The organism is Acinetobacter sp. S54, from assembly GCF_016624945.1.
Taxonomy (GTDB): domain Bacteria; phylum Pseudomonadota; class Gammaproteobacteria; order Pseudomonadales; family Moraxellaceae; genus Acinetobacter.
The window spans coordinates 115,344-173,014 of the sequence record NZ_JACVUI010000004.1; the positions used below are offsets into that span (position 1 = coordinate 115,344).

Consider the following 57,671-nt stretch of genomic DNA (forward strand, 5'->3'; position numbering starts at 1 on the left):
CAAAAAACTTTGTTCAAAAAAGTGCTTGAACATACTGCATAATAATTTAATGCATATAAAAAGCTTAATCCTGAGGGATTAAGCTTTTTTAAAACAAAGATCTACAATAATAATTAACTTAAACATCAATCCAGCGTTCACTAGTTTTGATGTGTTCCACATAAGCGCGAATTCGTGTCACATACTGTACTGCTTGACGATATCGACCATTACTGGCCTTGTTTCGATTTAAATAATCATAAAAATCGACCCAATTGTTGGGATTTTTACCTTGGTTTTGCAAACGCTTTTGAATCTGGCTAACTGCTCCAGGTCCCATATTATAAGCAACCAACGCATACCAGTTACGATCTGGATAGGGAATATGTTGATATTGACTCAACATAAGGTCGTAGTACTTCGCGCCGCCTTGAATGCTTTGCGCAGGATCAACGCGATTAGTCACACCCATGGCACGTGCCGTGTTATTGGTCAGCATCATCAGCCCACGAACGCCTGTTGGCGAAACTGAATTGGGTTTCAAATATGATTCTTGATAACCAATTGCAGCGAGCAATTGCCAATCCAGATCATATTGTTCAGCAGTTTTCTTAAAACTCGCCTTATAAATGGGTAAACGATTATCGAGATCACGCTTAATCATCGGCCATGATTCAGGTGTGACGACATTACGATTATAAAATGAAGCCAATTGCCCAGTAACACCATTTTGTTTACTTTGGCAAATAAATCCACTTGCGGTTTGTGAAAGTGGGTCATCGGCGTATTTAAATACCCAATTAAGCTGAGTATTCAGACCATTCTTTGACAAATTGGCGTCATCACCGCAACTGGCAGAAAATGAAATCAATTGTTTATTTTCGATCGTTTTAAAATTGGCCGTGGTCATTGCAAAGTTTGCTTTACCCTGCGCAACCATATTGAGAGCCGTTGCATTATCTTTAACGGTCTTAAAATTTAGCTTAACATTTAGGCTTTTTGCATATTGCCGCGTTAAGTCATAGCCGAAGCCATGTAAAAATTGACCTTCTTTAAATACAGTTGTGGGAGATTCAACGGTAACAACGGTCAGTGTATTACTATTTACAACATCGTTATATTGATGTGTCTTACCCGCATTAATGCTATGAAATGGCAATAGCAATGTACTCAATGCTAATGCTTTAAATGGGAGAGAAGGAAATAAGGAATCTAGGCCAAGCCTCGACCCAGTGGTTGAATTACTGTGCATGTTGTCTCCGCTACAGATAATTTACGCCCTAAAAATCCAGACAAAATGCTTCCAGATTTTCAACAAGTTGGTAAATCCAAGAGGGGTGGGCAGTCATGACGTCATCCAAAAATGACTCGGGAAAATAATGACTTTGTAGAAAAACTACATAGTTTAAAAAATGACCAAATGAAAGTTAGGGCGAATAATAATCACCTTAAAACTGAATGTCAAATTTTTTGCATAAAAAACATACCAATTAATTTTTAACTCAATGATTTGAAAAGAGAATAAAGTTATACAGTTTATACGTGTTGAAATCGCGAATGCTCTGATAATTATTGTAGCCAATCTGTTGTGTTTCAGTAGAATTTAATCATGTAATCTAACTTAAGGAGTATCTAAAAAGTTGATAAAAGGATTCAATCATTCTAAAGATTTGCGGATGAAATCAGACGGTTATTACTTTGGGTATGAGATATTGATGAGATACCAAACTTTCTTACCTGTCGGAGTATGTACCTGAATTTCGTCGTCTACCGATTTGCCTAAACATGCTTTTGCCATAGGGGATTGAAGGGAAATGTAATCCTTACGCCCGTAAATTTCTTCATCACCTACAATACGAAATTTAATAGTTTCACCCTCATCATTTTCTAATTCAACCCATGCACCAAAATAAGCCTTTCCATCCTGTTCAGGACTATATTCAACTTTATGTGCAATCTCAAAGAGCTTAGTTAAGTATCTAATTCTACGATCAATCTCCCTTAACTTTCTTTTGTTATAGTGATATTATAACCCCATCTTAAAACATACTATTTCTAACATTTTATATTGACAATTGATCAAATAATGATAATTTCTAATTATAAAAACCCCATACTTCATACTAAATAGTATATGGCTTACGTTAAGAAAATTTATGTAAATTACAAAGATTGTTCTACTCAAACCACCTTGGTCTTGCCTTGCCTCTTGACTGAGAAAGGAGTCATCATTTCTCATTTGCGCTATTTGGCTTGGTTTAATTCAAAAAGTGAATCATGGAAAGAAAGATCTTGTTATGCACTTAAACTTTTATTGAAGTATATAAATTCAGTTCCACAAATTGAGAATGCTACTAAATTACTCAAAGCTTTCACCGAGGCATTAATCACAGGAACAATTGACCCAACAACCCGTACAGATTCTCTTGATCTTTATTGGCGACCACGCACAGTCAGAGATACCAATAATCTATTATTTCATATTACCCATTACACTGATTTTCTGACTTCACAGGATGAACATTCAACAATTCGTGTAAATCCATTTCGCAAAGCCACAAGTTATGAAGAGCGTCTAAATTGGTGCGCTTATTATCATAAACAAGCAAATGTCTTTCTAAATCACTTAACTAAAAGAGATTTATCACAGCAGCAAGTTCGTTTGGTTGGATCGTTCAATGAAGACCTGATTGATTTTGAATATGCAGTTCGCTTTCCTGAAGATCAAATTGAAAGATTGATTTACTTAGGGTTCGAAAAAAATGGAAAATATGACTATAAATCGCAAGCGATTACGATGTTGATGAATTACGGTGGGCTTAGGAAAAGTGAAATTTTTCATATTTACACTTCAGATATCGCATTAAACCCAAACCGTCCTCAAGAAGCTCTTGTTCGTGTTTATCATCCTGAATTAGGTCTAGCTCCAGACCCTCATTTCAAAAATAGACGTGAATTTCTTTTATCCAAAACATCGTTGAAGCCTAGAAATAACTATCCATTTACCGAACGTTTATATGCAGGATGGAAGTCCCCATTACTTACATCTAAACAAGGTTACTTTGAGGTTGTATTTAACCCACCTGAAAAAGCTAAAGATTTCTTATTAATTTGGGCAAACTATCTCAAATATCAGCGTGTAGAGCCGCTGAAAAGTAATCCACATCCTTTTGCATTTACAAATAATTTAGGTGAGCCTGAAACTATAAAAAACTTTCAACGCCTGCATAAACGTGCAGTAGAGCGCATCGGACTAACTTGCAAAAAATCTCTTGGTACGACTGAGCATGGTCATCGTCATGCATATGGATTTCGTGCGCGTCAGGCTGGTTTAAATCAAGTCGAAATTCAAAAAGCTATGCATCATAAAAGTCCAACTTCATGCCTTGTTTATATCAAACCAACAATTGAAGAAGTCCAAGAAAAGTTGAGAGCGATTAAATGATTAAACCTCAAGCAACCAGACAAATTGAAAGTAAACGATTTAATAAAGAGTTTTCGACTTTTCCTGACTTAGATTCTTTAAAACAATTTTGTAAAAATGAAGGTATTACAAACTCAGTACTCTATAAACAGAAATATAGAGAATATGGGCTACCTGCTCATCCTGAAAGAATTTATGACGAATGGATTAGCTATAAAGCTTTTTTTGAAATAGCTGATTTTATTTCATATGTCGAACTAAAAAATTTGATTGAAAACAAAAATCTTAAAAATGCTAAAGAATACAAAGCTTTTATTTTAAAATTAAATGATCCAAGTCTTCCACTTGATCCACAAACTGCATATCCAAATGAATGGAAAAACTGGTATAAATTTTTAGGTAAAACAGAACCATTTAAGCCAGATTTTATTTCTCCTGACTATGTCACTTGGGCAATTAAGATAAAAGAATTTATGACTAAAGCCCGTGGCGGAGGCACTAAAGAAACTCAGCTTTGTCGTTTCGTTCGACTTTATATTGAACAATTTGATAAAAGCAAAACACCACACGCTTTTCTTATACAGGAAAAATTCGATGTAAAACCCTTTCGAGATATTCTTGAAAATATAGAATCTGAACCAATGAGGAGGAAACTCGTTGTTTATGTCAATGAATTCTTAGATTATATTATTGATAATGATTTAACGATTGAAGATGAAGAAACAGGCGAAATAGTACGAGTCGATAATGCTCGAAATCCGTTCTCCCTTTTACTCAATCAACAAAATATATCATCTAGCTCAATCCGCTCTGAAACAACAAAGCCATGCTTACAATACCATTTTGTTAAAAAAGCCCAAGAATGGATTATTCCAACCAATGCAAAAAGCTTTCAAGATTTGGAGCACCTTCATAAATTCGATGCCGATTGGGTAAAAGTAAGCTTTGATCAATTAGATTTACATGATTTAGATTGTGTTTACCGTGTAATTGATAATCAAGCATATTTATGGTGTCCAACAGACTGGATTCATACTTATGCACTCACCAAAGTTCCCTTAAGAGGACGACAAATCGCCTATAATGATTCTGGTGAAGCCGATGAGTATATTGCAGATTTAGATCAGCAAAACAAAGTAATTTGGCAAAAAAATAATTCCCCACTTTCTGGATTGACTAAAGAACAATCATTCATAAAAAGAATGCCTGATGGTCAAATAGGTATCTTTACCACTACAAATAAAACAAATAACAACGGGCAAGGTTACACAATTCCGTGGATACCCGAAGATCTAGCATATTGGCTAATTAGGCTTCGAAAATGGCAACAAAAATATAATCCTATCGCATATCCTAGTGCTTGGATTGATTGCCAAAGAACAAATTTAAATGAGGTGCAAAGAAAAGCCAAAGGATTAAATTGTTTTCTTTTTAGGCGCTTTAATGATTTTGAACCAGCAAATGTCGGAAATGCTTTAACCCCAAGATTAGCGACTGCTCTTTATAATATACAACCCTCAAATCTTTGCTTAGCTACGCTTGAAGGAAATAGAGCAATTTTAGGTGCGTATAAGTCTAAATATACCCCTCATAGCATGCGTGTTAGCCTCATTACAGCCTATGTTCTTGAAATGGGTATGCCTATTGAAATCGTGATGAAAATCGTAGGGCATAGCTCCGTGATCATGTCGATTTATTATTGCAAAATTTCCAATCATGACATTAGAACTCGTTTAGAAGAAGGTGAAAAAATAGCCTTAAAATCTGAAGTTGAATCTATTCAAAGAACAATTGAACAAAATAAAATTGAAAGTGTTAAAAATCAATTGGTTGGTAATAATTTGGAGTTGCTGCAAGCTTTATCTAATGAGGTTCCTGCGGGTAATTTTATTTTTAGAGATTATGGTATTTGCCCTTTTGCAGCTTCAAGATGTGAGGATGGCGGTGAGTTAATAAAAAGTAGTTCATTCTATACCCCTACACCTCAAGGTTATTTAGGAACTCAAAATTGTATCCGTTGTAGACATTTTATAACTGGACCTGCCTTTATCGGTGGTTTATTGGCAATTACAAATGAGATATTACTCCAATCCAATGATCAATCTGAAATATGTTCCAAACTACAATTTAAAATCAATCAGATTAATCAAGATATTGATAATATTGAAAAAGAAGAATATATAGCCAACTTAAAGAAAGAAAAATTTGAAGGTACTCCCAAAAGATCAAATCTCGAGACTGAACTTCGAAATTTCGAATCAGAATATGAAACTGCTGCTAAGAAATTGGATATGCTTTTGTGTGATATTCAAGCAGCGTATAGTCATATTACGAAATGCCACAAGCTCATAAACAACAATCCCCTTATAGAGAGCGATGAAAAACTTTCTTTAATTACAGCCCCTAATGCTGAATTGATATTAGAAATGGAAGAAGTGAGCCATTATCAACAATTACAAGAAGTCTGTGAAAATGCAGCCATCTATAAATCTTGTAATGCAGATCAAGCTATTTATCCAAGGACTCAGTTTATTGATAAAATGGCGATGTTTAATGAAATTATGCCGGCTTTATTCATGTTGTCTAAAGAACAGCAACTTTCAGCAGGCAATCAAATTTTTAAATTATTGATGAGTCGCCTCAAATCTTGGGATAAAGTACAAAGTGTTATAGACGGCAAGCTTAAATTGATCGAGCTTTCTGAAACAGAAAAAATTGAAAAATCAGAAATTGAGCTCATTCTACATAATTCACCAACTTTGATTGAGGCGAGTCATGAATCCTGAAGAGTTACTAAATAAATTAAAACATGGCTCATCTCTAAAAATTCAACAGTCGCTCGATGCAATTTATGAAGTATGTATTGAGCAACAGAAGCGTGGAATTCAGGATTTTTCTGTAAGTACAATTGCTAATTTAGGGTTTAACAGAGGTGTTCCTAAAGCACAAAGCATCAGGAATAAGACAGGTGAGAAATATAGAGCATTGATTCAATGTTTTGCAGATGTTTCATCACAGAAGCCCAACTTGGTTAAACCATCACATACAGAAAATACATGGATTGAGGAAATTCAAAATCCCAAACATCAATTGCTTGTACGCATTATGGCATCTGAGTTAAAAGAAGCTCAACAGATGATCCGTGAAATCATTCCACCCAAACAAAGGATTGATATTTATGATCATAAGAATATGATACCCAATGAATCTTTTAAGCTTTCTGATCAAGAAGTGCGGGCATTACAATATTTACTGTCTACTGATTTTCAAAGAAAATGGAATTTAAAGCCTACTCGTTTTGGTGAGTTAGTCGATGAATCTAATAAGCCTGTTTTTAAAATTTCAACATTAGATGCCTTACGCAAGGCTTTGGAGTATTTGTCTTGAATCGTAAATTATTAACGGCTGAAGGTTATCAACGTTTACAAGATGAGTTAAATGATTTAGTTCGTAAAGAACGCCCTGAAATTACAAAAATTGTGTCTTGGGCAGCTAGTCTCGGCGATCGATCTGAGAACGCTGATTACATCTATAATAAAAGAAAGCTGCGTGAAATTGATCGTAGGATTAGATATTTAACTAAACTTTTTGAAGTCGCTCACAAAGTCGAATATAGTCCAGAACAAGATGGAAAAGCTTATTTTGGTGCGTGGGTGGAATTGGAAAATGATGAGGGAGAGACTATTAAATTTCGCATCGTTGGAGATGAAGAAATTTATGGCCGTAAAGACTATATTTCGTTGCAATCACCTATCGCAAAGGCTTGTTTAGGTAAGTCTGTAGATGATGAAATTCAAGTAAATACACCTACTGGTAAGAAAAATTGGTATATTTGCCAAATTGAATATAACCAATAAATGGTTATATTCAGCATTAGCTTTCTACTCAAATATTTACTTCTAGCATCTTACAATCTCAAAGTGCTCACTAAACTTAGGCTCATTTACAGTATCTAATGATGGTACTGAAATAAAGAGCCTGTACTTAGCTCGACTGATAGCAACGTAATTTATACGATGTTCTTCGTTTATCATTAAATTTGGATTTGTTATGAACTCAAGATCATTTTCACTTTTTAAGAATAAGACCACATTATCAAACTCATCACCCTTTGACTTATGAATTGTTTTACTTAAAGTCGTATCATCAGGAATATTTACACATATACTAATTTGATTATATATATGATTATCATATAGTTCTTTAGCTCTCCCTTTTTGTAGTTTAGCGACAGTAAGTCCTGAAAGTTGTCTTATAATTTCAATAAAGTGACTTAAGCTTTTATCTTTAAAATCATCATATTCAGATAATAGATTCGACAAATAAGTTAATGAGAAAGCTAATGAAAAGGTTTCTACTGGAAAAATCTTTGACAATTCTTTGAAGGAATCTTTAAATTTTTTTTCTCTTGCTAATTCAATAGCTTTAACATGATAAGCCAAAATTTTCCTTCTTTCTTGATTACTATCTTCTACCAACCTATCAAATAAATTATTTACTAAAGTATTACTATCTAGTTCACTTTTCAGTACATTTGAGTCAATATTCAGACGAGATAAGCTACAAAAATCACTATCACCGCAACATTTTTTCACAGCTTGGATTGTTTGGTTTTGATTGCCAATCAGCAAAGATGGTAAGTTACCTTCTATTTGCCTTACTGAAATTTGGGTAATATCAGATCTGACTTTATTTAATACATTAATAATTTGAATGGTACTTCGATTATTAAAATTCATTTCATAAAATTTGATGTTGGGTAAGCTAAAAGAATTGAATTGGGTATACACTGCCCCTTGAAACTCATAAATAGATTGTGCAGGGTCACCTATAACTCCGATTATAGTCTCGGACTCTGCAATTTTTTTTATTATAGCAAGCTGAATAGGGTTACAGTCTTGAAACTCATCAATAAAAAAGTATGGAAACTTAGCTCTGATCACTTCCAAGATATAAGGAAATTTTGTAATCAGTTGATAACTAAAAAATAAAACATCGTCATGATGAATTTTTCCTGATAACCAATGCTGTCTTCTATAATCAATATAACTAGCTTTTTTAATATATAAGTTAGTAATTTTACCTACATAGGCTTTAGTAGCAGGAAGTTGCAAATATATTTCGCCATCATTCTGTAATTGCCATTGAACAGAATCTAAAGCATCTATTAATTTACTTTGCTCACTAATAAAATATTTTTGATTAGTTAATTCTAACCAATTATTTATTTTACTGTAAGAGTGATTTAATTCATCATGCCCATCAAGTTTAGAGGAGTCTAAATTATACTCATCAGCTATCAAAAAGGCATAAGGTTTAACTATATGACGATAAAGAAAGCTATGAATTGTTGAGACATCTACTTGAGTCGCAGAAGTACCCAATCTAGCCAAAATTGTTTCAACTGCTATATTCGTATAAGTAATACAGGAAATTTTTCGTATTTTACCAAGTCGATTTGAGTGGTGGAGCACATTTCTTATATGTTCAACTAACCAATGTGTCTTACCTGCTCCTGGTCCAGCACTAACTTTAAAATGATGCTCAATATGATCAAGCCTTTTATTAGAATCTATCTGTATTATTGACATAAAAATTCAATTGCCTCCTTAATATAAGTAGGGACAATAAAATCCTTAAAATCAGGTGTACCTTTTTTTTCCAGATTTTCTTCTAAAATTCTTGCTAGCTCTAAAGCATTCTCACCTTTACCAACTGAATTAAGATAACGTGAAGCTATAAGAGCTTTAATTTTATTATCAACAGTCCAATCAAGACTTGTATTAGCTTTAATGCTTTTAACAATGCGGGTATTTTCTTTACTTTTCTTTTTAAGAAGGGTAACAATATCTTCAAGGCTTTTTTCATCTTTATAAGCTTGCATTAATTTTTTAATTTCATCTTGATTTGACATATAGTCAGTAATTAAAAAATCTGCTGTAGGATTAACTCTTAATATTTCATACTCTAAGGTTTTCCCTAAAATTTTGTCTGGGCTAAAAAAACAAATATTCGGATGTTTATCATAAGCAGGATAAACATTTTGTTTATAGTCATATTCATCATAATTAACACCGAACTCAAATGGATAACATTTTTTATAATTTGATGTTTCATCTAATAAATCTATCATCGGATCAGTAGGATCAGTAGGATCAGTAGGATCAGTAGGTTTCATTTTTCTTTCTGGATCAATATCTGTGATACAAGCAATTTTCTTAGAAATTGTTTTAGGTTTGTTGCTATCAAATAAATGTAGGAAATGTGTGAAGTATCGCCCACCAACATTTACCACACCAACATGATGATCTTCTAAAGATTTACCAATATATCTAGCAAAAATAGACATTAATAGTTGCTCAGCAATTCCTTCTACAAACAAAATTTTCTGTGCAAATAAAATGTCTGATTTAGTAGCATCAAGAAACCTTTGTACATATCTCTTACTTTTTCCATCAAGAGGAAAAATCGTATCAGGATAACTAATCTTTGTTTCATCAGCTTCTTTATACAAACAAATAATTTCTGAAAGTGAAACCGCAGATGTAATATGGGTAGAATGTGAAGTTACGAAAATTTGTCGTACTTTTCCTTCTTTTTTATTCTTCTTTAAAAATTGTAAGAACTTATATTGCATTGCTGGATGGAGATGGGCTTCAGGCTCTTCAATAACTAATACTGAAAATACTTTTGCATTATCACCCATATACTTTCCGTCAGAATTTACTTGCATTTTAGCAAGTAATAAGGACATAAAAATCAGATTATTATAACCCAAACCATTATGAGTTGCTGGTATTTTAATCCCTGTTTCATATTCAATAATTAATCTTAGAAAAGAAAACATTTCTATATCTGAAATATTTCCTTCAAAATTAGGTTTAGCCTTATTAAATGAAGCACCTGTTCCATCAGCATAAGATAATATTTGTTCTTTTCCTAATTCCATACGCTTTTGAATAGAATTAATCACTGGCTCAATGTCTGATAAAAATTTATTTTTTCGTGTTTTAATTTCTGTAATTTTATTTTCTTCAGATTTTATGGAATCACTTTTAATGTCATAGTCCATGAAGAAATCAAATACATTTTTTAATAATGTATTTTTCCCTGTTAGCATATCCCTTTCTACATCTCGGATCGCATCTAAGAATTGAAAATCAAATTTGCTGAGTGATTCCCCATCTGCTATGGCACGATTAGCAATCTCGCCACCGTAAATTTTATAAGAATAAAGTCGTATAAATTCATTTTTTATTGTTTTCCATGCAGTATTTCGACAATTTTTCTGAGTTTCATCAATTTCTGACATGGCTAAGATATATTTAGGAACTTCTTTTTCTGGAAGAAAAAATTCATAAGTCAATTTAGCCTCAAAATCAGATTCTAGCTTAGTCAGCCAATTTGCAACCATAGCTAAATCATCTGGTAATGAATCACATCCTTTTTTTAAAGTGACTTGAATACTTATCTTAGGGGGGGATGTCTTTAGCTCTGAAAATGCAACATTTTTATTAAAGTCATCTACATCTAATCTTTTATTTTTATCAGGATTTACAACTAATGAAAGAGCTGTCAATAAATTAGTTTTTCCAGCATTGTTATGACCAATTATTACATTTACACCTTCATTAAGACTTATTTCTTGATGTTTAAAATTACGAAAATTCTTTATTTCGATCTTTGATATAAACATTTATCCCTCACTCAAAAAATTATTTTAAAGTTTACTCTCAAGTATTTTTAATTAAATAAAACAACACTTAGTTGTGTTGTTTTATTTAACAATTTTAATTTGTTAATAAAATCTGATTAATCTGCTCTTCTAAACTACGCCCAACTTCATCTTGCTTTTTAGCCATCAAGAATATTCGTTTACCATTACTATCTTTAGCCCATTGCTTACCAATAGCATTTTTCACTCGGGCATCATCAGCAGTATCTAAATGACCACCTTTGTACTCTAAAACAAAAATAGAACCATCGACCAACTCAGCAACAAAGTCAGGATAGAAATAGTCTTTTTCAGTAGGTAGCCAAAAAGAATATTGTGGTTGCTTAGGAATATTTCTTACCCAATATTTAACTTTAGGATGTAGGTCTAATAACTGAGCACATTGGAACTCTTCAGAAATATTGCCACCGTCTGTTTTTTCTCTTAAATCATCAATTTGGGCATAAAAATGCTTCTTAAATTTAAAACTTCCACGATACGGTTTCTTAACTGGGTACATACCACGTTTAAATTCAAAACTATTTTCAAGTTGTGGCTCATTCGCGACTTGTAACTGACTAAATAAATCACCCTGAAAAGCCTTTTTACGAGCTAATTCGAATAAGCGGTCTAATTCATTTGATACAGCAAGTGACAGTTGGAACTGAGCACGATGCAATTGAGTTAAAGTGAAATTTCGTACATTTAACAAATAACTAATCAGTTTTGTTAAATAAGCCCGTAATTGGATTTGTGTTAAACCTTGACGTCTAACTTTACGATCAAGCCAGTTTAGTAAATCATTTTCAGTGATAAGTGTTGGCATGTTAGAAAATTGAATTTGTTGACTACCTAATTGTCCATACTTTAATTCTTGATCTTCAATATTTAGATCAATTTCAAAACTATTTACAGTTTCTCTGATATTAAAACCTTCAAGCTGCACAGGAAAATCGAGTAAATTCCATTCCACGGAGTCTTCAATCGTCTCTTTATCAGCAACTTGCCATTCACCGTCAACAAATAAACCTAATTGCGGAATCAATGCAAATGTCGCATTCCAGTTCTCAGGTGCTTGATGAGCTTGTCTTTCGGCACGAGCATCATCAAAGGCTTCTTTCACTTGAGCTTTCTGTTTTGGAGTTGCTTGATCAATAACAGCCTGTTCAATTTGGTCAAATTCTTCGTCAGTTGTACCTTTATTGATAACTAAAGATGTACCTTGGCTGTTATCTAGTTTCTGAACTGAAGGTTGTAATCCTGTAGGAATAGTATCTGCCTTGACTTCAAATGGTACAGAAATAATGACTTCAGGAGTTTTAGGTTTGGTTCCACCAATACCTGTTTGACCTAGATCTAATTCAGGTTGAGGATTCACAACAATAGCTGTATCAGCTTCCCATTTATTAAAGCCCATATTTTGTACCATACGGTCTTTAAGTAGCATGGTCGCTTGAGCTATAGAACTAGAAATAACATGAGCATAGGCTTTGTTGAGTTCGTCATTTTGGCGTAATTTTGCGTATGGCATACGCAAGACACGACCTAATAGTTGCTCCACATCAGTAGCTGAATTGATGTTCTGCAAACTCGCAAGTACATAAGCGAAAGAACAATCCCAACCTTCTTTTAAAGCTTCTACCGTGATGACAATCTTCACTTTACTCGTAGGGCTAAACAGATTTTCATCTTCAAGCTCTTTGGTTTGCCCTGTAGAGATCGCAATCCATTCTTCAGTTATATTTTCATATTCGCTTAATAAATGCTGTTTTACGGCATCTACATTCGCTTCACCATTTTTATCCTGCGCTTGAATCAACAAAATTGGACGAATATATTCTTTTTCACTTTGAGCCAACACCTCTAATTTTTGACGTTGAATAAGTGCATCACGAATACAGTCTTGCCAACTATGTGGATGTTCAGTCAGAACGACTGGTAGCTTGATCATCTCAGCGACTTTGAGTTCAGCAGCTGATACTGAATAAAGCACATTATTATCTTTAGGTGTCGCAGTTAGCTCAACCAAGCAACTAGGATTTAAACGCTTCAGCGTAGGAAAGAAGGTCTTACCACCACGGTTTTTATGTGCTTCATCGACAATGATAATTGGTCGGTGCAGATTAAAGAAATTCACCAACGAATGCTTTACACGCCCTATATCTTTTTCAGTCAAGAATGGCTGATATTGCAATGTATCAGCCGTAACTCTATCCATATTTTGAGTCTGAAAATCTTTCAAGTCTGTAAAATGTTCACTTAATGACTCATCAAAAGCGTAAGCATTACGTTGAAATGTCTTTTCTTTGTCAATATTAAAAATTTGAATTGTGGTCACAATTAAAATACATGATTGATTAACATCATGTTTATTTAATGTTTGTAAGCTTTCAATATCGCAAATTTTTAATTTATCACCATAGTAACCTTGCAAAGCTTGTCTATAAGGATGTGTTACATCTGCCAAGGCTGCAAGTGTCTGCTGACGAATCATATCCGTTGGAACAAGCCACAAGACAATAGGCGTATCCGTATTTACATAATTTCGAGCTGCAATAGGAATACTATGTGATGCTAGTAAGGTTTTACCACCACCTGTGGGAACACGCAGACATACGCTTGGAATGCCTTCTAAACGGTCGTTATACTGAATATTTTCGCTCACACACTGCTTAAAAGCTCTTTCTGCCCCAAATGATGCAGCCAAAGTAAAAAATTGCTCTAAAGCTTGCAAAGACTGAACTTGATAATTTTTTAATTGAAGTGACATGATTAATCCTTACTTAGCCTTATTGCCATAAAGTGAATATGGAATTTGTTTAAACTCGATATCCAATGCTTCCAATCGAGCAGGACTTAAACGGGAGGCTTCGCCAATCACGATTCGTTTACCCTCATGAGAATGACATTCATTTAAATGATTCAATACAGAAGACGTCAGGACATTTCCACCATTTGGTTGTCGATCACCTAAAATACCGTTATAGAGCAAGTAGTAGGCTTTGCCTTCATGAATACCTAAGAATGGATTATCAAAGTTTTCAGCTTGGTTTAATGCAGATTTAGTTTCGAGCCACCATACATAACTGGCAAGGTCTTTAAATTTTACATCGGCATTTAAGAAACCATTATCATCAAAGACAAGAGTACCAAGAGTATAGAAGCTAAAACCGCCTCCACCTTGCCAGTTCACAGCAGAAGAAATACCACCTTGTTCACCTTCAATTACTTTTTCAAGCCGTGGAATTACATGGGTATTTGCATGTTCACCCATTTCAATACCGATATAACGTCTTCCCATTTTATGAGCAACAGCAGTCGTTGTACCTGAACCTAGAAATGAGTCTAAAATAATGTCATTTGAATTGGTCGCTAAATGTAGAATGCGCTCTAATAATCTTTCAGGCTTTGGTGTATCGAATGTATTATCAGCACCAAAAATTAAGTTAACTTCTTTTTTGGCTTCCTGATTATGCCCAACTTCAGAGTTTGCCCACCAAGTCCAAGCACTTATTCCGTCATGCTCACTCAAAAAGTTTTTGATACGTGGTCTTGCATCTCCTCTTTGACCAAACCAAATTCGTTCATCATTCTTAAGCTTAATAAATTCACTTTCTATATTAGACCAGCATCTTCCTTCTGGTGGATCATATTCTATGCCTTGAGGTGCAGTAATCTTATACATTTGATTAGGTCGCCACCCTTGGGCTGTAAAATCTGTAGATACCCAAACACCTCGATGATCATTATCAGGATTCTTGTAATTTTTTGCTTGATCGTGGGTGAGTGCTAATTTTTTTAAACTAAATTGGTTTTTATTTTTAGCAAATACGAGAATATTATCTTGAGCAGTACTCAAATGTAATCTAGCATCAGGTGATGTTCTTTTCTGCCAAACAATATTAGCAACAAAGTTCTTCCTATCAAAAACTTCATCACATAAAATTTTAAGATAATGTACTTCATTATCATCAAGTGTAATCCAAATTGAACCATCTTCAGCTAAAAGCTCTTTTAGTAGTTGCAAACGTGGATACATCATTGAAAGCCATTGGGCGTGTTCTAGCTTATCATCGTAATGCTCAAAAGCAGATTGCGTGTTGTATGGAGGGTCAATGAAGATACATTTTACTTGACCTCCATAAAGCGGGAGCAATGCTTTCAATGCCTGTAAATTGTCACCTTGAATAATTAGGTTTTCTTTTGCTTGTTGCTTATCACCATATGATTGTTCAAATTTTAAAAGATGATAAGGCACATTGGTTGCTGTTTCTTCAGCTTGGTTTCGATTGACCCAATCAAGTAAAGGCATAACATCACTGAATGTAAGATAAAATATGACTTTATTTTATCAAAAACTAGCCTTTAAATGTTGATTAGATTTTTTACTGCTAAAAATTAAAAATCAGGTTTTATCGTTACTTTATCACTATTTAACCACTTATGAATTAACTCATCACCACTAAAAGTAGTCCAAGAGAGTCCATCATTTATTATACTTTTACTAACAAAGTACTCTAAGCAAGTATAACTCCAATTAAATCCAATATTTCGTGTATGAGATGGAACTTTATTATTTAACTTACAATGTTCTAAGTAAGATGTGATCCTCGCGATAAACATCTTATTCACAGAATAATATCTATCTTTTCTTTCTCCATGCTCTAAGCTATACAAATTTGAAGCAACTTTATCCGCATGATAACTTAACATACTATTCACAACTAAGAGATTATACTTTTCAACTAACTCAATAATTACGTGATCCAATTCAATAGATTTTTCAATTGGGATGGGTTTATATTTTTGTATATTTAAAATTAGCTCATATGCATCAATTTTCTTTTGCTCGATAACAAACTCTCTAATTTCTTTAATATCCAAATAATCCAGTTCATAATAGTCTAATTCTATACTTAATTCTTCCAACATTTGGTTAAAACTTCCACTAATTAGATCTAAATTTAAAAAGGTGTTCCCATCAAAAAAAATATACTTGTATTTTTTATATCTACTAGATAGTTCAGCACGTATTAAATGTGAGTTTTTATAAAAAAATTTGTTTGCATCATTAAATACCCCTATAATTTCATCTGTTTTTTTACTATTAAAAATGACTCTTTTTTTATACAATGACTTAATTAAGAAGTTCTGATTAGCTCTTTCAGTAATAAACATATCTTTCCAAATTTCTTTATCCAATTTACCATACTGATTTACTTGGCATTTAAGAGCAATTAGATACAAATAAATTTTTTCTAAATAAGTTAAATTAAATGAATTTTTCATAAATAAAAATGAATAGTCATCTTTTATAACTGATTCAATTTTTTCTATAATTACTTCAGCTTGGTTATTTATATCTTTACTTAAACAATTTTGGCAACTTAATTCATTTTGAAAAAGCTTTTTTAACTCCATACGTGATCTAGCCTTAATTTTTTGATTACAACTAAGACAATTTGAATTTTCAATAGTAGATGTAACAAAACTAAATTTAGCAATGATAGCTTCTAAGTTAGAAATATTATTGAATCCATGTTTTTTTACAAGATTTTTTAATGAATATTCAAAATCATGTGTTTCCCAACTTAATGCCCAATAATCCTTAATAAGTAAATCATAAGTTTTTGATTCATCATCTATAACGTGTATTAAGATATTTTGTTTAGTCATTGTGGAAAATTTTATCAATAATTTCTTAAAGTATTCTATTTTTCAACTAGTTAAACTTTAGATCCATTATTGAATTGTAACTGAAGTATAATAGTACAACTAAATAGTATACATACTATTTATAAGATTTTGTTTTTTATTAATAATTAATATTTTAGTATGAAATATAGGGTTATTTACGTAAATCTGCATTTTCTGAACGGTCACCAAGACTTGCTGCCCAAGATACAATACTTGTAATCTCAGGGCGTTCTTTACGAACAAGATGATTTAACTCATCTTGTAAACGTTGATATCCTTCAGCGGTCAATAGTTTTCGATTCATGACAAAATATCCAATGTTTTAAACACTATAACCCATCTTCGGTGTGTAACAATGAGAGGGGCATTTTATTAGAATCTATAGCCATTTGTTTATATTTTTTCTGAAGTGATTTAAAAAAATGAATAAACTTTAACTAAAATTTCAGATATTTTACTCTTGTTTTATAAATAGAATAATTAATTGTTCATCTCGGTCTTACAATAAATTTTCATCTCATTCTATTTAGAAATAAAAAAATCTGTTTGTTTAATAAGAAGCTAAATTTGTTGAAGGAAAGATACGATTACGAATTTTATGGTATTAAAAAGAATAGATAAAAAAAGCCCTTGTATAAACAAGGGCTTTTTAGATATTTGGCGGAAGCGGTGAGATTCGAACTCACGGAGGACTCACACCCTCGTCGGTTTTCAAGACCGGTGCATTAAACCGCTCTGCCACGCTTCCAATGGCGGCTATCATATAAATAAAAGTGTGTTTTGGCAAATTATTTCAGAAGAAAAAGGTTTAAAAGATCAAAATTAAAGCAAAATACTGGTTTTATCGCATTGTTTCTAAGCTTATCGGGTATGAGTATTAGTTCGATGAGTGGACGAAAATTTGGATGGTTTATTTTTTCTTTGAATTTCAATCTATTGAATAAAGATAAATTCATCTATTGTTTTTCTATTTTTACCTAAATTTAGCATTAAAAAAGTAGTTATCTTCGATACTTACAGATTGTACTTTAACAAAATTATCGATATATTTCTGAAAACATATTGAAAAAAAGGCAATCAGCATGGCTATAAAACAATCAAAAAAAATACTCATTTCAACGCTATTAAGTTGTGGTGTGTGGTTGAGCTTTCAAGCCCATGCCGCTAATGATGTAACCGTATATGCAGCGGCTAGCTTGACCAATGCGATCGCTGATTTAGAAAAAGAGTTTGAAAAACAAACAAAAATAGAAGTAAAAACCTCTTATGCGGGTTCATCGACTTTAGCAAAACAAATTGAAGCTGGCGCACCCGCAGATGTGTTTATTTCAGCCGATGAACAATGGATGAATTATTTACAAAATAAAAAGTTAATCGTTGCTAATCAACGTATTAATTTACTGGGTAATAAACTGGTTCTGATTGCACCTAAAAATGCCAATATCCATACTATTAAAATGGAAAAGAGTACTGATCCAAATACAGTTTTCCAAGGAAAATGGTGTACAGGTGATACCAAGAGCGTTCCTGTAGGAAAATATGGGAAACAAGCACTTACTTCACTCGGATGGTGGCAAAAACTTCAACCAAAATTGGTTGAGACCGAAGATGTCAGAGCTGCTTTAAATTTTGTCGCACGGGGTGAATGTCAGTTAGGTATTGTGTATGCAACTGATGCGGCGATTAGTAAAGATGTCAAAATCGTAGGAGTATTTCCAGAAAATACTCATGCGCCGATTATTTACCCATTAGGATTACTTAAAAACACACCATCTGCGGTAAAATTTTATCAATATTTACAGACGAAACAGGCAAATAAGGTGTTTAGAAATTACGGTTTTACTGTTCTTTTGCCTGCTAAATAATGTTTTTCCTTCTTTCAGCAGAAGAACTTGAGGTTCTCAAGTTATCTTGTCAGGTTGCTGTGTTTAGTTTGCTGGTGAATTTAATTCCTGCATTACTAGTGGGCTGGCTATTAGCACGAAAAGAGTTCTGGGGGAAATCCCTATTTGAAACCTTGGTGTTTTTGCCTTTAGTTTTACCTCCTGTGATTCCTGGCTATTTGCTGTTACAGGTTTTTGGTAACAATGGTGTTTTGGGGCAGTATCTGAATGCTTGGGGCTTCAATTTAGCTTTTAATTGGAAAGGCGCTGTTCTAGCTGCCGCAGTGATGGGATTTCCTTTATTTGTTCAATCGATTCGACTTGCAATTGAATTGGTGGATCAGCGTTTGGAAATGGCAGCGAAAACATTAGGTGCATCAGGATTAGGGGCTTTTTTTAGTATTACATTGCCTCTGGCAAGTAGTGGCATATTGGTGGGTGCAATTTTATGCTTCTGTCGTAGTCTGGGAGAATTTGGAGCGACGATCACATTTGTGGGAAATATCGCAGGAGAAACGCGTACTCTTCCTTTGGCCATGTATAGTCTAATGCAACAACCTGATACCGAACATCAAGTATGGCGTTTAATTATATTATCTTTAAGTGTCGCATTTTTTGCACTCTGGTTTGCACAATGGTTTCATCGCTACCAGAAAAAGAAACGGGGATAGCGCGCGTATGTTGAACTGTCATTTCCAGCTGCAACTTGGTAAGTTCAAACTAACTCAGGCTTTTGAATCTGATGACCGCGTCGTGGGCTTATTTGGTGCATCGGGTTCAGGAAAAACGAGCATTTTACATGCGATTGCAGGACTAAATACACCTCAATCGGGCTGGATCAGGATTCAGAATCAGACTTGGTTTGATCATTCGCAAAAGATTAATTTAACAACGCAGCAACGTCGTATCGGACTAGTTTTTCAGGACGCGCAATTGTTTCCGCATATGAGTGTTAAAAAAAATTTGCACTTTGGATTTAATCGGATCACCCCTGAAAAAAGGCATTTTAAAGAAGATTACATCATTGAATTATTAAAATTAGGCCATTTATTAAATCGTGTGCCTGTAAAACTATCGGGAGGAGAAAAACAGCGTGTCGCATTAGGACGTGCGTTATTATATTCCCCGCAACTTTTATTATTAGATGAACCTTTATCCGCATTAGATGCAGCACATAAAGCTGAAATTATTCCTTTCTTTCAAAAAATTAAGCAGGAAATTCATATTCCTATGCTATATGTGAGTCATGATATTGAAGAAATTCAGCAGCTAACAGACAGTATTTGGTATTTGTAACAGCTTTTTCTCATAAATTTTATAGGTTGTAAAAGCAAAAAAGGCAAAAATAAGGTGCTTATTTTTGCCTGAAGGGAAGAAAGCAGTGTGGATGATTAATCCGCGATTTCAATTGCAATTGCGGTCGCTTCACCACCCCCAATACAGAGGGCAGCGATACCTTTGCGTTTGCCTAGTCGTTTTAGAGCATGGATGAGCGTCACGATAATACGTGAACCTGATGAACCAAGAGGATGACCCAAGGCGCAAGCACCGCCATTGATATTAACTTTTTCAGGGTCAAGTTTGAATGCATCAATAGCCGCCATGGTCACCATTGCAAACGCCTCATTAATTTCCCATAAATCGACTTCTTCAGCAGACCAACCGACTTTTTTAAGTAATTTTTCAATCGCACCGACAGGAGCAATGGTAAATTCTTCTGGTAATTGTGAGTTGGTAGTATAGCCTTTGATTTCGGCAAGAATATTTAGTCCGCGCTGTTGGGCTTCTTGTTCAGAAGTCATTACAAGTGCAGATGCGCCATCGCTGATAGAGCTTGAATTCGCCGCAGTAATGGTTCCATCTTTGGCAAAAGCAGGCCGTAATGATGGAATCTTATCAATTTTTGCATTTCCTGGATTTTCATCGGTATAAACTAAGACATCGCCTTTGCGAGTGCTGACTGTAACGGGTGAAATCTCCTGCTTGAAATAACCTTCTTGAATGGCTTTTTGTGCACGTGTCAGAGAGCGAATGGCAAATTCATCCATTTGTTCACGTGTATAGTTTTTCTTATCAGCCATTTCTTGTGCAAAGGAACCCATCGCACGGCCCGTATAGGCATCTTCTAAACCATCCATAAACATATGATCAATCACTTGACCATGTCCCATACGGTAGCCTGTGCGCGCTTTTGGCAATAAATAGGGAGCATTTGTCATGGATTCCATTCCACCGACAATGGCAATCTTAATACTGTCTGCCTTGATACCATCGGCAGCTTGCATAGCAGCTTTCATACCAGAACCGCATACTTTATTAATCGTGGTTGCACCCACATGATCAGGTAAACCCGCTTTACGCATCGCTTGACGAGCAGGGCCTTGCTTGACCCCAGCAGGAAGTACACAGCCCATGATCACTTCATCAATATCATTGACGGGAATATTGGCTTGTTCGACTGCTGTTTGGATAGCAACAGCACCAAGATCAGGTGCAGTTAAACCAGAAAGACTACCTTGAAAGCTGCCCATAGGGGTACGTGTTGCAGCGATAATCACGATTTTTGACATGAAATGATTCCTTCCAAGATGGGTTCAGCCTGATGACTGAGCCCCAAGATAATTGTTAAAATACAGGTGCGGTATAGGTTAAGGTCTGGCCTAATATCCAGAGTAAAAAAAGCACTAAAGGTAAATGAACAACCAATTGAGTTACAGTAAAACCAATCACATCTTTTGGTTTGAGTTTTAAAATACCCAGCATGGGTAACATAAAAAATGGATTGATCAAGTTGGGTAATGCTTCTGCTGCATTATAAATTTGTACAGACCAACCCAGATGATATTTCAAATCGTTTGCTGCCTGCATGACATAAGGTGCTTCAATAATCCATTTCCCGCCACCAGAAGGGACAAAAAAACCTAAAATTGCGGAATAAATGCCCATAACCACAGCAAAGGTATCATGCGAAGCAATAGAAATGAAGAAATGCGCAATATAATGCGAAAGCGATAAATCTTCAGCATTGACTGCCTGAGTCATCATGTAGGCTATACTGCCATAAAGTGGAAATTGAATGAGAACGCCTGAAACAGCAGGAACCGCTTTGCTCACTGCGTTTAGAAAATTACGCGGTGTGCCATGTAAGGCCAGACCTAGCATCAAGAAAATAAAGTTATAGGTATTGAGGCTGGAAATTGCAAGGATAGGGTTAGTTTTGGAAAATTCCAGAATCATCCAGATCAAGCCTAATCCTACGACTAAAATAGTTAATATGGGGGAATTTTCTAGCCAGTCTCCCGGGCGAGTGGATTTGCTTTGCTCCAGTTCCTGTTTTTCCTCTTCCTCAAAGTTTAGATTAAAATCCTGCATGGTTTTGACATTCTGACCTTTCGGAGCAGACAGGAAAGCAATCACGATGGAGACAATGATTAAAATCGCGGTCATCACGATTGATTGCCACAGGAATATGGTTTCAGTAAATGGAATGACCCCCGTTAGATTATAAATTGATTCAGGTAAACTGGACTTATTGGCCTGTAATTGGGCTGCAGATGAACTAATTCCAAGTGCCCATGTTGCACCCATACCAATAATGGCAGCCGCGGCGGCGGCACGATAGTCCATATTTAATTCTTTACGTTTGGCAAGTGCAATCACCAATAGTGCAGTTAAGATGGTGCTAATCGCCCAATTGATCAACGAAATGAGCAAACTGACCGTCGCTACCAAAACAATTGCACTACGTCCTGAGTGTGGGATTCTGGCCATCTTCTGGATCAGTTTTTTCATGGGACGAGATACAGAAACCACGTAGCCCACAATAATCAACATGGTCATTTGTAAGGTAAAAGGGATTAGGCTCCAGAAGCCATTTCCAAAAGAACTAGCGACCTCCTTGACGGGGGCTCCAATGAAAAGAGCGGCAATCGCTACAATAATGACACCTAAAAGGGCAAAAATATAAGAGTCAGGAAACCATTTTTCTGACCAGTTACTAATGCTAATCGCAAATCGTTCTAAAATTGCAGGTTGTTTATTCATTATCAAAATCCATCTGATGTTGAGGGTGATCATTTCATCCCGAAGTGATCACCACTTAATTTCCCGATTAATCGTTAATTAAATTCTCCAAGCAAAGCAGCAATAACTTGAGTTGCTAAACTTCTATTGCCGTAATTAAATTGACACCAGAGGCCGCTTGAATCTGTTCTAAAGTTACATCATCTGCCAATTCAATCAGTTTGATGCCTTCAGAAGTAATGTCCATGACTCCTAAATCAGTAATGACGCGATGTACCACGGCTTGACCTGTGAGTGGCAAACTGCATTTAGATACAATTTTGGGCGTACCATCTTTGGCGCAATGTTCCATTAGCACCACCACACGTTGCACCCCTACCACCAGATCCATAGCGCCACCCATGCCTTTAACTTTTTTGCCAGGGATCATCCAGTTAGCAAGATCTCCTTGTTCAGAGACTTCCATTGCCCCCAAAATGGCAATATTGACATGCCCACCCCGGATCATGGCAAAGGATTCGCTGCTAGAGAAGAATGCAGCACCCGCACGTGCAGTAACGGTTTGTTTGCCCGCATTGATTAAGTCTGCATCCACAGTTTGTTCTGTCGGAAACTCTCCAATGCCTAATAAGCCATTTTCGGATTGAAGCCAGACATCAACATTCTCTGGAATATAATTAGCGACTAATGTAGGTAAGCCAATGCCAAGATTGACATAAAAACCGTCTTGCAATTCTTTGGCGGCACGTTGTGCCATTTGTTCACGTGTCCATGCCATGATTATGCTTCCTGTGCTTTTAGTGTTTTTTGCTCAATACGTTTTTCTGGATGTGCATTGAGTACAATTCGTTGTACATAAATACCTGCAAGATGGATCTCATCGGGATTTAATTCTCCAATTTCGACCACTTGTTCAACCTCTGCAATGGTAATTTTTCCAGCCATTGCACATTCGGGGTTAAAGTTACGTGCTGTTTTGTGAAAAATTAGATTGCCTGCTTTATCGGCTTTATATGCTTTAACTAATGCAATATCAGCAGTCAAAGACCGTTCAAGAATATAAGGTTTACCCTCAAACTCACGTTGTTCCTTGCCTTCCGCGATCAGGGTTCCCACACCTGTTTGAGTATAAAAAGCAGGAATACCCGCGCCGCCCGCACGTAGTTTTTCAGCTAGAGTTCCTTGGGGTGTCAGTTCAACTTCAAGCTCGCCGTTTAGATATTGGCGTTCAAACTCTTTATTTTCACCGACATAAGATGAAATCATTTTCTTAATTTGTTTAGTTTTTAATAAAATGCCTAAACCAAAATCATCTACACCTGCGTTATTGGAAATACAGATTAAACCGTTGACTTGAGTTTCTTTTAAGGCATTGATCAATGCTTCTGGAATACCACATAAACCAAAACCACCCACCGCAAAAGTTTGATTATTTTTTACAATATCCTGTAGTGCAATTGCTGCACTTTCATACAATTTATTCATTGTGATTACTCAACGTCCCTATGTTTTCTTATTATTAACATCTGCAATTTATTTAAGGAAGTTGAAAATTTTAAAGGATTAATGAGGAAAATTAATTAATCAGTAAAAAAGACAAATATACGATGATTTTAAAGCCTGATCATTTCTCATGTAATTTTTGTTATAAATTTTCAAATTTAAGGATTTTTTCGTAAGGGTAGTTTGAAAGTGTCTGAATGAATTCGCTAGAAATATTGGAAAGCTCTGCATCTTTTTTATAAATAATACCAACCGCTTGTTGTACTTCACTATTTTCAATTTCGAGTAAAACATTATGTTCTTTGTCGATTGAATGTTGAAAATGACGCGGAATTGCACTTACCCCAATGCCTAAAGCCACGAAACTTGAAAATGTACTAATCTGATGACATTCAACTTTCAAATCAAGTACTAAACCCAAGCGTGAAGCATTTTGTTCCAGTAAATAACGCACGATTGAGGGATGTTGCAAAGTAATAAATGGATTGGCATATAACTCTTGCCAAGTGATGCTCTTTTTACTAGCCAATGGATGCGTTTTGGGAATGAGAGCTAAAAAATCTTCCTCAAATAAGGCTTTAAATTCCAATTGTTCATTTAAAATCGGTTGAAAACAAATCCCAAGTTCAAAGATGCCATCTAATACATTTTCAATAATTTTTTCATTGGGAATATCATGAATTGAAAAACTCAGATTAGGATGGGCATTTGAAAAAATCTGGATGACTTCGGGTAAAATTGCATGGGTGACAAAGGGCATGGAGGCAATATTTAAAGTCCCACGATTTAACTTAAAGCGTTGTTTTACATCATTTTCCATGTCTTCCCAATTCGCCAATAACTTTCTGGCATATGGAATCAGAGATTTTCCTTCCTGAGTTAGTTCTACGCGTCGAGTATTGCGTTTAAATAGCTTTCCACCCAATTCTTCTTCTAGTGATTTAATACTTAAACTCAAAGCAGATTGACTTAAATGGAGTTCAGCCGATGCGTTGGCATAATTCAATGTACGCGCCAGTGCCAAAAAAGCTTTGAGTTGTTTGAGAGTCATCTATGAATTCCGTGTCAATCAAAAGTTTTTGATTTTAAAGCATAATTATACTGAACTCCGCAACGCGAATGCTTGTTTTTTTGTAAAATTCAAATATGGCAAATCCATTATAAAAATTTATATTTTTAATAGGAATTAAATACATTAAAAATAAAATTGAATTTCGTCTTACGTTATAATTAATGAGTTTTATTTAATAATTAATTTGTTTTTTAAATAAATGAATAAATCATTTTATTTTATTAAAATTCATATATTTCAATAGTTAAATTTTTATTTTCTAAGGTTTTAAATAATCCTCTTGTGTTTCATAAAAATATTGATATTTTAAAATAAATATAAAATCTTATTTGTTGGGTCTATTTAATGACTCATTTTGGACAAGTTGTATTTATTTTTTATTGTTAGGGAAACTGTTATCAAATATTAGGCGAAATATTTGGGTTAAACCTGACCTATATTCTTCATAATGGAGTAAGAAAGAATATGTGGGATCTATTTGTTATTCTACTATCTTTGGGTTTACTGATGTACACCGCTTATCGCGGGTTCTCAGTTATCCTGATGGCACCTTTATGTGCATTATTGGCGGTTTTTTTAATCAATCCAAGTAATGTTTTGCCTTTTTACTCAGGCGTTTTCATGCCGAAAATGGTCAATTTTATCAAGGATTATTTTCTAGTATTTTTACTCGGTGCAATTTTTGGCAAAGTAGTTGAAATGTCAGGGATCGCCGAGTCTATTGCCAAAACTATTGTAAACCTCATCGGCGCGAAAAAAGCAATCTTGACAGTGGTAATACTAGGCGCAATTTTGACATACAGTGGCGTAAGTTTATTCGTGGCTGTATTTGCGATTTATCCGTTTGCCAATCAGCTGTTTCAGCAAGCCAACATTCCTAAACGTTTAATTCCGGGCACCATTGCACTTGGCGCGTTTACTTTTACCATGGATGCGTTACCAGGGACTCCACAAATTCAAAATGTGATACCAACGACTTTCTTTGGAACCAATATTTATGCCGCTCCTTTTTTAGGCATTATTGGTGCAATATTCGTATTGAGTACAGGTTTATTTTATCTTGAATGGCGTCGCCGTGCTGCTGCAAAAGCGGGTGAGGGCTATGCAGGTTTTGACTTAGATTATGCTAAAAACAGTAATGAATTGCCTATAAATGCTGTACAGGAAAATGTGCGTGATAATGGTTCGGTTATTCGCCAGATTCTAGCGTTCGTTCCATTAGTGTTGGTTGCAGTCATGAATAAATATTTATCGACGGCAATTAAAACATGGTATCCAAATGGGTTTGATTTTAATGCGATTGGTCTGGCAAATTATACAGTTGATGTAGCAAAAACTGGTGCAATCTGGGCAGTGGGTTTGGCACTTATTGTTGGGATTATTACGGCAGTCTTATTTGATTATGGGCGTGTGGTGGGACAGTTCAAAGAAGGTGTAAATGCCAGTATTGGTGGATCACTTTTGGCTGTCATGAACACCGCGTCTGAATATGGTTTCGGTGCCATTATCGCAGCATTACCAGGTTTTGCATTAGTCAGCCATGCATTGGGAACTGCATTTACTAACCCTTTGGTCAATGGTGCAGTGACTACAACAGTACTGGCTGGTATTACAGGTTCAGCATCGGGTGGGATGAGTATCGCATTAAGTGCGATGGCAGAACAGTACAATGCCGCTATTTTGGCAGCAGGTATTCCACCTGAAGTAATGCATCGTATTGTGGCGATGGCGTCGGGGGGGATGGACACACTTCCTCATAATGGCGCTGTCATCACTTTACTTGCTGTAACTGGTTTAACACACAAGCAATCTTATAAAGATATCTTTGCAGTAACTATTATTAAAACGATCGCTGTATTTGTAGCAATTGCTGCATTTACATGGTTTGGTATTGTGTAAGGTAGTAAATAATCAAAATCATGGAGTGGATTTCATTTTACAAAAATAAAATTCACTTCATGAGTCAGGAGAAAGAAAGTGACAAAACAACTCGATGGCAAAGTGGCTTTTATTACAGGTTCAGCTAGTGGTATTGGTTTAGAAATTGCGAAAAAATTTGCAGCAGAAGGTGCAAAAGTTGTTATTTCAGATATGAATGCACAAAAATGTGAAGAAGCTGCACAACAGTTAAAAAGTGAAGGTTTTACTGCAATCTCCGCTCCTTGTGATGTCACTAATGAACACGCTTATCAAGCTGCGATTGAACTGACTCAAAAGACGTTTGGAACATTGGATATTTTAATTAATAATGCAGGCTTTCAACATGTTGCAGCAATTGAGGAATTTCCTACAGAAGTTTATCAAAAACTGATTGCTGTGATGTTGACAGGTTCATTTATTGGAATCAAACATGCTTTTCCTATTATGAAAGCACAAAAATCTGGTCGTATTATTAATATGGCATCGATAAATGGCTTAATTGGTTTTGCAGGAAAAGCTGGCTACAACAGCGCTAAGCATGGTGTGATTGGCCTAACCAAAGTCGCTGCACTTGAATGCGCACGTGATGGCATTACAGTAAATGCTTTGTGTCCTGGCTATGTGGATACACCGTTGGTTCGTGGACAGATTACAGATTTGGCTAAAACGCGAAAGGTGAGTGAAACCAGTGCTTTGGAAGATGTTATTTTGGCGATGGTCCCGCAAAAGCGTTTATTAAGTGTTGAAGAAATTGCCGATTATGCCATTTTCCTATGTAGCGACAAAGCTGGCGGTGTCACCGGTCAAGCTGTAGTTATGGATGGTGGCTACACTGCTCAATAGTTTATTTTGGTAAAGAAAAAGACCACGATTTGTGGTCTTTTTTATGATTCGCGATTTCCATTTTATATGCTTTACGGTTCAGGTCGCCGCCAGACCCAGATAAAAACGAGTAACATGCATAGAATACATGCGAGATTAAACCAGAAATGAGGTACATGAAGTATCAATATGCTGCTAGCAAGCGTCATGCTAACAGCCATCATATATTTTGATTTTCTGGAAACCTGACGTTTATCTTGCCAGTTACGAATCATGGGACCAAATAATTTATGCTGGTAAAACCATCCATGTAATCTGGAAGACCCTTTCCCCGCAAAAAAAGCAGCCAGTAAGACAAATTCAACCGTAGGTAAACCTGGAACAAACAAACCAATCACTCCAATACTGAGACTCAAGCAAGACAAACCTACAAATACAACTCTTAAGATGCTAGATTTAGATAAGCGTTCAGAAGGTGGATTTTTAGATGCTGTTAGTTCTATCAGATCACCATGTAAGTGATCTGATCTTGAGGGTAACTTGGGCGGATGGGTTGGCACTGACATCTTACTGATCTATATTTGCTGTGGTTAATAACGATGCAAAGCGTGAAAAACCATTCATTGCGCCTTGCACGACCTGATCTTGTTCAGTTTGGCTTAAACCTGCATCATCGAGTGCTTGGACAAAGCGTTTCCATACTTTTGCTCTTCCTTCTGGATACGCTGCCAGATTTCGTGCTCCAAATTCTTCGGAAAGTTCGAGTTTAGTTTTTGCTTCTTTAAATAAAAATGCAGCTCCGAGCGTTGATCCTTCCGAAACGTAAATCCAGCCTAGTGCTTCAAGTGCATTGGCATTTTGACTTGCGATATTAAGATCCGTAGGTGAAATTCCTAAATCTTGTAAATCTTTAAATGCAGCGTCTGAGCGACCACGGATATCCAGATCAGGAATAAAATCAATGATTTCTGGATATTTAAATAAATATTCAACATCACGCTGAAAATAATATTGAGCTAGTGTAAATTTTGCATACTGCACCCGACTTGCAAAAACATTGGCTTGAGCCATTAGGTGATGCATACGTTCATGTTCTGTTGCTGTTTCAGTTTTTAAGCGGAGTGATAGTGTTGAACGTATGTTATGTTGAATGTCTGGTTTGCCAACGGATTGGTTCATATCGTTACCTAAATAAAGATGTATATTTGTGGAGTAAATAAAGGTCTATATACGCTATGACGAATGAGGATAGAAAAAGACGCAATACAGAATGCAGCTTTTTTATAGAAAATATCGTTCAGAAATAGTTTACAATAATCACATTAATAAATGATAATAATTCTTGTTTATACTATTCATTCAATATTTTGCTATGGATCAATCTTTCTCCCCAATTGCACAGAAACAACTCATTCATGAAATGTATTTGAACCATCATGATTGGCTACAACAATGGCTCAGCTATCGCATTCGTTATCCTTTTAATGCCGCCGATCTGGTGCAAGACACGTTTGTTAAGTTATTACAAACTCGACAAAAATTACTTGGGATTCAAGAACCAAGAGCTTATTTGGTAAATGTCGCCAAAAATGTACTTATTGATAAACATCGACGTTATGTATTAGAACAAAGCTATTTGGAAAGTTTGGCAGTTGAATTACAACTTCAGGAGATTGAATTACCCCATAATCAACTTGAAGAAGTAGTGCAAATTTTAGATTTTTTAACGATCGCTTTAAATGAAAGTCCAGTATTGGCAAGAAAAGCGTTTTTGATGTATTACTTTGAAGGTTTTAATCAAAGTGAAATTGCTGAACTAATTGGTAAATCTTTAAGGACGACGCAAACTTATCTGGCGGATTGTTTAAGTCTATGTCTTGAAGCACGAGAACAGTTACTTGAGTCGGAATATGACTGACCCAAAAAAACTACAAAAAGAATTATCTTTATGGATTATTCGTTTAAATACGGATGATCCGATTGAGCGTGCTCAAGCTCAAGCCGAATTTGAGCATTGGCAACATCAGTATCCAGAATATCAGGACCAATTAGATAAAATCAGTCGCTTTTCTGACGAATTAAAACAACTTCAGGAAACACACCATATTCATAGTCAGACGTTACAACAGTCTCTAAAACACACTCAACAAAGCCAAAAACAGGTAAAAAAGGCATTTGGCCGTGGGGTCATGGGCATTGGATTTATGGGGATATTGAGTGTCCTGACATACCATTATTTTCCCTATGCATATTACACGGCAGATTATAAAACGGCCACGGGCCGTATGCAGTCATTTATACTCGAAGACGGCTCAAAAATTACGCTTGGAGCTAAATCTGCCATCAAATTGCATTTTAATTCACAGTCACGTCGGGTCGAATTGGTTCAGGGCGAGATTTATGTGGATGTCGCAAAAGACAAACATCGCCCCTTTACCGTGCAATCAAAGCAAGCTGACTACAAGGCATTGGGAACACGATTTATTGTGCATCAAAATCGTGAAAACAGCAGTATTAGCATGTTGCATTCAAGTGTTGAAGCGATTGCGAAACAGGTAAATCAGCGTCAGCATGTACATGCTGGCGAAAAGGTACAAGCTGACGCGCATGGCTTTGGACCGATTCAACCGATTGCTATTGGCTCTACTGAATTTGCATGGCAACACAACCAGATTTTAGCCGATAATCTGGCTTTACCTGATTTACTACAACGTTTAAATCGACAGCATAACGCTTATTTTATTTATCGTGCATCTGTCCTTGAGTCATTCAAAGTCAATGGGGTGATTGATGCTCAGCAAGATGTGGAACAAATCTTAAGCTTAATCGTAGCTCAATATCCACAACTAAATATTCAGAAAATAGGACGTCATGTTTTTATTATTCAGCTTAAAAATTAAAAAAAAGCGACAAATTGCGTATTTTTGGATGATGGTGCGTCATATAGGGAAGAACAGCAATTATTTTGCTTATTGGCATAGTTAATGATTATCATTTATATGGGGCTCGCGTTTTAATGCACATTTTATCTTCCCAATATTCTCTCCAAAAAATAGCTTTGGCCGTTTCTCTGGCAATTTCCGTCAGTTGCGTTTCAACCCCTCTATACGCAGCAAGTAGCAACAGTTCTGCTTACTTTCAAGTGGAACGTGGTTCTCTGACTCAGGCTCTAAATAGCGTTGCATTGCAAGCCAATGTTTCATTACTGTTGGATGCAAAGAAGACGAATCGTTATCAAGTAAATGCTATAAAAGGCAATTACACAGTTGAGCAGGCCTTTGCCAGATTGATTGAAAATACGCCTTTTCAACTGATGAAATCATCGGCAGGTTACTTATTGGTGGATAGGAAAGTAGAGAGTGAACAGTCCGCTGAAAAAAATCTTGGTAATTCAACTGTCATTAAAAAAGGTCAAGTGAATTCATCATCAATCCTTAATCAGGATAATCATCAACTGTATCAGATGCCCACCATCTCTATTCAGGCAGAAAATTCAGATACGGTTCAGTTTGGGCAAAGCGTTTTAAATCAGACGGCAATTGATCGTTATCAGGCGAATAATGTTGCACAACTACTGGATACTATGCCTGGCGTAGCTTCGGCTGGCTCTCCTAGACCTGGTGGACAAACGATTAATATTCTAGGCATGAGTGGGGTTGAGGATGTTCCCATTACATTGGATGATTCGGTCAAATCTTTTGATAAATATCGACAAGGGTCAGTCTTTATTGAACCTGAAATTTTAAAGCGGGTAACTGTAGATAAAGGTCCGCATAATGTTGAAGTAGGTAATGGCGGTTTTGGGGGGAAGGTGACATTGGAAACCCGAGATGCACAAGATTTATTAAAAGAGAACAAAAATGTCGGAGCATTTCTAAAGTATTCGCGCTTTAGTAATAACCAGCAAAATACCTATACGGGTGCGGTGTATGGAAAAACTGAACATAATCTTTTGGATGGGTTGTTTTACTATACCAAACGCGATAGTGGGAATGTAGAACGTCCAGATGGAACTTCTTTTTTATATTCTGCTCAGGAACAGGATACATATTTAGCAAAACTAAATATTCGTCCAGATGAAAGCCAAAAAATTTCTTTCAATGCCATGCAAAGTAGTCATACAGGCTGGGAACCTTTTGCGGCAATGCGTGATCAGGATGCTGTTCCGAGTGCCGCAGATATTGCAAAGTATGGCTATGATGAAGCGTGGAAACGCCGTTTAGTTTATCGTGATCAAAAAGATACGAGCTATTCCGCAGGTTATGAGTTTAATCCTCCTGCCAATCCTTATATTAATTTCAAGGCAAATTTTTCTTATTCAAAAACCAAGCAACATGATAAACGTTTGGAAGGAGTTTCATTTTCAGCGGCCAACCTCGGCGATGAAAGCTGGGTTAATTATACCAATACTGCACTAAAACTTTTAAATATCAGTGATATTGATACGGCGTATGGCATCCATAAGCTAAAAATCGGAGCACAATATCAAAAGATGAAACAAAACTCTTTGATGCTGGTTCGCTCTTATCTCAATAATCCTCAATATAATTATGGACTCTATCAACCGAATTATATGCCCGCAGGTGATCAGCAAATGTATAGTGCTTTTGTTGAAGACCAATATCAGATTGGTGCGGTCACTATTACGCCATCTTTGCGTTATGACAATATTATCAATCAGGGTTATGGCAATTTGGCTCCGCGTTATAGCACTGTTGAAGCGGGACATGATTATTCAGAAAAAAGTTACACAGGCTGGTCACCCCGTTTAGCGTTGGCATGGAAACAAGCAGATTACCTCACGTGGTTTGCTAATATAAGCAAAACATGGCGTGCGCCGCGTGTTGATGAGCAATATTATAATGATGGTCCAAGTTCTACAGTATCTGCAACCAGTTTGTATTTACGTCCCGAAAAAATGTTGGCGATACGACTTGGCAATGAAATGAATTTTGATCAGCTTTTGACAGATGATGATCATCTGCAGATCCGCCTTAGCTATTATCATAACCGCGGTTCAGACGAAATTTTCCGTAATCGTTCGGTTTTCTGTCAGGCACAAGCCGAGATTATTGCGCAGGGTGGAAGTGCGAATGCCAGTGTTTGTAATGGCCAATATGATCATGGTTTTTACAGAAATATTACTGATTACACCATCAAAGCGTATGAGGCGGAACTATTTTATAATCAACCTACATATTTTGCAGGTTTAACCTATTCTTATGTGCGAGGTCAGCGTGATAATTCTCCCGTTAACCCGTGGTTTAATCAAAAGACATGGATTGAACAGATACCTCCACGCAAGGCGACAGCTACTTTAGGTGTCAATGTTCCTGAGCATTATCTGACTATGGGATGGCGGGGTATTTTTGTAGATGCGCAAACCAGAAGTATTTTAAATACGGATAAATCAATTGGTGCTTCTGGTTTTTCATTGCCTCGTACCAAAGGTTATGCTTTACACGGTATTTTTATCGATTGGCAGCCCGTCGGTGAAAAAGGCCCGCAGTTGAATTTCTCTATTGATAATCTATTTAACCGTGATTATAAAATGTATCTGGGGGAATATATGACAGGCACTGGGCGCGACTTTAAGTTAAGTATTTCTCAGCGTTTTTAATAGTAGTGAATAAATGGTTTGAGAAAGAAAGCAATAGGTTTTCTTTCTCTTTCGCGGAGCAAGCCGAAACTTAAAGCACCATAAAATTAGCTGTACTTCGCGCCACCATTTTATTGTTTTGCCAAGCTTCACTTTCTATATTCAAAATAGATTTGCCTTGCTTTACAAAGCGGCATTTAGTCTGGATTGTACCCACCTGACAGGGGCGTAAAAAATCCATAGTCAGATTAATCGTGGTCGCAGGTTGTTGATTATTGGAAAAAAATGAAAAAAGTCCCATAACATCATCTAGCATGGCGCAAATCATGCCACCTTCAACCGTACCTCTTGGGTTGGTAAAACTTTCTAGTGCGACATAATCAATTTCAAGTTCTTGTTGATCATTATTCCATTGAATATTATGTCCGCCTAGCAGATGATGAATGGGTGGGAATTTTTTAGAACTATCCATTTTATTTTCCATAGATTAAAGCAGGCTCCAGATGATCTAGAGCCTATCAGCGTTATTTAAATTTCCATGTGTAATCAATATTAATACGAGTTTCGTTCACAGGTTTGATGTTGGCATTAGCGGACATGTTATTGTCGTAGATTGCATAACGTGCGCGAAGTCCCAGATTTTTAAGCCAGCCACTTTGAATGGTATAGCCAAGATCAAAATCAGTTTCACGCTCTTTTAGGTTAGTTCCACCCAAAGTTGGCGCATAAATATTGCGCCCCATGGTATAACGAGTCATAAAGCGTAAACCGGGGACATAATCTTTAAAATCATACTCATAGCGGAAGCTATAAGCTTGTTCTTTGGGGTTGAGAAATTCCCCTGGCCAAGTATCAATCAGTAGACCCGTTTCGCCGCCAGTCAAATAGGGAAATGCAGTTTCTCCGTGATGCTGAAATGTCCCAAAAATAAATTTATGATTTTGATGCTTAAGTTCAAAATGTGCATGGTATAAGTCATTATCGACTAAACCTGCTTTTGCCTCACCTTCATCACGACTCCGATAATAATGTAGATAACTACTCAATCGGGTTGTTGGATTGATATCCCATTTGTATAGAAAACCTGTGGTCCATTGGTCATAAAGATTATTAACATCTAAATAAAACAAGCCTAAGCGTAAATTTGGATTTACATGATAATAACTTCCTGCATAGTAAAGTCCATCGGTTTCAGCACTTTTAAAACGGCCATTCACGGCTGAAATTTTGATATTTTCAAAATTGGTTGAATCGCGATGATTAACCTTATCAATATAAGCAGCCTGTAGTTCAAAGTTTTTTAAGTCTTTGGATTCAAGTGAAATTCCACGATAGGTTTGTGGTAGCAATCGCGCAGGAGAGGCCACTAAAACAGGATTCATCGGCCTTAGTGTTCCTATCTTAAGTTCAGTCTCACTAATTTTAGCTTTACCCGTGACGCCAATTTCGCCATAACTTGAAGCAGGTTCATTAGTGACGGTGTCTCGTGGTAGATTCCCTGTTCCTGCATATTTTGCACTGGCATCCAGCTTAAAACCTGCTGTCGCTAAAATATCCAGACCAAAACCTACTGCTCCTTCGGTATAGCCCGAATTTGCTTTGAAAATAAAGCCTTGAGTCCAGTCTTTTGCTGCTGGATATTTGGAAACCTCCTGATAATCGCGGTCAAAGTAAAAGTTGCGCGTGGTAAGTTCAACGCTACTGTTATCGATAAAATTCCCCGCAAATACAGAATTAGACAGCATAAGCGTGGAGTACATCCATAATTTAGACATGGCATTTCATCCTGAAATATCATTGTTGTTTTAAGCAAGACCTCATAGTTGTCTGTGTCTTGCTCCGTTGTTAAAATTTGAGTTATTTTCCCAATAGTTCGCGCGCTACGATTTCTTTCATAATCTCATTGGTCCCGCCGTAAATTTTTTGTACACGGGCATCGACAAAGAAACGTGAAATCGGGTATTCCTGCATGTAACCATAGCCGCCAAAGAGTTGTAGCAACTGGTCAATCACGTCACATTGAGTATCGGTAATAAAACATTTCAACGCAGCGACGTGATTAACACTGAGTTGATGTTGGTTATACAGTTCAGCACACTGATCTACAAAAGCCTGCGCAGCTTTGGCCTTGATTTGAGCATTGGCAAGCACAAAACGTGTATTTTGCATCTGGCTTAAATGTTGTCCAAAAGCTTTGCGTTGTAATACATAGTCTTTAGTCAGTTGAATAGCTCCTAAAATGGAACCAAGTGCCATCATGGAAATACTTAAACGCTCACGTGGCAATTCCTGCATCAGGTAAGAAAAGCCTTGTCCTTCGTCACCTAAACGTTGTGAGACAGGAACTTTGACCTGATCGAAAAAAAGTTCTGCGGTGTCTTGTGCATGTAAACCAATTTTTTTCAGTGAACGTCCTTTGGTTACTCCCCTTAGATGAGCATCAACTAAAAAGAGTGAGATTCCTTTAGCACGTGCCTGCGGATCAGTTTTTGCTACTAGTACGATTAAATCGGCATGGAGACCGTTAGAAATAAAGGTTTTTGAACCATCAACCAGATAGTCACCACCATTTAAAACGGCTTGAGTACGAATTGCTTGTAAGTCAGATCCTGCATTGGCTTCTGTCATAGCAATCGCAGTGACTACTTCTCCAGTCACCATTTTAGGAAGCCAGTATTTTTTCTGCTCTTCACTGCCAAGATTTTGGATATAAGGAGAGACCAATTCATTTTGGCCGCCAATAGCAACGGCCAGAGAAGTAAATCCCGCCTGTGCAGTTTCCTGAACGAGCATGAGTGAATAATGAATAGGTGCACCGTAGCCGCCATATTCTTCGGGAACATCAACACACAAAAATCCATTTTCACCCAGTTGATTCCAAATATTTCTTGGAATCAGAGCCTCCTGCTCCCAGAGTTCGTAGTAGGGCGCTACATGTTCTTTTAAAAACCGTCGATAATTATCCCGAAATAGTTCAAATTCCGTATCGTGCTGCATATTTCACCTTTTCTAGGGCAAAACTAAGGATAAAGCTCAAAAATAAATTTGAACTTTTTTATTTTATTTCAGTTGTTTAGTTATTTAAGACAGGAATCCGAAGAATTAAAGGATTGTCCGTTTGCTTTTGATAAAGTTCATCAATTAAGTCCGCTCGTCGCTTGGTAATATTGCTTTGATTCAGATTACCTTTATCGGTGATTTCTCCTGAATCCAGTTGTGGTGGTTCAGTCATCAAATACAGCATGGATACTCGATTGGAGCTACCCGTCGCATCTTTATTAAAATTCAATAAAAATTGACGGAACCATTGTTGTACCTTTGGATGTTTTAAAATTTCTTGAGTACTGTGGGCTTGTATATTAAGACCAGCATATTGGGCACATGCATCCAGTTTTGGAAAAATGAGGAAACCAATAGCACTCAAATTTGAACCCGTAATACAGACATCCTGAACCAGTAGGTTACCCTGAATGAGTACTTTATTGCGTAAGGTTCCGACGTTGACAAAAGTACCCGTATTAAGCTTAAAGTCCTCAGCAATGCGGCCGTCATACATTAGTCCCTGAGTTGGATCCGTTGGATCGACCAGACGTACCGCATCACCTGTATGGAAAAAACCTTCGTCATCAAATATGGTGCTTTGCTGATCAGATTTTAAACGCCAATAACCTCGCATTACATGTTGACCACGCACACAGAATTCTAGTTTGTCACCATGAGGTACTAGTTTGATTTCACAGCCGGGTGCAGGGTAACCAATAAAGCCCGCCATGACACGTGGTCCTGTTGTAAATGCACAGGACGGAGCAGTTTCAGTCATGCCTAACCCGCTCATAATCCTTATTTTTTCCCCACAATGCGCCTGAGCAATTTTATCTAGACGATTCCAGCCTGCTTCTGATAAAGCTGCGCCAGCAAAGAATAAAATTTTCACTCGGGCAAAGAAACGATCACGAAGTTCTGCATCTTTCTCTAGGGCTTCGGTCAGTTCCTCCCAACCTTTAGGTACATTAAAATATACAGTAGGGGAGATTTCCTTTAGATTGCGAATGGTTTCATCAAACTTACCTGCAACGGGTTTTCCATCATCAATATAAATAGTGCCCCCGTTATAAAGAGCGATGCCAACATTATGACTTCCGCCAAAGGTATGATGCCAAGATAACCAATCCAGTAATACAGGCGGTGTTTTCTCAAACTCTGGAAAAGTTTGTAATAACATCTGCTGATTTACACACAGCATTAAATGCGTGGTTGGTACAGCTTTAGGTAATTTGGTTGAACCAGAAGTAAACAAAAATTTGGCAATTTGGTGTTCATCAAGTGTTTGATAAAACTCCTGAACATCGGTAACAGGAGTATCGAGTAAAGATTGAAAAGAGGTACATTGCTGTTGTCCCACAATGCCCGTATTCGTGATAATTTCTATATCGGATGTTGCGCACGCTTGGATGGCTTTGGCAAAAGTTTGCCCATCACTCGCATAAACCATGCCCGGCGTGAGAACCTCAAAGATATGTTTGAGCTTGCCAAAATCTTGAGAAATTAAAGAATAAGCAGGGGAAATAGCAGAAAAGGGAACACCCGCTAACATAGCACCCATTGACAGTGTTAGATGCTCAAGATCATTTCCCGATAGAATGAGTAGAGGCCGTTCCTGATTTAAATTGCGTCGGTGTAATGCCTGTGCAATGTGCCATGCACGTTGTAAGGTGTCGGCATAACTTAGTTTGATCCATTGCCCTTCAGCATTGCGTTTAGCTGCGAAAATGTGCTCAGGTTGAGTCTTGGCAAAATGAATCAGCCGATCAGTTAATTTTTGTGGATAAGGTTTTAACTGTTCTTTAGGCTCAATATAAAGTACCTGATCTTGATATCTATAAGTGATATCGTGTGATCCAAGTTTAACCAACCGTTCGCGGTCTTGTGATTGAGTGGCATTCATTTGCATTTCTTTCACTCCGTGGAAAGCGCATTACTGCGCTTGTTTTTGCATCATGCAATTTTTATTAAAAGTTTATTGTTGTCATTTAACCGCTCAAGTTAAATTAACCTTTAGATCGGATAATGACGTGATTGAGTTTGCACAGTAATCCATCTCAACTCGGTAAATTCGGCAATGGAAGCCTTACTTCCAAAACGTCCATAACCGCTGGATTTAGTTCCACCAAATGGCATTTGTGCTTCATCATGCACGGTTGCGCCATTAATGTGACAAATTCCTGAATCAATCTGCTTGGCAACCTCAAACGCTTCAGCAAAATTTTGACTAAAGACCGCCGATGACAAGCCAAATTCACTGTCATTGGCCAGTGCAATGCCTTCTTCAAGGGTATGAAAGCGTTGGACTGTACATACGGGGCCAAACGACTCTTCACGATACAGCAGCATCTCTGGCTGAATGTTGAGCACCAAGGTCGGTTGCATTGTAGTGTCATCAATCTGAATACCCAATGGTAAATCGGCCCCTTTACTTTGAGCATCGTCTAATAAATGCTGAATACGCTCAGCGGCACGTTGACTTTCTAACACACCTAACACATTGTTTTGAACTGTTGGATTACCCGCTTTCAGTGATTGTGTTTTTGCAATCAGTTTTTCTATAAATTGATCAGCTATACCATCTTGAACCAAAACCCGTTCAGTGGACATGCAGATCTGGCCCTGATTGAAAAAAGCACCAAAGGCAACTGCATTGACTGCTTCATCTAAATGGGCTTCATTTAAAATGATAACTGGCGCTTTACCCCCAAGTTCAAGTAACACAGGTTTTAGATATTTTGCCGCTGTTTCGGCAATAATTTTTCCTACTTTAGTTGAACCCGTAAAATTAATTCGTTTTACTGCAGGGTGCTCAATTAAGCGTTGTACAATTTGAGGTGCGTCTTCTGGTGCATGGGTAATGACATTGACTACGCCATCGCCTAGACCCGCTTCATATAAAATCTGTCCGATTAAACGATGCGTTGCAGGGCAAGCTTCAGATGCTTTTAGTACCACAGTATTACCGCAAGCCAATGGCATCGCCAAAGCACGAGTCGGCAAAATTACCGGTGCATTCCAAGGTGCAATTCCAACCACCACACCACAAGGAACTCGAATGCCCATCGCCAGATTTCCCGGTACATCAGAAGGAATCAGACTACCGTCAATCTGCGTGGTCATGGCAGCAGCTTCACGGAGCATATTGGCTGCAAGATGCACATTAAACCCATACCATGTTGCAGTTGAACCTGTTTCCTGCATCCCTATCTGAATAAACTGATCACTATGTTGATCCATTAAATCTGCCGCTTTTAATAAACGTAAACGACGCTCAGTTGGGGAAAGTTTTGACCAAACTTGAAAAGCTTGCTGTGCTGATTCGATCGCACGATCAACATCCTCAAGTGTTGCAGCTGCCGCCACACTTGCGACTTGACCATCAATGGGGCTAATGCGTTTAAAGCTTGCCCGATTAGATGCATCAAGGGATTGACCGTGAATGAGTAACTGTACATTTTGCATGGGTTGTGTCCTTACATAGCCGATAAAATCAGAAGTTAACCAGTACGCTTATAGCTCTGTAAACCCGGTTTAATCGATTTTTCGTCCAAGAATTGTTTCAATCCTTCCTGACGTCCGCCTTCGGTATCACGATGGATACATTGATCCAGTTTGGCATATAAATAGTCTTCGTTTTGATCCCATGTAAGTTCACGACAACGCTTAAAGCCATTTTTAGCAGTACGCAGTACGACTGGGTTTTTCTCAAGTAGGCAATTTGCCAGTTCTGTGACTTCTGCTTTAAGTTGGGCCAAAGGAACGCTTTTGTTAATCAGTCCCATTTGTTCGGCTTCTTTCCCACTAAAAGTTTTACCGGTCATGATGTAATACAATGATGCACGGTGACCCACAGTATCTGCCATTGCCTTACTTACAAGATTACCGGGTGGAATGCCCCAGTTAATTTCAGACAAACCAAAAGTCGCCTCATCGGCCGCTATTGCTAGATCACATGCTACTAGTGGAGAAAAGCCACCGCCAAAACACCAACCATTGACCATGGCAATCGTTGGTTTTGAATACATTCTGAGTAATTGCCACTGCCAGCGGCAAGAGTCACGACGAATACGTTCCTGAAAAATTTCGGGTTGTGTATCCACTTCACGAAAGTATTCTTTTAAATCCATTCCCGCAGTCCATGAATCACCTGCACCTGTTAAGACTAAAACTCTGGCATTTTGATCAAGTTCTAGCGTTTCAAGTACATCAATCATCTCGCGGTTGAGGGTCGGACTCATGGCATTTTTCTTTTCAGGACGGTTTAAAGTCACCCATGCAATGCCATTTTCTAATTGTACATCAACGGTTTCCCAACGTTTTTCGTATGTCATGTGTATTCTCCTTAAATGACATTTGTGCTGCTCTGGATTTAATTTAATATCAGTTAAACTTACATTCAAGTGTTTTTTGCAAAATAATTAAATTTTTTTATATTTAATTGAAAATTATAAATAAAAATATTTAATTTAAAATTATTAGTAAAATGGTATTGATTTTTTTATAAGCTTAACTGATATTTTAAGAGTGTTGTAACAACACTACACAATAAAAAATGTCATGGAAATCTGGTCTAAATAAGGAAAGGACTATGGATAAAGTACTACATCCGTCAGGAAGGGCGAAGCTGACGTTACTACTGTGTTTTGCAATTGCAATCTTTGAAGGTTTTGATCTTCAATCAATGGGCGTGGCAGCACCGCGCATGCGCGCAGAGTTTATGCTGGACAATGCACAAATGGCGTGGGCATTTAGTGCAGCCATTATTGGAACTTTGCCGGGTGCCATTATTGGTGGGCGATTGGCTGATATTATTGGCCGTAAGAAGATTTTGATTATTAGCATTTTAATCTTTGGTGTAATGTCTTTACTTACTGCCTACGCCGAAAATTATAGCTTACTTTTACTCATTCGCTTTTTTACAGGTTTGGGCATGGGTGGGGCTTTACCAATGATGATTACTTTGGCTTCAGAAGCTGTTGCTGAAAATCGAAAAGCAACTGCGGTTAGTATTATGTACAGTGGCATTCCTTTTGGCGGTCTACTCACTTCAGTGGTTGCTATGTTATTGGCAGGTGATAGCGAATGGCGACATATTTTTTATGTGGGTGGTATTGCTCCCATTCTATTAATTCCACTACTCATGAAGTATCTACCAGAGTCTAAAAGTTATTTGCAACAAAAGACACAAACACCTACTCCTTTTTTCGAGGTGTTATTTGCCAAAGAAAGACGTATGTCGACTCTTCAAATCTGGGTCAGTTTCTTTTGTACGCTGGTAGTTTTGTATTTCCTATTGAACTGGCTACCGCTGCTGATGGGTGCGCAAGGACTTTCCAAATTAGAAGCCAACTACGTGCAAATGGGTTACAACGTAGGCGGAATTTTTGGATCCATTCTCATGGGTATGTTACTGGATAAGATGCGTATGGGGAGCGTTATTAAATTTATTTACGCGGGTATTTTGGTCGCGCTTTGCTGTTTATCAATTTCTCCAACGGTTGCCTTATTGGCACTTTCTGCTGTGGGGTGTGGTTTATTTATTGTAGGTGGTCAATCTGCACTTTATGGATTGGCTGCAATGTATTATCCCACTGAAATGCGTGGCACTGGGGTCGGGGCTGCTGTTGCAATTGGACGAATCGGTTCATTTGCAGGTCCATTGTTTGCAGGATTTCTGTTATCACTGGGGCAAAGTGCCACGATTGTAATAGGCTCAAGTATCCCTGTGATTTTGATTGCTGCAATTTCAGCCTTACTGCTTGTCAGAAAGCCTAAACAGGCAGTACAGTTAGCACATAGCCAAAGTACCACTTAAGTGAAATAAAAAGTATGGAGCAGGGCTTCATACTTTTTTTAATTCTGATGATAAAAGCCTATGCGAAACTCAAATTCAATTGAAAAAAAACGAGAAGATGAACCTAGACTCAGCTATATGATCGCTCGTGTGGATCGAATCATTAGTAAACATCTCACAGAATGTCTAAAAGATTTAAATATTAGCTTACCTCAATTTACTGCTTTATCGGTTTTGGCAGCTAAACCGAACTTATCTAATGCCAAGCTGGCAGAGCGTTCTTTTATCAAACCTCAATCTGCCAATAAAATTTTACAAGACTTGTTGGCCAATGACTGGATTGAAAAAACACCAGATCCAACTCATGGTCGTCGTATTCTGTTGACGGTGACCCCTAAAGGTCTGGCAAAGTTAGCAGAATGTAATCATGTGGTTGAAAAAGTGGAACGCCAAATGTTGCAGGGCATAGATATTAATTTGGCTTACTTAATTCGCAATAATCTAGAAATTATGGTGAAAAACCTAAGCACAACTCCTGCAATAATAGACGAATCCTAAAGTTGGACTAGCGTTCACTTTTAGCCAGTTCGACGTTGATATAGCTCATAATCATGGTTTTTAAACCTTGCACTAGCTCATCAAAAGTGATGTAGGGATTGGGCAAAATCAAATGTCGGGCAATATTAAAAATTCCACTATTGATACTAACGTATGCGGTCACGGCTAAATTATTGACTTTAAGATATTTGGGATTATGCATCATGTATTTCATAACGATATTCATCAACTCACGTTCAATCTGGTTGATATATTTGTCATATTTCAGCTCACTGGCATAACGTAAGCAAAGCAAATAACGTTCATTATTTTGGGTCAGTAAGTCGCGAAAAGTATAAAAGATAAGCTCAATAACCGATTCGAGATCCATATTCATAATGATGGGGGTAAGATTCTGAATCATGTCCAAAATCTCCTGCACAAAAGAATGTGCCATTGCATCATAGATTTCTTCTTTGTTTTTAAAGTATTCGTACAATGAGCCAACACTCACCCCTGCAATATCTGCAATATGTCGGGTAGTCGTACCGCTGGTGCCATGTAATGCAACAGAAATAAAACCTGCTTCAATAATGGTGTCAACCGTGACTTTAGCGCGAGTCTGGCGTGGTTTACGTGTGCTCAACGTTGAATCCTTAAAATCCGAATATTAGTTCAAGTTATCATGTCAGGCCATATTCACCAAATTAAAAAACATAAATCCGAACAGGTGAAATTGTTTATTTAACTTAATTTTTTAGAGAAAAATAAATAAATAATGTCATTTGCTTAAAGTGTCATTATTTATATTATTTTTTGCCAATATATTTATTTATACTTAGTAAAAACAAATAATTATATTTGAATGGTTTTAATGGCGAGGTGGGAAGAGTTGACTCTTTTATGGTGATTTGGAAAATTTAGACCCGAATTGAATCCGAACATGAGATCAGATTAGCATGAAACTGTCCTCGAAGTGTGAACAATATTTCGGTTTACATGATTGAATGCTTTAAGAAGGTGTCGCCATGATTACGACAGTAGTAAAAAAATCAGTCCAAGCTTTCAAATCCACGCCAAAATTTGAATTATCTGATTATTCTCAAAAACAAACCATTCCTATTCGTCATCTGGCGATTGGATTTGAAGGTCAAGAAATTGATATTTCATTTTATATGAATAATCAGTTTGCTACGATTTTTTTCGCCACACTTTCTGTATTTTTGACTTATGGTGAAGATTTGGTGATTGAAACTGCGCGTTTTCATCGTGATATGGTAAAAGATCCAATTTTGAAACAGCGCGTAACTTCACTTATTGGACAAGAAGCCATTCATTCTAAATTACATAATGAATTTAATGATGCTATTGCTCATGAAGCGATTAACTATCCTGTCGCTTTATATCGGTTTTTGGGTGAAAAATTCTTTGAAAATATTTTCTTAAAATTTCCACAACCTTTAAAGCTTTCCATGATGGCTGGAATTGAACATTTTACTGCTGTACTGGCCGAATACATGATGAAGCATGAAAAGAATTTTTATTATTCAGATGATGCTAAAACACGTGCTATGTGGATGTGGCATATGTTGGAAGAGTCAGAACATAAAGATATTGCCTATGATGTTTACCAGTTATTGAATGGCAATTATCCACTACGGGCAGCAGGCTTTTTTATTGCATTTGGTACAATTTTAGGCCTGATCCCATTTTCCACTCTTTTTGTTCCGATGCTACGCAAGCCGAAAGATATGTTGACTCGAAAGTTTTGGAAAGATGCGAGTCGCGGTGTGAGCTTGATTTTCAGTCCAAAAGATGGAGTATTTGGAAGCACGATGGGGCAAATCTTTGATTACTTACGTCCAGATTTTCATCCGGATGATCATGATACAACCGCTTATCTTGAATATTACAAAGATAAACTGCTGTCAGAAGGTGGAGCTATTGCGCCTTATCTGGTTAAAACATTTACGCCACCATTACGTCACTAAGCAAGGATGATGTTCAGTCAATCGGCTGAGTTAAAAGGGAACAGCTTATGAAATTATTGGGTCGTAAAAATAAAAAGCCAAGTCAACAGGCTTATGCGGTTGTAACAGGTGCAGGCAGCGGAATCGGTCGTAGTTTTGCACTAGAACTTGCTCGTCGTGGTGGTACTGTAGTGTGTTCGGATATCAATCTGGATGCAGCTAAAGAAACTGTTAATCTGATCGAACAACTCGGTGCTACTGCATTTTCAGTGCAATGCGATGTGGGCAAGGCGGAACAGGTCGTGAAACTGGCTGAACAGGCCGAAAAGTTAATGCAAAACCCAGTGACGCTGGTAATCAATAATGCGGGCATCGGTTTAGGTGGTAAGTTTGATGAAATGACGATAGAAGATTGGCAATGGTGTATGGATGTCAATTTATGGGGAGTCATTCATGGTTGTCGCACCTTTGTACCGAAGTTTAAACAATTGGGTCATGGCGCCATTATTAATGTTGCATCCGCAGCATCTTATACCGCTGCACCAGAAATGACGGTGTATAACGTCAGCAAGGCAGGGGTTCGGGCATTATCAGAAACACTATCTGCCGAACTTAAAAAGTTTGACATTAAAGTCAATGTTTTATGTCCGACGTTGGTGCCCACCAACATTATTAAAAATGGCAAAGTACCTCACAAAGGAATTCTGGATTATGCACTGACGAATCTGGCGTTTACTACTAGTGATAAAGTGGCAAAGCTGACGCTCGATCGATTGGATCGAAACAAGCTTTACACCATTCCCCAGATTGATGCCAAACTTTTCTGGTTGATGAAACGTGCAGCACCAAATCTATATGCAAAATTTTTAGGGACTTCGTACAGATTAATGAAATAAGCCTGAGAAAATTTAAAGTCGTTTGCCAAATGAGATACCTGTAAACGTGGTTCATAAACTACGATGTATCAACCACATGAATGACCTTGAATAAAAGTAGGCAAATTAACAAGTACAGATAGAAATAGATAGGATATTCTGATGACAGCTCAAGCAAAAAAATTAAACTCAGCTGAAAGCAAAGCCTTACCGCAACACATTTACGATGCTTTTATTGTGGGTGCAGGTATTTCAGGAATTGCAGCTGCGATTCGACTTGATCAGGTGGGTTATACCAATTACAAAATCATTGAAAAAGCCGGGCGCGTAGGTGGCACATGGCGTGAAAATACATATCCGGGTTGTGGCTGCGATGTCCCTTCAGCGCTGTATTCTTATTCTTTTGCTCCAAGTGCTAAGTGGAGTCATTTATTTGCGCGTCAACCTGAAATTTTAAACTACCTAGAAGATGTCAGTCACAAATTTAATGTTCATGAAAAAATTGAATTTGAGACAGAACTGGAAAAAGCAGCGTGGGATAACGAACGTAATGTATGGATACTTGATACCAATAAAGGTCAGTATCTTTCTCGTAGCGTAGTTTTTGCAACGGGTCCAATTACCGAAGCACAAATCCCTAAACTGGATGGAATTGAAACATTTAAAGGTGAAATGTTTCATTCCGCCAAATGGAATCACGCTTATGATTTAACGGGTAAACGTATTGCCGTGATTGGTACGGGCGCCTCTGCCATTCAGTTTGTGCCACAAATTCAACCCTTGGCCAAAGAACTGTTTGTTTTCCAGCGTACGGCACCTTGGGTTGTGCCAAAACCAGATATGGAACTTGGTGAGTTTGGTAAGTCTGTCATTGAAAAATTTCCTGTGATTCAGTCGACGTGGCGTAAAACCGTCGCACAATCACTGAATGCGATTAACTTTGGTTTGCGTAACCCTGCTGTACTAAAGCCTGTAGGGGAATTGTTTAAACAGGTATTAAAATCTCAGGTCAACGATCCAGAATTACTTAAAGCGGTGACGCCTGATTTTACTATTGGCTGTAAACGTTTATTGTTTGCTAACAATTATTATCCTGCCTTACAAGCTGAAAATACCCATTTGATTCCTCATGGTTTGGTCAAAGTCGAAGGCAATACCGTCATTTCTGCCAATGGTGAACGTCATGAAGTTGATGTCATTATTTGGGGAACTGGCTTTGAAGTGTCCCATCCACCGATTGGTCGTCGTGTTTATAATGATAAAGGCGAATGTTTAAATGACCTGTGGAAACATAGTTCTCCAGAAGCTTATTTAGGGACAAATATTGAAAATGTGCCCAATGCTTTCTTGGTACTAGGGCCAAATGTATTGGTTTATGATTCGTTTATTGGTTTAGCGGAAGCACAACTTGACTACATTATTGATGGTTTACAAAAAATCAAAAAACACAATATTGCCAAACTAACCATTAAACCGCAGGTGATACATGCACATAACGAATTGGTACAGAAGCATTTAAAAACGACTGTATTTAACGCGGGTGGTTGTAAGAGCTATTATCTGGATGCTAACGGACGCAATTTTGCAGCATGGCCTTGGTCACTGAAAAAATTAAAACAGCGTTTGAAAACATTGAACTTGCGAGATTATGACGTTAGTTATCAAACTACAGTGAGTGAAAGTAAAGTAGACGCTTAATTTTCTGGTTTATATTCAACACATATAGCAGTCTATTGTTTTTCAATTGACTGCTTTTATTTTGATGCCCGTTTTTATTTGATTTTCAGTTTTCAAAGGAATATGACATGAAACAAGGACAGTCCAGCCGTACTGCCGAAGCCGCTGCGGCATTACGTGCTAATCATTATTTATTCTCTCCTGATCCAATTTTTGCTGATGCTTACGCTTTTGAGATGACCAGCAAAGGCTGGAAAGCTTTATTAAAGTTACCTTTGATGAATAGGCTATTTAACTCACCACCACTTAATCGAACGTTGGGGCTATTGACTGCTCAGGTGGTAGGACGTTCCCGTTATGCCGAAGATCAATTACAACAAGCGATTGAAAAAGGAATCGATCAATATGTGTTGGTTGGAGCAGGGCTAGACTCATTTGCTTTGCGTCAGGCGGCGCGTTATCCGGATTTAAAAATTTTTGAGGTCGATCATCCCGATACTCAGCGTTTAAAAATACAAAAATTAAAACAGCTTGGTGATATTCCTGCAAATGTCGAATTTGTAGCCATTGATTTTGAAAAAGAGTTTTTGGCACACGCTTTATTAAGAAGTGGTTACAGCCAAGACCATCCTGCTTTTTATTCATGGCTGGGTACAACACATTATTTACAACCGGAAACTACCTTACAAACTTTAGAAAGTATTGCTGGTTTTGCAGTGCCTCAAAGTGAAATTGTGCTGGATTATTCGATTGATTTTAAGCAACTACAAGGTATTGAAAAAATTGGTACTCAAGCTGTTGCTCAATTCACAAAAATCTTGAGAGAGCCTTTGAAGGGGCAATTTAATTCATCAGAATTACATCGTTTTGTTGATCAAATGGGCTTTCAGGTACTTGAGGATTTATCAGGTGATGAACTATCGCAACGTTATTTTTATGCCCGTCCAGACCATATCAAACATACAACGGCAACCCATATGTTGCATCTGATACTTGTATCAGGAAGGGAGTAAACACAGATTGATTTAAAAAATGCAATTTATAAAGATGTGACGTAGTCACTTGCCGAGTGACGCGTTATGATGAATACCAGTGAGTTACTGGGACAGCGCATGAATATTATTGCAGATGAAAATCTGGCATTTACTGATTATTTTTTTTCTGAATTTGGCAAAGTTGAACATCGGGGTGGCCGTCATTTACAGCACAAAGATGTCAAAGATGCAGATGCCTTAATTATTCGATCTGTAACTCAAGTAAATCATGCCTTGATTGACCAGACTCCATTAAAGTTTGTGGGGAGTGCGACCATTGGAACAGACCATATGGATATTACTGCACTAGAGCAACAGGGTATTACATGGACCAATGCACCAGGATGTAATGCACAGGCTGTAGCAGAATATGTCATTACCGCTTTATTACATTTAAAACCTGAATTATTACACCAACAAATTACACTGGGTATCGTTGGTCTAGGGAATGTTGGACGTCGTCTGGCAACGATGGCGAAATTATTAGACTGGCGTGTAATAGGTTATGACCCTTATGTGCAGCTTGATTATATTGAAAATGTCTCATTTGAAAAATTATTGCAAGATAGCCATGCTATTTCAATCCATATTCCTTTGACAAAAGCAGGCGATTATCCAACTTATCATTTATTTAATGAACAGAGTCTGCGAGCAATGCCACGAGATACGATTTTGATCAACAGTGCACGTGGGCCTGTGGTGGAAGAACTTGCTTTGATGAATGACATTCAGAAAACAAAACGTCAAGTGGCGCTAGATGTATTTGAACATGAGCCATTAATTTCAGCACAATTGCTGGATTTAGTTGGTTTGGTTACACCGCATATTGCAGGTTACAGTTTGGAAGGTAAAGCACGAGGCACTCAAATGGTGTATCAGGCCTTTTGTCAGCATTTTGGTTTTAAAGCCGAGAAGCAGTTTGAATCACAACTTCCTCTTTGTGAACCATATTTTAAAGATTTATCATTGAAACAGGTCCTACAACGCTATCTTTCAGACATTTATGATATTCAGCGTGATGATCAAAATTTACGAGCCTGTGTCAAAGAGGGAAAAGTTGATCAACAGGCCTTTGATCGATTAAGAAAAGAATATCCACTGCGTCGTGAATGGGCAGCGCATGGAGGGCCTTTGGCATGAGTCAACTCTCAGGTTTAAATTGTTATCAGCCAACTTGCTCCATGGACGCACTCAAAGCGCGCGCCAGACTGTATCAAACGATTCGTGATTTTTTCGCTAAACGTGATGTAATGGAGGTTGAAACCCCGATTATTTCTCAGGCTGGGGTGACTGATGTACATCTAGCTTCCGTACGTGCATTACGTTGTATTGAAGGAAAAGAGCGTCTTCAATACTTACAAACTTCGCCAGAGTTTGCCATGAAGCGTCTGCTGGCGAGTGGAAGCGGATCTATTTATCAGATCTGTAAAGTATTTCGTGATGATGAACACGGGCGTAAACATAATAGCGAATTTACCATGCTGGAATGGTATCGTCCTGAGTTTGATTTAAAAGACTTAATGCATGAAACTGCGGATTTATTACAAAGTTGCTTAAGACACCGTTTTGATGATATTCGCCCCATGATTCTAAGTTATAAACATGCATTTCAGGATCGTCTGGAGATTAATCCTTTACAAGCAAGTTTACAGCAACTAAAAAACACCGCTCAACGTGTTGGCTTAACTCTGGACTTAGGTGATGATCGTTTGGCTTACATGGATTTACTCTTTTCACATTTTGTCGAGCCAAGTCTAGGGTTTGACACGCCAGTATTTTTAACTGATTTTCCGCCTGAAATGGCGTCTTTAGCCAAAGTACGAATAGATGAGGATGGAGAGCAAGTTGCTGCACGTTTTGAGCTTTATATCGAAGGTCTGGAATTAGCCAATGCCTATGATGAGTTATTGGATGCGCAAACGTTAAGACAGCGTTTTGACGCAGATAATCTTGAACGTAAGCATCAAGGTTTACCCCAAATGCCGCTGGATGAATATTTATTGGCGGCCTTACCGAATATGCCCGCTTGTTCGGGTATTGCTCTTGGGATTGACCGTTTATTGATGATCGCGACACGTCAAATGCGGATTGATCAGGTGATCGCTTTTCCTGCGACAATTGCGTAATATTTCATCTCATCCTCAAAAACCGACCAAAAAATAAGCCGCATCATGGCGGCTTATTTTTAAATATAGAGTTAGTCTTGTTGAATTCCGCCCACTAACCAGTCTTGCTGTGAACCCGCAGGTTTAACAAAATGCCAGATTTCAGAGAATGGCTGTGGCTGGCTATTTAAGTCTTCACTAACCGTACCTGTAAAGCGTACGCTGACCACATACTGACCATTTTCAGTGTTACTATCAATAACCATCGCATTCAGGTTGCTGAATTCAGCCACATCTTGATCTTGATTCGCCATGATATCGTTATACATGGAAGTATAAAGATCTGGAGTTAAATAACGGCGAATCTCTTCAATATTGCTCGCAGAGTTTACCGATTGAATATGATTAAAACGCTGGCGCGCGATACGCAAGAATGTTGCAGGTTCAGTACCATCAGGAAGCTGATTGCCACTGTTGGTATAAGCACTACCAAATGGTGCAGAAGTTGGCGCTGCATTTGAACTGCCACCTACACTTTGTCCGAAGATATTCGTGTTATCACCCGTTGAAGAACGAGTGGTTGTGGTATTTTGTCCAAATGGAGTTGAGCCTCCAGCATTGTTTGGCGCAAATGGATTATTCGCAGCAACTTTTTGTTTATTGCTGAAACGACGGAAAATAAAGAAAGCAATCGCTGCAATCAAGACAATCCAGATCCAGCCAGGAATGCCACTCTTTTTCTCTTCTTGAGCCTGTGCCTGAGCTGCTGCATCCTGTTGTGTTGCCTGCTGTTCAGGTGAAGTTGAATGACGGTCATCCGCCAGCGCATTGGCAGCAACGGCACCCACAGCAGCACCTGCAACACCCGCAGCAACCATTGAACCAACACCAGGACCAGAACGCTGAGGTGTACCAGCAGGTGCTGTTTGCGGTGCAGGAGTCACTTGGCGAGGCTGTTGATAAGACTGGCTTGGGGCTGCTGAACGTGACATACCATGGCTTTTGCCACCACCTGCACGTTTTGCTTCAGCAAGAGGAGCAACCACCAAAGCAGCCATCAAAATACCTGCTAATAAACCACGCTGTCGTACTTCCATCGAAAATTCCTATATAAAATCAATTTACAAATGTATTTATGCAGTCTTTTTTCATGAATTTCAATAATAAAAATATATTTTTTATGTCAAATCATATCGGTTGCTTTAGTTTAACTCTTCACTTAATTGTAGAGCTTCACTCAGTGCCTCATGTAAACGCGCCACTGCAATGACCTGTACGCCATCGATACTTTTTTGTGGTGCATTCCCTCTGGGTAAAATTACATATTTAAAGCCATGTTTTGCTGCTTCTTTGAGACGTTCCTGACCATTTGGAACAGGACGGATTTCACCAGATAGTCCTACTTCGCCAAATACCGCAAGCTGTTGCGGTAAAGCTTTTCCGCGTAAACTAGACGCACAGGCCAGTAGCACCGCTAAATCAGAACCTGTTTCGGTAATTTTTAGTCCACCTACTACATTCACGTAAACATCCTGACCAGAGGTTTGTACACCTCCATGACGATGCATGACCGCAAGTAGCATATTTAAGCGGTTTTGTTCAAGTCCAAGAGCAACCCGCCGTGGTTGACCATGTGCATCATCCACCAATGCCTGTACTTCAACCAAAAGTGGGCGAGTACCTTCACGACTAATCATCACGATAGAACCAGGAATTGCTTCATCATAACGACTTAAAAAAATGGCAGAAGGATTAGCTACTTCACGTAGCCCTTTGTCAGTCATACCAAAAACACCCAGTTCATTCACTGCGCCAAAACGGTTTTTTACTGCGCGAATCATACGGTAGCGTGAATCTGATTGCCCTTCAAAATACAAAACGCAATCTACCATATGTTCAAGTACACGCGGGCCAGCCAAAGCGCCTTCTTTTGTAACGTGACCCACGATAAATAAGGCAGTTCCACTATGTTTGGCAAAGCGAGTCAGTAAGGCAGCTGATTCACGAATTTGTGAAACCCCACCCGGAGCAGATTGCAGGGTTTCCGTATATAGGGTTTGAATTGAATCTAAAATAGCAACAGCAGGCCGCTCCTGTGCCAAAATCTCACAGATCCGTTCTACACAGGTTTCAGCCATGACTTTGAGTTTATTAGCTGGTAAATCTAATCGCTGGGCACGGAGTGCCACCTGAGATAATGATTCTTCACCTGTAACATATAATGCGGAGCTATTACTGCTTGCCATATAAGTTGCGGTTTGCAGCAAAATGGTAGATTTACCAATACCGGGATCACCTCCAATCAGCACCACTGAACCAGTGACCAGCCCGCCACCAAGTACTCGATCAAACTCGCCAATGCCAGTAGCAACACGTGTCTCATGCGAAACAGAGATTTGATTTAATGTCGTGACTGTGGAGGTTTGGCCTGCATAACCGCCCAGTTTAGGTTTGCCGCGATGTGAGGAAGTAGGTTCAAGACGGACTTCGAGCAAACTATTCCATTCACCGCATTCTGAGCATTGACCTGCCCACTTGGGGTGATCTGTACCACATTGTTCACAGCGATAAACAGTTTTAACTTTGCTCATATTCAGTGCATCTTGGAATTAATGAATCAGGGAAATGTAACAATTGAGAACTTTAAACACAAATTTTGTAGGAAAATATCGCCAAAAAATAGTTTGGCACGTAAACTGCAATCTCAGGAAGAAGTTCAATTACAGCTTAAAAATGGAGTAAGTATGTCTAAAAAAGCATCTTATAGGCGTTTTTATCAAGAAAAATGAAGCAATAAGTTAAAAAACTTTTTTGTTTTAAATAGTTTTAGGCTTATTTTAAAAAACAAAATTTGAGAGTTTAAAAAAACAATGTCAAATGAAAATTTTGGTTCACATTCTGGAGAAGGTGAACTCTCACGTAGTTTATCCAATCGTCATTTACAATTGATTGCAATTGGCGGTGCGATTGGTACAGGGTTGTTCATGGGGTCGGGCAAAACGATTAGTTTGGCTGGACCCTCTATTTTATTTATTTATATGATCATTGGATTAATGGTTTTTTTCGTCATGCGTGCGCTTGGTGAATTGCTTTTGTCCAATCTTCAATATAAATCATTTATTGATTTTTCAACTGACTTAATTGGCCCTTGGGCAGGTTATTTCGTGGGCTGGACATACTGGTTGTGCTGGATCACGATCGGTATTGCAGATTTGTCTGCCATTATTTATTACTTACAGTTCTTTAATAATGGGCAGCCCTTTAGCCCTACTGAAGGGGCAATGATCAGTGTTGCGGCCATTGTATTCATCATGGGGCTAAACCTCATGACGGTAAAACTCTTTGGTGAGCTTGAGTTCTGGTTTGCTATGATTAAAATTACTGCGATTGTGGTATTGATCGCAGTGGGTTTGTGGATGGTTTTTACAGGATTTACTTCAACAGCAGGTGATATCGCTTCATTTAGTCATTTATGGGCCAATGGTGGTTTCTTCCCGACGGGAGCAGAAGGTTTTCTGGCGGGTTTCCAGATTGCAATTTTTGCCTTTGTTGGTGTGGAATTGGTTGGTACTACGGCGGCTGAAACCAAAGATCCCGCGCGTAACCTCCCTAAAGCAGTCAATTCGATTCCAATTCGTATCATTATTTTTTATGTATTGGCGTTATTAGTGGTCATGTCTGTGACGCCGTGGAATCATATTAATCCAAATGTCAGTCCCTTTGTAAACCTATTTAGTCAGGCGGGTATTGCGGCTGCGGCAATTATCATGAATCTAGTGGTATTGTCTTCAGTGATGTCATCTATGAACAGCGGTGTCTTCTCGACGAGCCGTATGATGTTTGGCTTATCACGTGAACATCAAGCCCCTAAAGCTTTTGGATCGTTAAATAAAGGTCAGGTTCCTGCCAATGCCCTTTATTTTTCGACAGTGTGTTTGTTGCTAGGCGCTGCTTTACAATATTTTGTGCCGAATACAGTTGAAGCATTTACACTCGCAACAACTTTATCCACCATTTTATTTATCTGTGTTTGGCTGATGATTATCTGGAGCTATATGCGTTACTACAAAACGCGTCCAGAGTTACATGCGGCATCGACATTTAAATTGCCAGGTGGGTTGACTACCTGTTGGGTCGTGATTATTTTCTTTGTAAGCATGATTTATGTCTTGTCACTCGAACCTGATACCATGAAAGCCTTGATGGTCAGTCCAATCTGGTTTGTAATTTTAATTATCGGGTATTTTGGTTTTTATAAACCCCGATTAAAAGCCCATAACTAATTGAAAAAAACGCCAGTCACAGACTGGCGTTTTTTTACTTCAAAATTAAAGCGCTAAACTTTTTTGCTTTGGTCATGACGATGATCACGGTATACTTGATCGAATTATTTAAATAGGTGGTCAGATGCGTCAGGTCATTTGCTACATCGGTTTATTGTCTGTAGGAACGTTTTTGGTCGGTTGTGGGCAGTCTGGTGCTTTACAGTTACCCTCTGATCCTAATTATGACAAACGTGCCAAATATTTACTTTACTCCTCTAAGGATGCTGAGCATCAAGCACAGCAACATACGACTGAGGTAAAACAAGAGTCTTCAGCTTCAGAACCAACCCCATCACCTTAACGTCTCAAAGATAAGGATACATTCATGAGTTTCTCCCGTATTCAAGGGATATTGCATGCTGAGCAATGTTCACTGCTTCAGCTTGCCGAACAGTTTGGTACACCGTTATATGTTTACTCAAAAGCAGCTTTTGAAAAACATTATCTAGATATGGATCGTGCTTTTGATTTTATCGACCATCAAATCTGCTTTGCGGTAAAGTCAAACTCAAACCTTGCGGTATTGAATGTATTAGCCAAGCTTGGAGCGGGTTTTGATATTGTGACGGGCGGTGAGCTTGCACGTGTGTTGGCGGCGGGTGGTGATCCTGCCAAAATCGTATTTTCTGGTTTAGGTAAATCAGAAGCAGATATTGAAAAGGCATTACAGGTTGGCATTGCTTGTTTTAACGTCGAATCTTATGCGGAACTTGATCGCATTCAAAAAGTCGCAGCAAAACTGGGTAAAAAAGCACCGATATCCTTACGTGTTAATCCAGATGTGGATGCTAAAACTCATCCTTATATTTCAACGGGATTAAAAGAAAATAAATTTGGTATTCCAAGTGATACGGTTTATGAAACTTATCAATATGCGGCTTCTTTAGCGAATCTGGATGTAGTAGGAATAGACTGTCATATTGGTTCACAATTGACAGAAACTAAGCCTTTTGTGGATGCTTTAGATCGTGTGATCATGATGATTACGGAGTTGAAAAAACGGGGTATTGACCTCAAGCATATTGATATTGGTGGTGGTTTAGGCGTTTGCTATAAAGATGAAACACCACCAAGTGTTGAAGAATATGCCGATGCATTGAAACCTGCATTGCAACAGCTTGGTTTAAAAGTGTATATGGAGCCAGGACGTAGTATCAGTGCCAATGCTGGTGTACTGCTCACCAAAATTGATTTACTTAAACCAACGAACCATCGTAATTTCGCGATTATTGATGCAGCCATGAATGACTTGATTCGTCCTTCTTTATATGAAGCATGGATGGATATTCAGTCGGTGGATGCCAATACTGATGCTGAAGCAAAAGTATGGGATATCGTAGGGGCCATTTGCGAGACAGGTGATTTTCTTGGAAAAGACCGTACTTTGGCATTAAAAGACAATGATGTATTGGCGGTGCTTGGTGCAGGTGCTTATGGGTTTGTCATGAGTTCAAACTATAATAGTCGCGGTCGTGCTGCTGAAGTTATGGTCAATGCAGATCAGGTTCATCTGATTCGTGAGCGTGAAACGATTGAATCATTGTGGGATAAAGAACGTTTATTACCTGAGGAGTAAAACATGTTGCTTGAATTTACAAAAATGCATGGCTTAGGTAATGACTTTGTTGTGGTCGATTTGATTAGTCAACGTGCCTATCTTGATACTACTACCATTCAACGTATGGCAGATCGCCATTTCGGGATTGGTTTTGATCAGTTACTCATTGTTGAACCACCCGATTTTCCAAGTGCTGATTTTAAATATCGTATTTTCAATGCGGATGGTTCCGAGGTTGAGCAATGTGGGAACGGCGTTCGTTGTTTTGCCCGTTTTGTGCATGATCGCCAACTTACCAATAAAACCAAAATTAAAGTACAAACTAAAGCGGGTATTGTTGAACCTGAATTAGGGCTAAATGGTTTGGTTCGAGTCAATATGGGGTTTCCAAAGTTTTTACCGAATGAAATTCCGTTTGTCACTGAGGAATTTGAAGCGCTTTATACCCTAGAACTTGCTCATGAACAAAGCTTGAAAATCGATGTTGTCAATATGGGCAATCCCCATGCAGTTACTATCGTGCCAGATATTTTGACCGCGGATGTAGCGACTATAGGGCCACAAGTTGAATCCCATGTTGGTTTCCCGCAACGAGTGAATGCTGGTTTTATGCAAATCCTTGATGAAAAACATGTACGTCTACGTGTTTTCGAGCGTGGAGTGGGTGAAACTTTAGCTTGTGGTACAGGAGCTTGTGCTGCAGCGGTCAGTGGTATGCGCCGTGGTTTACTGGCCAACGAGGTTGAAGTTGAACTGGCAGGCGGCAAACTGCAAATTGCCTGGCGTGAAGGTGAGGTGGTTTGGATGACTGGACCAACTTCAACAGTTTATGACGGTCGTCTGGATTTACGTTATTTTCAGGGCTAAACATAGAAAACTGGTTCCAAAGAACCAGTTTTCTGATTTTAATTTAAGATATAAATTATCGGTCTATTGCTATTAAAAATTTTGTAGCTGTTAATCATGTACTGATGTTTTTATAACAAATAATGTTTTTAATAAAAAATGAAATAGTGGATAAAAACAAATGAATACAAAGGCAAAGGAATAGTATTTAGAGAAACCTACTTCAAAAAGTAGCAGATGAAGCTGCGTATCGTCCTGAATTTCTTGAG

The 57,671-nt window shown here is 37.7% G+C and carries 47 protein-coding genes, 1 tRNA gene and 2 pseudogenes (1 of these 50 only partly in view); 25 read left to right on the forward strand and 25 right to left on the reverse strand.

Annotated features, from left to right (window positions below; genetic code table 11):
* Positions 1 to 42 carry the 3' portion of an SCP2 sterol-binding domain-containing protein gene (locus tag IAE20_RS08740; RefSeq protein WP_200482121.1) on the forward strand. Its footprint begins 342 nt before the window's first position, so 42 of the gene's 384 nt are visible here — the last part of the coding sequence; its start codon lies off the left edge, out of view; it ends in the stop codon at positions 40 to 42.
* Positions 43 to 118: 76 nt separating this feature from the next.
* On the opposite strand, the gene IAE20_RS08745 is transcribed toward IAE20_RS08740, so the two are convergent.
* Together IAE20_RS08745 and IAE20_RS08750 are read right to left on the reverse strand one after the other, a co-directional pair.
* On the reverse strand, positions 119 to 1,231 hold the full coding sequence (locus IAE20_RS08745; protein ID WP_200460397.1) for a transglycosylase SLT domain-containing protein: 1,113 nt from the start codon (positions 1,229 to 1,231) through the stop codon (positions 119 to 121).
* Positions 1,232 to 1,672: 441 nt separating this feature from the next.
* Positions 1,673 to 2,005, reverse strand: a pseudogene (locus tag IAE20_RS08750) (GreA/GreB family elongation factor); the annotation flags it as partial.
* Positions 2,006 to 2,113: 108 nt separating this feature from the next.
* Here IAE20_RS08750 and gmtY point away from each other — a divergent pair.
* From gmtY to greB (IAE20_RS08770), 4 genes are read left to right on the forward strand one after another with little or no spacing between them, the layout of a single operon-like run.
* Complete coding sequence (gene gmtY / locus IAE20_RS08755; protein ID WP_200482120.1) at positions 2,114 to 3,424, forward strand: gamma-mobile-trio recombinase GmtY; 1,311 nt, start codon at positions 2,114 to 2,116, stop codon at positions 3,422 to 3,424.
* A complete protein-coding gene (locus IAE20_RS08760; RefSeq protein ID WP_200482119.1) occupies positions 3,421 to 6,189 on the forward strand; it encodes a VPA1269 family protein in 2,769 nt (922 codons plus the stop codon). Before gmtY ends, IAE20_RS08760 begins: the two co-directional genes overlap by 4 nt.
* Positions 6,179 to 6,790 (forward strand): gamma-mobile-trio protein GmtX, encoded by a 612-nt coding sequence (gene gmtX / locus IAE20_RS08765; protein ID WP_200482118.1) that lies wholly within the window; start codon positions 6,179 to 6,181, stop codon positions 6,788 to 6,790. The genes IAE20_RS08760 and gmtX overlap by 11 nt, the downstream gene beginning before the upstream one ends.
* On the forward strand, positions 6,787 to 7,260 hold the full coding sequence (gene greB, locus IAE20_RS08770) for a transcription elongation factor GreB (protein WP_200482117.1): 474 nt from the start codon (positions 6,787 to 6,789) through the stop codon (positions 7,258 to 7,260). The genes gmtX and greB (IAE20_RS08770) overlap by 4 nt, the downstream gene beginning before the upstream one ends.
* A 42-nt stretch (positions 7,261 to 7,302) precedes the next feature.
* Here greB (IAE20_RS08770) and IAE20_RS08775 read toward each other — a convergent pair whose 3' ends face one another.
* From IAE20_RS08775 to IAE20_RS08805, 7 genes and pseudogenes are all read right to left on the reverse strand, one after another.
* Positions 7,303 to 8,994, reverse strand: coding sequence for a UvrD-helicase domain-containing protein (locus IAE20_RS08775; protein ID WP_200482116.1), 1,692 nt, complete (start codon positions 8,992 to 8,994; stop codon positions 7,303 to 7,305).
* Positions 8,985 to 11,099 carry an ATP-dependent nuclease gene (locus tag IAE20_RS08780; protein ID WP_200482115.1) on the reverse strand — a complete coding sequence of 705 codons (2,115 nt, stop codon included), beginning with the start codon at positions 11,097 to 11,099 and terminating at the stop codon, positions 8,985 to 8,987. The genes IAE20_RS08775 and IAE20_RS08780 overlap by 10 nt, the downstream gene beginning before the upstream one ends.
* A 94-nt stretch (positions 11,100 to 11,193) precedes the next feature.
* Positions 11,194 to 13,887 carry a DEAD/DEAH box helicase gene (locus IAE20_RS08785; protein ID WP_200482114.1) on the reverse strand — a complete coding sequence of 898 codons (2,694 nt, stop codon included), beginning with the start codon at positions 13,885 to 13,887 and terminating at the stop codon, positions 11,194 to 11,196.
* A 9-nt stretch (positions 13,888 to 13,896) separates the two neighbouring features.
* Complete coding sequence (locus IAE20_RS08790) at positions 13,897 to 15,429, reverse strand: site-specific DNA-methyltransferase (RefSeq protein ID WP_200482113.1); 1,533 nt, start codon at positions 15,427 to 15,429, stop codon at positions 13,897 to 13,899.
* A gap of 86 nt (positions 15,430 to 15,515) precedes the next feature.
* Positions 15,516 to 16,793 carry a hypothetical protein gene (locus IAE20_RS08795; RefSeq protein ID WP_200482112.1) on the reverse strand — a complete coding sequence of 426 codons (1,278 nt, stop codon included), beginning with the start codon at positions 16,791 to 16,793 and terminating at the stop codon, positions 15,516 to 15,518.
* A gap of 184 nt (positions 16,794 to 16,977) precedes the next feature.
* Positions 16,978 to 17,118: pseudogene (greB, locus tag IAE20_RS08800) on the reverse strand (transcription elongation factor GreB); the annotation flags it as partial.
* A 354-nt stretch (positions 17,119 to 17,472) separates the two neighbouring features.
* Positions 17,473 to 17,562, reverse strand: a tRNA-Ser gene (locus tag IAE20_RS08805).
* Between the two features lie 334 nt (positions 17,563 to 17,896).
* Between IAE20_RS08805 and modA the strand changes: the two genes are divergently transcribed.
* Genes modA through modC form a run of 3 tightly spaced genes read left to right on the forward strand, consistent with a single transcriptional unit; the run spans position 17,897 to position 19,993 of the window.
* Positions 17,897 to 18,679, forward strand: coding sequence for a molybdate ABC transporter substrate-binding protein (gene modA / locus IAE20_RS08810; protein ID WP_200482110.1), 783 nt, complete (start codon positions 17,897 to 17,899; stop codon positions 18,677 to 18,679).
* Entirely contained in the window at positions 18,679 to 19,368 is a 690-nt protein-coding gene (modB, locus tag IAE20_RS08815) for a molybdate ABC transporter permease subunit (protein ID WP_200482109.1), read from the forward strand. Before modA ends, modB begins: the two co-directional genes overlap by 1 nt.
* A 7-nt stretch (positions 19,369 to 19,375) precedes the next feature.
* The gene (modC, locus tag IAE20_RS08820; RefSeq protein ID WP_200460393.1) at positions 19,376 to 19,993 is read left to right on the forward strand and encodes a molybdenum ABC transporter ATP-binding protein; all 618 of its coding nucleotides are present in this window, start codon (positions 19,376 to 19,378) and stop codon (positions 19,991 to 19,993) included.
* 95 nt (positions 19,994 to 20,088) lie between these two features.
* Here modC and IAE20_RS08825 read toward each other — a convergent pair whose 3' ends face one another.
* The 5 genes from IAE20_RS08825 to IAE20_RS08845 all read right to left on the reverse strand — a co-directional run bounded on the left by IAE20_RS08825 (position 20,089) and on the right by IAE20_RS08845 (position 25,274).
* Entirely contained in the window at positions 20,089 to 21,267 is a 1,179-nt protein-coding gene (locus tag IAE20_RS08825; RefSeq protein WP_200482108.1) for a thiolase family protein, read from the reverse strand.
* 55 nt (positions 21,268 to 21,322) lie between these two features.
* The gene (locus IAE20_RS08830; protein WP_200482107.1) at positions 21,323 to 22,741 is read right to left on the reverse strand and encodes a short-chain fatty acid transporter; all 1,419 of its coding nucleotides are present in this window, start codon (positions 22,739 to 22,741) and stop codon (positions 21,323 to 21,325) included.
* A 115-nt stretch (positions 22,742 to 22,856) separates the two neighbouring features.
* A complete protein-coding gene (locus IAE20_RS08835; protein WP_200460390.1) occupies positions 22,857 to 23,498 on the reverse strand; it encodes a 3-oxoacid CoA-transferase subunit B in 642 nt (213 codons plus the stop codon).
* Between the two features lie 2 nt (positions 23,499 to 23,500).
* The gene (locus tag IAE20_RS08840; protein ID WP_200482106.1) at positions 23,501 to 24,205 is read right to left on the reverse strand and encodes a CoA transferase subunit A; all 705 of its coding nucleotides are present in this window, start codon (positions 24,203 to 24,205) and stop codon (positions 23,501 to 23,503) included.
* A 160-nt stretch (positions 24,206 to 24,365) separates the two neighbouring features.
* Positions 24,366 to 25,274, reverse strand: a complete 909-nt coding sequence (locus IAE20_RS08845) for a LysR family transcriptional regulator (protein WP_200460388.1) — start codon at positions 25,272 to 25,274, stop codon at positions 24,366 to 24,368.
* A 486-nt stretch (positions 25,275 to 25,760) separates the two neighbouring features.
* Here IAE20_RS08845 and IAE20_RS08850 point away from each other — a divergent pair, with 486 nt between their 5' ends.
* Positions 25,761 to 27,194 (forward strand): GntP family permease, encoded by a 1,434-nt coding sequence (locus IAE20_RS08850; protein ID WP_200482210.1) that lies wholly within the window; start codon positions 25,761 to 25,763, stop codon positions 27,192 to 27,194.
* 78 nt (positions 27,195 to 27,272) lie between these two features.
* Positions 27,273 to 28,058, forward strand: coding sequence for a 3-hydroxybutyrate dehydrogenase (locus IAE20_RS08855; RefSeq protein WP_200482209.1), 786 nt, complete (start codon positions 27,273 to 27,275; stop codon positions 28,056 to 28,058).
* Positions 28,059 to 28,129: 71 nt separating this feature from the next.
* On the opposite strand, the gene IAE20_RS08860 is transcribed toward IAE20_RS08855, so the two are convergent.
* Positions 28,130 to 28,603 carry a YbaN family protein gene (locus IAE20_RS08860; RefSeq protein ID WP_200482208.1) on the reverse strand — a complete coding sequence of 158 codons (474 nt, stop codon included), beginning with the start codon at positions 28,601 to 28,603 and terminating at the stop codon, positions 28,130 to 28,132.
* Between the two features lies 1 nt (position 28,604).
* Positions 28,605 to 29,216, reverse strand: a complete 612-nt coding sequence (locus IAE20_RS08865) for a biliverdin-producing heme oxygenase (RefSeq protein ID WP_200482207.1) — start codon at positions 29,214 to 29,216, stop codon at positions 28,605 to 28,607.
* 193 nt (positions 29,217 to 29,409) lie between these two features.
* Here IAE20_RS08865 and IAE20_RS08870 point away from each other — a divergent pair, with 193 nt between their 5' ends.
* From IAE20_RS08870 to IAE20_RS08880, 3 genes are all read left to right on the forward strand, one after another.
* On the forward strand, positions 29,410 to 29,955 hold the full coding sequence (locus IAE20_RS08870) for a sigma-70 family RNA polymerase sigma factor (protein WP_200460498.1): 546 nt from the start codon (positions 29,410 to 29,412) through the stop codon (positions 29,953 to 29,955).
* The gene (locus IAE20_RS08875) at positions 29,948 to 30,937 is read left to right on the forward strand and encodes a FecR family protein (RefSeq protein WP_200482206.1); all 990 of its coding nucleotides are present in this window, start codon (positions 29,948 to 29,950) and stop codon (positions 30,935 to 30,937) included. The genes IAE20_RS08870 and IAE20_RS08875 overlap by 8 nt, the downstream gene beginning before the upstream one ends.
* 116 nt (positions 30,938 to 31,053) lie before the next feature.
* Positions 31,054 to 33,657, forward strand: a complete 2,604-nt coding sequence (locus tag IAE20_RS08880; RefSeq protein WP_200482205.1) for a TonB-dependent receptor — start codon at positions 31,054 to 31,056, stop codon at positions 33,655 to 33,657.
* 70 nt (positions 33,658 to 33,727) lie between these two features.
* Here the strand turns inward: IAE20_RS08880 and IAE20_RS08885 are convergent, their stop codons facing one another.
* From IAE20_RS08885 to IAE20_RS08910, 6 genes are all read right to left on the reverse strand, one after another.
* The gene (locus tag IAE20_RS08885; RefSeq protein ID WP_413784489.1) at positions 33,728 to 34,108 is read right to left on the reverse strand and encodes a PaaI family thioesterase; all 381 of its coding nucleotides are present in this window, start codon (positions 34,106 to 34,108) and stop codon (positions 33,728 to 33,730) included.
* A gap of 52 nt (positions 34,109 to 34,160) precedes the next feature.
* Entirely contained in the window at positions 34,161 to 35,411 is a 1,251-nt protein-coding gene (locus IAE20_RS08890; RefSeq protein WP_200482203.1) for an OprD family porin, read from the reverse strand.
* Positions 35,412 to 35,493: 82 nt separating this feature from the next.
* Complete coding sequence (locus IAE20_RS08895; RefSeq protein ID WP_200482202.1) at positions 35,494 to 36,633, reverse strand: acyl-CoA dehydrogenase family protein; 1,140 nt, start codon at positions 36,631 to 36,633, stop codon at positions 35,494 to 35,496.
* Between the two features lie 76 nt (positions 36,634 to 36,709).
* Positions 36,710 to 38,596 (reverse strand): feruloyl-CoA synthase, encoded by a 1,887-nt coding sequence (locus IAE20_RS08900; RefSeq protein ID WP_200482201.1) that lies wholly within the window; start codon positions 38,594 to 38,596, stop codon positions 36,710 to 36,712.
* A gap of 95 nt (positions 38,597 to 38,691) precedes the next feature.
* A complete protein-coding gene (locus IAE20_RS08905; protein ID WP_200482200.1) occupies positions 38,692 to 40,143 on the reverse strand; it encodes an aldehyde dehydrogenase in 1,452 nt (483 codons plus the stop codon).
* Positions 40,144 to 40,178: 35 nt separating this feature from the next.
* The gene (locus tag IAE20_RS08910; protein WP_200460497.1) at positions 40,179 to 41,018 is read right to left on the reverse strand and encodes a p-hydroxycinnamoyl CoA hydratase/lyase; all 840 of its coding nucleotides are present in this window, start codon (positions 41,016 to 41,018) and stop codon (positions 40,179 to 40,181) included.
* A gap of 251 nt (positions 41,019 to 41,269) precedes the next feature.
* Between IAE20_RS08910 and mhpT the strand changes: the two genes are divergently transcribed.
* Together mhpT and IAE20_RS08920 are read left to right on the forward strand one after the other, a co-directional pair.
* Positions 41,270 to 42,496 (forward strand): 3-(3-hydroxy-phenyl)propionate transporter MhpT, encoded by a 1,227-nt coding sequence (gene mhpT / locus IAE20_RS08915; RefSeq protein WP_200460376.1) that lies wholly within the window; start codon positions 41,270 to 41,272, stop codon positions 42,494 to 42,496.
* A 60-nt stretch (positions 42,497 to 42,556) separates the two neighbouring features.
* Positions 42,557 to 43,033, forward strand: a complete 477-nt coding sequence (locus IAE20_RS08920; protein WP_200460375.1) for a MarR family winged helix-turn-helix transcriptional regulator — start codon at positions 42,557 to 42,559, stop codon at positions 43,031 to 43,033.
* Positions 43,034 to 43,040: 7 nt separating this feature from the next.
* On the opposite strand, the gene IAE20_RS08925 is transcribed toward IAE20_RS08920, so the two are convergent.
* A complete protein-coding gene (locus IAE20_RS08925; RefSeq protein ID WP_200460374.1) occupies positions 43,041 to 43,658 on the reverse strand; it encodes a TetR/AcrR family transcriptional regulator in 618 nt (205 codons plus the stop codon).
* Between the two features lie 382 nt (positions 43,659 to 44,040).
* Between IAE20_RS08925 and IAE20_RS08930 the strand changes: the two genes are divergently transcribed.
* The 6 genes from IAE20_RS08930 to epmA all read left to right on the forward strand — a co-directional run bounded on the left by IAE20_RS08930 (position 44,041) and on the right by epmA (position 50,694).
* A complete protein-coding gene (locus IAE20_RS08930; RefSeq protein WP_200460373.1) occupies positions 44,041 to 45,003 on the forward strand; it encodes a metal-dependent hydrolase in 963 nt (320 codons plus the stop codon).
* A 47-nt stretch (positions 45,004 to 45,050) separates the two neighbouring features.
* Positions 45,051 to 45,878, forward strand: a complete 828-nt coding sequence (locus IAE20_RS08935; protein ID WP_200460372.1) for an SDR family NAD(P)-dependent oxidoreductase — start codon at positions 45,051 to 45,053, stop codon at positions 45,876 to 45,878.
* Between the two features lie 141 nt (positions 45,879 to 46,019).
* A complete protein-coding gene (locus IAE20_RS08940) occupies positions 46,020 to 47,555 on the forward strand; it encodes a flavin-containing monooxygenase (protein WP_200482199.1) in 1,536 nt (511 codons plus the stop codon).
* Between the two features lie 107 nt (positions 47,556 to 47,662).
* Positions 47,663 to 48,547, forward strand: coding sequence for a class I SAM-dependent methyltransferase (locus IAE20_RS08945; RefSeq protein WP_200460370.1), 885 nt, complete (start codon positions 47,663 to 47,665; stop codon positions 48,545 to 48,547).
* 99 nt (positions 48,548 to 48,646) lie between these two features.
* Complete coding sequence (locus IAE20_RS08950; protein WP_200482214.1) at positions 48,647 to 49,708, forward strand: 4-phosphoerythronate dehydrogenase; 1,062 nt, start codon at positions 48,647 to 48,649, stop codon at positions 49,706 to 49,708.
* Positions 49,705 to 50,694, forward strand: a complete 990-nt coding sequence (gene epmA, locus IAE20_RS08955) for an EF-P lysine aminoacylase EpmA (RefSeq protein ID WP_200482198.1) — start codon at positions 49,705 to 49,707, stop codon at positions 50,692 to 50,694. The genes IAE20_RS08950 and epmA overlap by 4 nt, the downstream gene beginning before the upstream one ends.
* Positions 50,695 to 50,765: 71 nt before the next feature.
* Here epmA and IAE20_RS08960 read toward each other — a convergent pair whose 3' ends face one another.
* Positions 50,766 to 51,770, reverse strand: coding sequence for a Tim44 domain-containing protein (locus IAE20_RS08960; protein ID WP_200460368.1), 1,005 nt, complete (start codon positions 51,768 to 51,770; stop codon positions 50,766 to 50,768).
* A gap of 105 nt (positions 51,771 to 51,875) precedes the next feature.
* Entirely contained in the window at positions 51,876 to 53,264 is a 1,389-nt protein-coding gene (gene radA, locus IAE20_RS08965; protein WP_200460367.1) for a DNA repair protein RadA, read from the reverse strand.
* A 279-nt stretch (positions 53,265 to 53,543) separates the two neighbouring features.
* On the opposite strand from radA, the gene IAE20_RS08970 reads away from it, so the two are divergent.
* The 4 genes from IAE20_RS08970 (at position 53,544) to dapF (ending at position 57,423) form a co-directional block, all read left to right on the forward strand.
* Positions 53,544 to 54,956 carry an amino acid permease gene (locus IAE20_RS08970; protein WP_200482197.1) on the forward strand — a complete coding sequence of 471 codons (1,413 nt, stop codon included), beginning with the start codon at positions 53,544 to 53,546 and terminating at the stop codon, positions 54,954 to 54,956.
* Between the two features lie 124 nt (positions 54,957 to 55,080).
* A complete protein-coding gene (gene lptM, locus IAE20_RS08975) occupies positions 55,081 to 55,299 on the forward strand; it encodes an LPS translocon maturation chaperone LptM (protein ID WP_200482196.1) in 219 nt (72 codons plus the stop codon).
* 24 nt (positions 55,300 to 55,323) lie between these two features.
* Positions 55,324 to 56,574: a diaminopimelate decarboxylase gene (lysA, locus tag IAE20_RS08980; RefSeq protein ID WP_200482195.1), complete on the forward strand. Its 1,251-nt coding sequence runs from the start codon at positions 55,324 to 55,326 to the stop codon at positions 56,572 to 56,574.
* Positions 56,575 to 56,577: 3 nt separating this feature from the next.
* Positions 56,578 to 57,423: a diaminopimelate epimerase gene (dapF, locus tag IAE20_RS08985; protein WP_200460363.1), complete on the forward strand. Its 846-nt coding sequence runs from the start codon at positions 56,578 to 56,580 to the stop codon at positions 57,421 to 57,423.
* The last annotated feature ends 248 nt before the right edge of the window (positions 57,424 to 57,671 follow it).

Excerpts from the sequence above, each read along its gene's own strand:
- IAE20_RS08745 (WP_200460397.1), bottom strand. The coding sequence starts at position 1,231 with ATGCACAGTAATTCAACCACTGGGTCGAGGCTTGGCCTAGATTCCTTA.
- gmtY (WP_200482120.1), top strand. The coding sequence starts at position 2,114 with ATGGCTTACGTTAAGAAAATTTATGTAAATTACAAAGATTGTTCTACT.
- IAE20_RS08760 (WP_200482119.1), top strand. The coding sequence starts at position 3,421 with ATGATTAAACCTCAAGCAACCAGACAAATTGAAAGTAAACGATTTAAT.
- gmtX (WP_200482118.1), top strand. The coding sequence starts at position 6,179 with ATGAATCCTGAAGAGTTACTAAATAAATTAAAACATGGCTCATCTCTA.
- IAE20_RS08775 (WP_200482116.1), bottom strand. The coding sequence starts at position 8,994 with ATGTCAATAATACAGATAGATTCTAATAAAAGGCTTGATCATATTGAG.
- IAE20_RS08780 (WP_200482115.1), bottom strand. The coding sequence starts at position 11,099 with ATGTTTATATCAAAGATCGAAATAAAGAATTTTCGTAATTTTAAACAT.
- IAE20_RS08785 (WP_200482114.1), bottom strand. The coding sequence starts at position 13,887 with ATGTCACTTCAATTAAAAAATTATCAAGTTCAGTCTTTGCAAGCTTTA.
- IAE20_RS08790 (WP_200482113.1), bottom strand. The coding sequence starts at position 15,429 with ATGCCTTTACTTGATTGGGTCAATCGAAACCAAGCTGAAGAAACAGCA.
- IAE20_RS08795 (WP_200482112.1), bottom strand. The coding sequence starts at position 16,793 with ATGACTAAACAAAATATCTTAATACACGTTATAGATGATGAATCAAAA.
- modA (WP_200482110.1), top strand. The coding sequence starts at position 17,897 with ATGGCTATAAAACAATCAAAAAAAATACTCATTTCAACGCTATTAAGT.
- modB (WP_200482109.1), top strand. The coding sequence starts at position 18,679 with ATGTTTTTCCTTCTTTCAGCAGAAGAACTTGAGGTTCTCAAGTTATCT.
- modC (WP_200460393.1), top strand. The coding sequence starts at position 19,376 with ATGTTGAACTGTCATTTCCAGCTGCAACTTGGTAAGTTCAAACTAACT.
- IAE20_RS08825 (WP_200482108.1), bottom strand. The coding sequence starts at position 21,267 with ATGTCAAAAATCGTGATTATCGCTGCAACACGTACCCCTATGGGCAGC.
- IAE20_RS08830 (WP_200482107.1), bottom strand. The coding sequence starts at position 22,741 with ATGAATAAACAACCTGCAATTTTAGAACGATTTGCGATTAGCATTAGT.
- IAE20_RS08835 (WP_200460390.1), bottom strand. The coding sequence starts at position 23,498 with ATGGCATGGACACGTGAACAAATGGCACAACGTGCCGCCAAAGAATTG.
- IAE20_RS08840 (WP_200482106.1), bottom strand. The coding sequence starts at position 24,205 with ATGAATAAATTGTATGAAAGTGCAGCAATTGCACTACAGGATATTGTA.
- IAE20_RS08845 (WP_200460388.1), bottom strand. The coding sequence starts at position 25,274 with ATGACTCTCAAACAACTCAAAGCTTTTTTGGCACTGGCGCGTACATTG.
- IAE20_RS08850 (WP_200482210.1), top strand. The coding sequence starts at position 25,761 with ATGTGGGATCTATTTGTTATTCTACTATCTTTGGGTTTACTGATGTAC.
- IAE20_RS08860 (WP_200482208.1), bottom strand. The coding sequence starts at position 28,603 with ATGTCAGTGCCAACCCATCCGCCCAAGTTACCCTCAAGATCAGATCAC.
- IAE20_RS08865 (WP_200482207.1), bottom strand. The coding sequence starts at position 29,216 with ATGAACCAATCCGTTGGCAAACCAGACATTCAACATAACATACGTTCA.
- IAE20_RS08870 (WP_200460498.1), top strand. The coding sequence starts at position 29,410 with ATGGATCAATCTTTCTCCCCAATTGCACAGAAACAACTCATTCATGAA.
- IAE20_RS08875 (WP_200482206.1), top strand. The coding sequence starts at position 29,948 with ATGACTGACCCAAAAAAACTACAAAAAGAATTATCTTTATGGATTATT.
- IAE20_RS08880 (WP_200482205.1), top strand. The coding sequence starts at position 31,054 with ATGCACATTTTATCTTCCCAATATTCTCTCCAAAAAATAGCTTTGGCC.
- IAE20_RS08885 (WP_413784489.1), bottom strand. The coding sequence starts at position 34,108 with ATGGATAGTTCTAAAAAATTCCCACCCATTCATCATCTGCTAGGCGGA.
- IAE20_RS08890 (WP_200482203.1), bottom strand. The coding sequence starts at position 35,411 with ATGTCTAAATTATGGATGTACTCCACGCTTATGCTGTCTAATTCTGTA.
- IAE20_RS08895 (WP_200482202.1), bottom strand. The coding sequence starts at position 36,633 with ATGCAGCACGATACGGAATTTGAACTATTTCGGGATAATTATCGACGG.
- IAE20_RS08905 (WP_200482200.1), bottom strand. The coding sequence starts at position 40,143 with ATGCAAAATGTACAGTTACTCATTCACGGTCAATCCCTTGATGCATCT.
- mhpT (WP_200460376.1), top strand. The coding sequence starts at position 41,270 with ATGGATAAAGTACTACATCCGTCAGGAAGGGCGAAGCTGACGTTACTA.
- IAE20_RS08920 (WP_200460375.1), top strand. The coding sequence starts at position 42,557 with ATGCGAAACTCAAATTCAATTGAAAAAAAACGAGAAGATGAACCTAGA.
- IAE20_RS08930 (WP_200460373.1), top strand. The coding sequence starts at position 44,041 with ATGATTACGACAGTAGTAAAAAAATCAGTCCAAGCTTTCAAATCCACG.
- IAE20_RS08935 (WP_200460372.1), top strand. The coding sequence starts at position 45,051 with ATGAAATTATTGGGTCGTAAAAATAAAAAGCCAAGTCAACAGGCTTAT.
- IAE20_RS08940 (WP_200482199.1), top strand. The coding sequence starts at position 46,020 with ATGACAGCTCAAGCAAAAAAATTAAACTCAGCTGAAAGCAAAGCCTTA.
- IAE20_RS08945 (WP_200460370.1), top strand. The coding sequence starts at position 47,663 with ATGAAACAAGGACAGTCCAGCCGTACTGCCGAAGCCGCTGCGGCATTA.
- IAE20_RS08950 (WP_200482214.1), top strand. The coding sequence starts at position 48,647 with ATGAATATTATTGCAGATGAAAATCTGGCATTTACTGATTATTTTTTT.
- epmA (WP_200482198.1), top strand. The coding sequence starts at position 49,705 with ATGAGTCAACTCTCAGGTTTAAATTGTTATCAGCCAACTTGCTCCATG.
- IAE20_RS08960 (WP_200460368.1), bottom strand. The coding sequence starts at position 51,770 with ATGGAAGTACGACAGCGTGGTTTATTAGCAGGTATTTTGATGGCTGCT.
- radA (WP_200460367.1), bottom strand. The coding sequence starts at position 53,264 with ATGAGCAAAGTTAAAACTGTTTATCGCTGTGAACAATGTGGTACAGAT.
- IAE20_RS08970 (WP_200482197.1), top strand. The coding sequence starts at position 53,544 with ATGTCAAATGAAAATTTTGGTTCACATTCTGGAGAAGGTGAACTCTCA.
- lptM (WP_200482196.1), top strand. The coding sequence starts at position 55,081 with ATGCGTCAGGTCATTTGCTACATCGGTTTATTGTCTGTAGGAACGTTT.
- lysA (WP_200482195.1), top strand. The coding sequence starts at position 55,324 with ATGAGTTTCTCCCGTATTCAAGGGATATTGCATGCTGAGCAATGTTCA.
- dapF (WP_200460363.1), top strand. The coding sequence starts at position 56,578 with ATGTTGCTTGAATTTACAAAAATGCATGGCTTAGGTAATGACTTTGTT.